53 protein-coding genes, 25 tRNA genes and 3 rRNA genes (2 of these 81 running past the window's edge) are annotated in these 57,671 nt (G+C 34.0%); 15 read left to right on the top strand and 66 right to left on the bottom strand.

The window, feature by feature from the left end; all coding sequences use genetic code 11:
* Window positions 1–331 carry the 5' portion of an N-acetylglucosamine-6-phosphate deacetylase gene (nagA, locus tag MHH94_RS05215; protein WP_058591070.1) on the bottom strand. It extends 821 nt beyond the left edge of the window, so only the first 331 of its 1,152 coding nucleotides appear in the window; it begins with the start codon at window positions 329–331; the stop codon falls past the left edge of the window.
* 86 nt (window positions 332–417) lie between these two features.
* Between nagA and MHH94_RS05210 the strand changes: the two genes are divergently transcribed.
* A complete protein-coding gene (locus MHH94_RS05210) occupies window positions 418–558 on the top strand; it encodes a hypothetical protein (protein WP_162841915.1) in 141 nt (46 codons plus the stop codon).
* 34 nt (window positions 559–592) lie between these two features.
* Here MHH94_RS05210 and trmL read toward each other — a convergent pair whose 3' ends face one another.
* The 9 genes from trmL to MHH94_RS05165 form a co-directional block, all read right to left on the bottom strand.
* Window positions 593–1,066, bottom strand: coding sequence for a tRNA (uridine(34)/cytosine(34)/5-carboxymethylaminomethyluridine(34)-2'-O)-methyltransferase TrmL (gene trmL, locus MHH94_RS05205; RefSeq protein ID WP_025904798.1), 474 nt, complete (start codon window positions 1,064–1,066; stop codon window positions 593–595).
* Window positions 1,067–1,069: 3 nt separating this feature from the next.
* Complete coding sequence (queG, locus tag MHH94_RS05200) at window positions 1,070–2,197, bottom strand: tRNA epoxyqueuosine(34) reductase QueG (protein WP_048539836.1); 1,128 nt, start codon at window positions 2,195–2,197, stop codon at window positions 1,070–1,072.
* Between the two features lie 529 nt (window positions 2,198–2,726).
* Window positions 2,727–3,488, bottom strand: a complete 762-nt coding sequence (gene argB / locus MHH94_RS05195) for an acetylglutamate kinase (protein WP_058591071.1) — start codon at window positions 3,486–3,488, stop codon at window positions 2,727–2,729.
* Window positions 3,489–3,502: 14 nt separating this feature from the next.
* Window positions 3,503–4,741: a bifunctional glutamate N-acetyltransferase/amino-acid acetyltransferase ArgJ gene (gene argJ, locus MHH94_RS05190; protein ID WP_058591072.1), complete on the bottom strand. Its 1,239-nt coding sequence runs from the start codon at window positions 4,739–4,741 to the stop codon at window positions 3,503–3,505.
* A 15-nt stretch (window positions 4,742–4,756) separates the two neighbouring features.
* On the bottom strand, window positions 4,757–5,791 hold the full coding sequence (argC, locus tag MHH94_RS05185) for an N-acetyl-gamma-glutamyl-phosphate reductase (protein ID WP_107609188.1): 1,035 nt from the start codon (window positions 5,789–5,791) through the stop codon (window positions 4,757–4,759).
* A gap of 25 nt (window positions 5,792–5,816) precedes the next feature.
* A complete protein-coding gene (locus tag MHH94_RS05180) occupies window positions 5,817–6,542 on the bottom strand; it encodes an amino acid ABC transporter ATP-binding protein (RefSeq protein WP_048539832.1) in 726 nt (241 codons plus the stop codon).
* Window positions 6,535–7,998: an ABC transporter substrate-binding protein/permease gene (locus tag MHH94_RS05175; RefSeq protein ID WP_037589738.1), complete on the bottom strand. Its 1,464-nt coding sequence runs from the start codon at window positions 7,996–7,998 to the stop codon at window positions 6,535–6,537. Before MHH94_RS05175 ends, MHH94_RS05180 begins: the two co-directional genes overlap by 8 nt.
* Window positions 7,999–8,095: 97 nt before the next feature.
* Window positions 8,096–9,094: a D-2-hydroxyacid dehydrogenase gene (locus MHH94_RS05170; protein ID WP_058591074.1), complete on the bottom strand. Its 999-nt coding sequence runs from the start codon at window positions 9,092–9,094 to the stop codon at window positions 8,096–8,098.
* A gap of 416 nt (window positions 9,095–9,510) precedes the next feature.
* Window positions 9,511–10,563: a PTS transporter subunit IIC gene (locus tag MHH94_RS05165; RefSeq protein WP_058591075.1), complete on the bottom strand. Its 1,053-nt coding sequence runs from the start codon at window positions 10,561–10,563 to the stop codon at window positions 9,511–9,513.
* 140 nt (window positions 10,564–10,703) lie between these two features.
* Here MHH94_RS05165 and MHH94_RS05160 point away from each other — a divergent pair, with 140 nt between their 5' ends.
* The gene (locus tag MHH94_RS05160) at window positions 10,704–12,797 is read left to right on the top strand and encodes a glycoside hydrolase family 31 protein (protein WP_232182622.1); all 2,094 of its coding nucleotides are present in this window, start codon (window positions 10,704–10,706) and stop codon (window positions 12,795–12,797) included.
* A gap of 43 nt (window positions 12,798–12,840) precedes the next feature.
* Here MHH94_RS05160 and uxaC read toward each other — a convergent pair whose 3' ends face one another.
* Genes uxaC through MHH94_RS05140 form a run of 4 tightly spaced genes read right to left on the bottom strand, consistent with a single transcriptional unit; the run spans window position 12,841 to window position 17,040 of the window.
* Entirely contained in the window at window positions 12,841–14,247 is a 1,407-nt protein-coding gene (gene uxaC / locus MHH94_RS05155; RefSeq protein ID WP_107603307.1) for a glucuronate isomerase, read from the bottom strand.
* Between the two features lie 15 nt (window positions 14,248–14,262).
* Window positions 14,263–15,558, bottom strand: a complete 1,296-nt coding sequence (locus MHH94_RS05150; protein WP_106417709.1) for a TRAP transporter large permease — start codon at window positions 15,556–15,558, stop codon at window positions 14,263–14,265.
* Window positions 15,558–16,046, bottom strand: coding sequence for a TRAP transporter small permease (locus MHH94_RS05145; RefSeq protein WP_048539827.1), 489 nt, complete (start codon window positions 16,044–16,046; stop codon window positions 15,558–15,560). The genes MHH94_RS05150 and MHH94_RS05145 overlap by 1 nt, the downstream gene beginning before the upstream one ends.
* Window positions 16,039–17,040: a TRAP transporter substrate-binding protein gene (locus MHH94_RS05140; protein ID WP_325988215.1), complete on the bottom strand. Its 1,002-nt coding sequence runs from the start codon at window positions 17,038–17,040 to the stop codon at window positions 16,039–16,041. The genes MHH94_RS05145 and MHH94_RS05140 overlap by 8 nt, the downstream gene beginning before the upstream one ends.
* 160 nt (window positions 17,041–17,200) lie before the next feature.
* On the opposite strand from MHH94_RS05140, the gene MHH94_RS05135 reads away from it, so the two are divergent.
* The gene (locus MHH94_RS05135) at window positions 17,201–18,151 is read left to right on the top strand and encodes a LacI family DNA-binding transcriptional regulator (RefSeq protein ID WP_325887599.1); all 951 of its coding nucleotides are present in this window, start codon (window positions 17,201–17,203) and stop codon (window positions 18,149–18,151) included.
* Window positions 18,152–18,179: 28 nt separating this feature from the next.
* Here MHH94_RS05135 and MHH94_RS05130 read toward each other — a convergent pair whose 3' ends face one another.
* Window positions 18,180–18,518 carry a nuclear transport factor 2 family protein gene (locus MHH94_RS05130; RefSeq protein ID WP_325887602.1) on the bottom strand — a complete coding sequence of 113 codons (339 nt, stop codon included), beginning with the start codon at window positions 18,516–18,518 and terminating at the stop codon, window positions 18,180–18,182.
* Between the two features lie 90 nt (window positions 18,519–18,608).
* On the opposite strand from MHH94_RS05130, the gene MHH94_RS05125 reads away from it, so the two are divergent.
* Both MHH94_RS05125 and MHH94_RS05120 read left to right on the top strand, forming a co-directional pair.
* The gene (locus tag MHH94_RS05125) at window positions 18,609–19,574 is read left to right on the top strand and encodes a LacI family DNA-binding transcriptional regulator (RefSeq protein ID WP_171992077.1); all 966 of its coding nucleotides are present in this window, start codon (window positions 18,609–18,611) and stop codon (window positions 19,572–19,574) included.
* A 60-nt stretch (window positions 19,575–19,634) separates the two neighbouring features.
* Window positions 19,635–19,850, top strand: coding sequence for a hypothetical protein (locus MHH94_RS05120; protein ID WP_065381363.1), 216 nt, complete (start codon window positions 19,635–19,637; stop codon window positions 19,848–19,850).
* Window positions 19,851–20,155: 305 nt separating this feature from the next.
* Here MHH94_RS05120 and MHH94_RS05115 read toward each other — a convergent pair.
* The 28 genes from MHH94_RS05115 to MHH94_RS04980 form a co-directional block, all read right to left on the bottom strand.
* Window positions 20,156–20,240, bottom strand: a tRNA-Leu gene (locus tag MHH94_RS05115).
* A 149-nt stretch (window positions 20,241–20,389) separates the two neighbouring features.
* Window positions 20,390–20,464: transfer RNA gene (locus MHH94_RS05110), tRNA-Gly, on the bottom strand.
* An 11-nt stretch (window positions 20,465–20,475) separates the two neighbouring features.
* Window positions 20,476–20,550: transfer RNA gene (locus MHH94_RS05105), tRNA-Cys, on the bottom strand.
* A 6-nt stretch (window positions 20,551–20,556) separates the two neighbouring features.
* Window positions 20,557–20,628: transfer RNA gene (locus tag MHH94_RS05100), tRNA-Gln, on the bottom strand.
* 15 nt (window positions 20,629–20,643) lie between these two features.
* Window positions 20,644–20,716 (bottom strand) — tRNA-His (locus tag MHH94_RS05095).
* A gap of 2 nt (window positions 20,717–20,718) precedes the next feature.
* A tRNA-Trp gene (locus MHH94_RS05090) sits at window positions 20,719–20,792 on the bottom strand.
* A gap of 18 nt (window positions 20,793–20,810) precedes the next feature.
* A tRNA-Tyr gene (locus MHH94_RS05085) sits at window positions 20,811–20,894 on the bottom strand.
* Window positions 20,895–20,900: 6 nt separating this feature from the next.
* Window positions 20,901–20,976, bottom strand: a tRNA-Thr gene (locus tag MHH94_RS05080).
* A 14-nt stretch (window positions 20,977–20,990) separates the two neighbouring features.
* Window positions 20,991–21,063: transfer RNA gene (locus MHH94_RS05075), tRNA-Phe, on the bottom strand.
* Window positions 21,064–21,083: 20 nt separating this feature from the next.
* Window positions 21,084–21,159, bottom strand: a tRNA-Asp gene (locus MHH94_RS05070).
* Window positions 21,160–21,172: 13 nt separating this feature from the next.
* Window positions 21,173–21,246: transfer RNA gene (locus tag MHH94_RS05065), tRNA-Met, on the bottom strand.
* A 26-nt stretch (window positions 21,247–21,272) separates the two neighbouring features.
* Window positions 21,273–21,365 (bottom strand) — tRNA-Ser (locus MHH94_RS05060).
* A gap of 12 nt (window positions 21,366–21,377) precedes the next feature.
* Window positions 21,378–21,451 (bottom strand) — tRNA-Ile (locus MHH94_RS05055).
* A 36-nt stretch (window positions 21,452–21,487) separates the two neighbouring features.
* Window positions 21,488–21,561: transfer RNA gene (locus MHH94_RS05050), tRNA-Met, on the bottom strand.
* 21 nt (window positions 21,562–21,582) lie between these two features.
* Window positions 21,583–21,658 (bottom strand) — tRNA-Ala (locus MHH94_RS05045).
* Window positions 21,659–21,683: 25 nt separating this feature from the next.
* A tRNA-Pro gene (locus tag MHH94_RS05040) sits at window positions 21,684–21,757 on the bottom strand.
* An 18-nt stretch (window positions 21,758–21,775) separates the two neighbouring features.
* Window positions 21,776–21,849: transfer RNA gene (locus tag MHH94_RS05035), tRNA-Arg, on the bottom strand.
* 9 nt (window positions 21,850–21,858) lie between these two features.
* Window positions 21,859–21,947: transfer RNA gene (locus MHH94_RS05030), tRNA-Leu, on the bottom strand.
* A 6-nt stretch (window positions 21,948–21,953) separates the two neighbouring features.
* Window positions 21,954–22,028 (bottom strand) — tRNA-Gly (locus MHH94_RS05025).
* Window positions 22,029–22,060: 32 nt separating this feature from the next.
* A tRNA-Leu gene (locus MHH94_RS05020) sits at window positions 22,061–22,142 on the bottom strand.
* Window positions 22,143–22,147: 5 nt separating this feature from the next.
* Window positions 22,148–22,223 (bottom strand) — tRNA-Lys (locus MHH94_RS05015).
* Between the two features lie 7 nt (window positions 22,224–22,230).
* Window positions 22,231–22,306 (bottom strand) — tRNA-Thr (locus MHH94_RS05010).
* Window positions 22,307–22,312: 6 nt separating this feature from the next.
* Window positions 22,313–22,388: transfer RNA gene (locus MHH94_RS05005), tRNA-Val, on the bottom strand.
* Window positions 22,389–22,415: 27 nt separating this feature from the next.
* Window positions 22,416–22,530 (bottom strand): 5S ribosomal RNA (gene rrf, locus MHH94_RS05000).
* A gap of 84 nt (window positions 22,531–22,614) precedes the next feature.
* Window positions 22,615–25,541 (bottom strand): 23S ribosomal RNA (locus MHH94_RS04995).
* Between the two features lie 172 nt (window positions 25,542–25,713).
* Window positions 25,714–25,789, bottom strand: a tRNA-Ala gene (locus MHH94_RS04990).
* Window positions 25,790–25,810: 21 nt separating this feature from the next.
* A tRNA-Ile gene (locus MHH94_RS04985) sits at window positions 25,811–25,887 on the bottom strand.
* Between the two features lie 91 nt (window positions 25,888–25,978).
* Window positions 25,979–27,531: ribosomal RNA gene (locus tag MHH94_RS04980) — 16S ribosomal RNA — on the bottom strand.
* Together the 16S, 23S and 5S rRNA genes with 25 tRNA genes alongside form the textbook arrangement of a ribosomal RNA operon.
* 485 nt (window positions 27,532–28,016) lie before the next feature.
* Between MHH94_RS04980 and MHH94_RS04975 the strand changes: the two genes are divergently transcribed.
* The gene (locus MHH94_RS04975; RefSeq protein WP_037590543.1) at window positions 28,017–28,457 is read left to right on the top strand and encodes a YgzB family protein; all 441 of its coding nucleotides are present in this window, start codon (window positions 28,017–28,019) and stop codon (window positions 28,455–28,457) included.
* A 25-nt stretch (window positions 28,458–28,482) separates the two neighbouring features.
* Here MHH94_RS04975 and perR read toward each other — a convergent pair whose 3' ends face one another.
* From perR to bcp, 3 genes are all read right to left on the bottom strand, one after another.
* Window positions 28,483–28,935, bottom strand: coding sequence for a peroxide-responsive transcriptional repressor PerR (perR, locus tag MHH94_RS04970; RefSeq protein WP_025907200.1), 453 nt, complete (start codon window positions 28,933–28,935; stop codon window positions 28,483–28,485).
* 78 nt (window positions 28,936–29,013) lie between these two features.
* Window positions 29,014–29,967 carry a phosphoglycerate dehydrogenase gene (locus MHH94_RS04965; RefSeq protein WP_048540696.1) on the bottom strand — a complete coding sequence of 318 codons (954 nt, stop codon included), beginning with the start codon at window positions 29,965–29,967 and terminating at the stop codon, window positions 29,014–29,016.
* A 5-nt stretch (window positions 29,968–29,972) separates the two neighbouring features.
* The gene (gene bcp, locus MHH94_RS04960) at window positions 29,973–30,431 is read right to left on the bottom strand and encodes a thioredoxin-dependent thiol peroxidase (protein ID WP_049320370.1); all 459 of its coding nucleotides are present in this window, start codon (window positions 30,429–30,431) and stop codon (window positions 29,973–29,975) included.
* Window positions 30,432–30,515: 84 nt separating this feature from the next.
* Here bcp and MHH94_RS04955 point away from each other — a divergent pair, with 84 nt between their 5' ends.
* Both MHH94_RS04955 and MHH94_RS04950 read left to right on the top strand, forming a co-directional pair.
* Window positions 30,516–31,802 carry a glutamate-1-semialdehyde 2,1-aminomutase gene (locus MHH94_RS04955; RefSeq protein WP_048540694.1) on the top strand — a complete coding sequence of 429 codons (1,287 nt, stop codon included), beginning with the start codon at window positions 30,516–30,518 and terminating at the stop codon, window positions 31,800–31,802.
* Window positions 31,803–31,897: 95 nt separating this feature from the next.
* Window positions 31,898–32,992 carry an FUSC family protein gene (locus MHH94_RS04950; RefSeq protein WP_048540693.1) on the top strand — a complete coding sequence of 365 codons (1,095 nt, stop codon included), beginning with the start codon at window positions 31,898–31,900 and terminating at the stop codon, window positions 32,990–32,992.
* Window positions 32,993–33,028: 36 nt separating this feature from the next.
* On the opposite strand, the gene MHH94_RS04945 is transcribed toward MHH94_RS04950, so the two are convergent.
* The 4 genes from MHH94_RS04945 to mutY all read right to left on the bottom strand — a co-directional run bounded on the left by MHH94_RS04945 (window position 33,029) and on the right by mutY (window position 38,149).
* Window positions 33,029–34,615 (bottom strand): FMN-binding glutamate synthase family protein, encoded by a 1,587-nt coding sequence (locus MHH94_RS04945; protein ID WP_340839972.1) that lies wholly within the window; start codon window positions 34,613–34,615, stop codon window positions 33,029–33,031.
* 66 nt (window positions 34,616–34,681) lie between these two features.
* Window positions 34,682–36,421, bottom strand: coding sequence for an ABC transporter ATP-binding protein (locus tag MHH94_RS04940; RefSeq protein WP_078354783.1), 1,740 nt, complete (start codon window positions 36,419–36,421; stop codon window positions 34,682–34,684).
* A 67-nt stretch (window positions 36,422–36,488) separates the two neighbouring features.
* Window positions 36,489–37,037, bottom strand: coding sequence for a nucleoside tri-diphosphate phosphatase (ntdP, locus tag MHH94_RS04935; protein WP_025907189.1), 549 nt, complete (start codon window positions 37,035–37,037; stop codon window positions 36,489–36,491).
* 80 nt (window positions 37,038–37,117) lie between these two features.
* Window positions 37,118–38,149, bottom strand: a complete 1,032-nt coding sequence (gene mutY, locus MHH94_RS04930; RefSeq protein ID WP_119650380.1) for an A/G-specific adenine glycosylase — start codon at window positions 38,147–38,149, stop codon at window positions 37,118–37,120.
* A gap of 93 nt (window positions 38,150–38,242) precedes the next feature.
* Between mutY and MHH94_RS04925 the strand changes: the two genes are divergently transcribed.
* The gene (locus tag MHH94_RS04925) at window positions 38,243–39,217 is read left to right on the top strand and encodes a metal-dependent hydrolase (protein WP_048540690.1); all 975 of its coding nucleotides are present in this window, start codon (window positions 38,243–38,245) and stop codon (window positions 39,215–39,217) included.
* A gap of 49 nt (window positions 39,218–39,266) precedes the next feature.
* Here the strand turns inward: MHH94_RS04925 and MHH94_RS04920 are convergent, their stop codons facing one another.
* The 5 genes from MHH94_RS04920 to sgtB all read right to left on the bottom strand — a co-directional run bounded on the left by MHH94_RS04920 (window position 39,267) and on the right by sgtB (window position 43,618).
* Window positions 39,267–40,037: an ABC transporter permease gene (locus MHH94_RS04920; protein WP_048540689.1), complete on the bottom strand. Its 771-nt coding sequence runs from the start codon at window positions 40,035–40,037 to the stop codon at window positions 39,267–39,269.
* Between the two features lie 9 nt (window positions 40,038–40,046).
* Window positions 40,047–41,594: an ABC transporter ATP-binding protein gene (locus tag MHH94_RS04915; RefSeq protein ID WP_340839969.1), complete on the bottom strand. Its 1,548-nt coding sequence runs from the start codon at window positions 41,592–41,594 to the stop codon at window positions 40,047–40,049.
* A gap of 12 nt (window positions 41,595–41,606) precedes the next feature.
* A complete protein-coding gene (locus tag MHH94_RS04910; protein ID WP_048540687.1) occupies window positions 41,607–41,924 on the bottom strand; it encodes a YfhH family protein in 318 nt (105 codons plus the stop codon).
* Complete coding sequence (gene recX / locus MHH94_RS04905) at window positions 41,917–42,720, bottom strand: recombination regulator RecX (protein ID WP_058591889.1); 804 nt, start codon at window positions 42,718–42,720, stop codon at window positions 41,917–41,919. The genes MHH94_RS04910 and recX overlap by 8 nt, the downstream gene beginning before the upstream one ends.
* 82 nt (window positions 42,721–42,802) lie before the next feature.
* Window positions 42,803–43,618, bottom strand: coding sequence for a monofunctional peptidoglycan glycosyltransferase SgtB (sgtB, locus tag MHH94_RS04900; RefSeq protein ID WP_048540685.1), 816 nt, complete (start codon window positions 43,616–43,618; stop codon window positions 42,803–42,805).
* A gap of 161 nt (window positions 43,619–43,779) precedes the next feature.
* On the opposite strand from sgtB, the gene MHH94_RS04895 reads away from it, so the two are divergent.
* On the top strand, window positions 43,780–45,513 hold the full coding sequence (locus tag MHH94_RS04895; RefSeq protein ID WP_078354785.1) for a pyruvate oxidase: 1,734 nt from the start codon (window positions 43,780–43,782) through the stop codon (window positions 45,511–45,513).
* A gap of 639 nt (window positions 45,514–46,152) precedes the next feature.
* Here MHH94_RS04895 and MHH94_RS04890 read toward each other — a convergent pair.
* From MHH94_RS04890 to MHH94_RS04875, 4 genes are all read right to left on the bottom strand, one after another.
* Window positions 46,153–47,037 (bottom strand): nuclease-related domain-containing protein, encoded by an 885-nt coding sequence (locus MHH94_RS04890; RefSeq protein ID WP_088592261.1) that lies wholly within the window; start codon window positions 47,035–47,037, stop codon window positions 46,153–46,155.
* 91 nt (window positions 47,038–47,128) lie between these two features.
* Window positions 47,129–47,644: a type 1 glutamine amidotransferase domain-containing protein gene (locus tag MHH94_RS04885; RefSeq protein WP_058591886.1), complete on the bottom strand. Its 516-nt coding sequence runs from the start codon at window positions 47,642–47,644 to the stop codon at window positions 47,129–47,131.
* 65 nt (window positions 47,645–47,709) lie between these two features.
* Complete coding sequence (rlmD, locus tag MHH94_RS04880) at window positions 47,710–49,071, bottom strand: 23S rRNA (uracil(1939)-C(5))-methyltransferase RlmD (protein WP_078354787.1); 1,362 nt, start codon at window positions 49,069–49,071, stop codon at window positions 47,710–47,712.
* A 12-nt stretch (window positions 49,072–49,083) separates the two neighbouring features.
* Window positions 49,084–49,245, bottom strand: coding sequence for an SE1561 family protein (locus MHH94_RS04875; protein ID WP_049320382.1), 162 nt, complete (start codon window positions 49,243–49,245; stop codon window positions 49,084–49,086).
* Between the two features lie 136 nt (window positions 49,246–49,381).
* Here MHH94_RS04875 and yfkAB point away from each other — a divergent pair, with 136 nt between their 5' ends.
* Complete coding sequence (gene yfkAB, locus MHH94_RS04870) at window positions 49,382–50,509, top strand: radical SAM/CxCxxxxC motif protein YfkAB (protein ID WP_078354788.1); 1,128 nt, start codon at window positions 49,382–49,384, stop codon at window positions 50,507–50,509.
* 49 nt (window positions 50,510–50,558) lie between these two features.
* Here yfkAB and MHH94_RS04865 read toward each other — a convergent pair whose 3' ends face one another.
* From MHH94_RS04865 to MHH94_RS04850, 4 genes are all read right to left on the bottom strand, one after another.
* The gene (locus MHH94_RS04865) at window positions 50,559–51,071 is read right to left on the bottom strand and encodes an acyl-CoA thioesterase (RefSeq protein ID WP_025905162.1); all 513 of its coding nucleotides are present in this window, start codon (window positions 51,069–51,071) and stop codon (window positions 50,559–50,561) included.
* Window positions 51,072–51,288: 217 nt separating this feature from the next.
* On the bottom strand, window positions 51,289–51,468 hold the full coding sequence (locus MHH94_RS04860) for a hypothetical protein (RefSeq protein ID WP_048540679.1): 180 nt from the start codon (window positions 51,466–51,468) through the stop codon (window positions 51,289–51,291).
* Between the two features lie 77 nt (window positions 51,469–51,545).
* Complete coding sequence (locus MHH94_RS04855) at window positions 51,546–52,775, bottom strand: aminopeptidase (RefSeq protein ID WP_078354789.1); 1,230 nt, start codon at window positions 52,773–52,775, stop codon at window positions 51,546–51,548.
* An 18-nt stretch (window positions 52,776–52,793) separates the two neighbouring features.
* Window positions 52,794–52,997, bottom strand: coding sequence for a DUF1128 family protein (locus MHH94_RS04850; protein WP_048540677.1), 204 nt, complete (start codon window positions 52,995–52,997; stop codon window positions 52,794–52,796).
* Window positions 52,998–53,134: 137 nt separating this feature from the next.
* On the opposite strand from MHH94_RS04850, the gene MHH94_RS04845 reads away from it, so the two are divergent.
* The 4 genes from MHH94_RS04845 (at window position 53,135) to MHH94_RS04830 (ending at window position 55,655) form a co-directional block, all read left to right on the top strand.
* On the top strand, window positions 53,135–53,500 hold the full coding sequence (locus MHH94_RS04845) for a PH domain-containing protein (protein ID WP_025905158.1): 366 nt from the start codon (window positions 53,135–53,137) through the stop codon (window positions 53,498–53,500).
* A 162-nt stretch (window positions 53,501–53,662) separates the two neighbouring features.
* Complete coding sequence (locus MHH94_RS04840; RefSeq protein WP_025905157.1) at window positions 53,663–53,962, top strand: YtxH domain-containing protein; 300 nt, start codon at window positions 53,663–53,665, stop codon at window positions 53,960–53,962.
* A 72-nt stretch (window positions 53,963–54,034) separates the two neighbouring features.
* Window positions 54,035–55,102, top strand: coding sequence for a YihY/virulence factor BrkB family protein (locus tag MHH94_RS04835; RefSeq protein WP_107617033.1), 1,068 nt, complete (start codon window positions 54,035–54,037; stop codon window positions 55,100–55,102).
* Window positions 55,086–55,655 (top strand): beta-class carbonic anhydrase, encoded by a 570-nt coding sequence (locus MHH94_RS04830; RefSeq protein ID WP_025905155.1) that lies wholly within the window; start codon window positions 55,086–55,088, stop codon window positions 55,653–55,655. The genes MHH94_RS04835 and MHH94_RS04830 overlap by 17 nt, the downstream gene beginning before the upstream one ends.
* Window positions 55,656–55,693: 38 nt before the next feature.
* Here MHH94_RS04830 and MHH94_RS04825 read toward each other — a convergent pair whose 3' ends face one another.
* The 3 genes in view from MHH94_RS04825 to liaF are tightly spaced (each overlapping or abutting the next) and all read right to left on the bottom strand, a layout consistent with a single transcriptional unit that may run on beyond the window.
* Window positions 55,694–56,323 (bottom strand): response regulator transcription factor, encoded by a 630-nt coding sequence (locus tag MHH94_RS04825; RefSeq protein ID WP_025905154.1) that lies wholly within the window; start codon window positions 56,321–56,323, stop codon window positions 55,694–55,696.
* Window positions 56,313–57,356, bottom strand: coding sequence for a sensor histidine kinase (locus MHH94_RS04820; protein WP_340839953.1), 1,044 nt, complete (start codon window positions 57,354–57,356; stop codon window positions 56,313–56,315). The genes MHH94_RS04825 and MHH94_RS04820 overlap by 11 nt, the downstream gene beginning before the upstream one ends.
* A protein-coding gene (gene liaF, locus MHH94_RS04815; RefSeq protein WP_058591883.1) for a cell wall-active antibiotics response protein LiaF crosses the window boundary here: on the bottom strand, window positions 57,353–57,671 show its 3' portion. Its footprint extends 392 nt past the window's final position; 319 of the gene's 711 nt are visible here — the last part of the coding sequence; the start codon falls outside the window, past its right edge — the gene reads right to left on this strand; it ends in the stop codon at window positions 57,353–57,355. The genes MHH94_RS04820 and liaF overlap by 4 nt, the downstream gene beginning before the upstream one ends.

Genomic DNA, 57,671 nt, shown 5'->3' with positions numbered 1-57,671 from the left:
CATTTTCTAATGCAGCATTGATGGCTTCAGTTGATTGCGTCATCGTAGTGGCTAAAAAGCTAGTCGTACCTTCAGATAATAATTTCTCAGACAATAAATTCAATGTTTCTGGTGTTGCATCCATTGCATCTTGGCCATAACCGCCATGAATATGTATATCAATAAATCCTGGAAGTACGTGTTGACCATTCGCATCAATCGTATGTAATGTACCTGTATATTCCCCTTCTTGAATATCGTGAATACACCCATTACGCACTTCGATATAGCCATGATCAATTTTATATGTTTCAGTATAAATTTGTGCATTTTTCAAAATATAATTATCCATATCAATGTCTCCTTAAAAATGTATTTAATTATTGCCTTAATTCGTATATAATAAAGATAACATAACATTACGAGGGGGCTAATTAAATGAATACGCTATTAATCTGTATGGTTGGTGTAGCATTTATTACTGCGATGTTAACTGCTGGTCGCGATTCTAAAGACTACGGTCTTAAGGAAGAAGATTTAAACAAAGAACTTGAATCTTTAAAATCAAATAATAATTAATAACTGAGACCATATGGCCTCAGTTTTTTTATTTCTATGATAAATTAGGATAGTTTTGTTGTCTTAACGCTTCATAAATTAATATTGCAGCAGTATTAGATAAATTTAAAGATCTTACATTATCATTCATTGGAATTCTTAATGCTGTATCTTTATATTTTTCTTTAACCCAATCAGGAAGTCCTGTTGTTTCTCTACCGAATATAAAGTAATGATTTTCTTCAACATTACTGTAATCAAACTGAGTATGTGGTTGAGTACCAAACTTCGTTAGTAAGTAATAGTTGCCACCTTCAGTCTTTTCGAAAAATTCTTCAATACTATCATAATAAACAATATTTACAAATTTCCAGTAATCTAGACCAGCTCTTCTTAACATTTTATCATCAGTACTAAAACCTAATGGTCTAATTAAATGTAAAGTTGTATCTGTTGCTGCACAACTACGTGCAATATTCCCAGTATTCGCTGGAATTTCTGGTTGATATAAAACTACATGATTTGTCATAATTTATTTTCTCCTAATCTCTAATCCTTTTATCATTTCTTCTTGGACTTCTTCTATTTCACGTTCATAGTGTGACATAATGAATGGTCTTGCCTCTTCACCTTGTATTTGACCGATAGCCCAAAACGCAGTACCTCTTATCATTGGTCGCGGATCTGTTAACGCAACATCTTTTAAATCAGGTATTGCACTTTCTTCATTAAAGTGAGCAAGTGCGACAATCGCATTTCGTTGAATCGGCTTTTTACCTCTCCATGCACCAGCTAAATGTCCATAAGTATTTTTAAATTCTTTATTAGACATTTTGAGTAGTGGTACAAGTCTAGGTTTTAGTACCTCAGGTTCTAATATAATGTCGTCATGTTCAGTATTAATCCCTCTATTTCGTGGACATACTTGTTGGCATGTGTCACATCCATAAAGACGATTTCCTATTTTATAGCGGTATTCATCTTTTAAATAACCTTTTGTTTGTGTTAAAAAGCTGATACATTTTTGACTATTTAATTGACCATTACCTACTAAGGCACCTGTCGGACATCTATCAACACAAATGTTACAATCACCACAACTATCTATAACTGGATCATCAGGTTTAAATGGTATACTGACTAACATTTCACCAAGATAACTCCAAGTACCTAGTTCTTCATTAATAATAAATCCATTTTTACCTGCAAATCCTAACCCAGCTCTTTCAGCTACTGAACGGTCAGACAAGACACCTGTATCGACCATTGATTTAATTTCTACATCAGGCACTTTTTCTTTTAGGAATAAACTGAGTTTATCAAGGCGATTTCTCATAATAGTATGATAATCTTGGCCCCATGAAGCACGCGCAAACATACCTCTTCTATCTCCTCTAACACTTTTAGGAGCACCCTTTAATTTATTCGGATACCCTACAGCAATTGCTATAATTGAGCGAGCAGATGGTAATGATAATTTAGGGACTGTTCTTAATTCAATATCACTTTCTTCAAACCCAGAAGCATATCCTTTAGAATGATAATCTTCTAACTTTTTCTTTAATTCATCAAAAGGATCAGCAGTTGTAAATCCAATACTATCAATACCAATAGAATGTGCATAATCTATCACTTCTTGCTTCAATTGATCTAAATTCAAATTTATTCACCTCACTATCAAACATGCTAATACATTTTAACACATTTAATAAATAAATTTACGGTATTCGTATTAATTCCATTAAATAAGTATATAAAAATTGCTTTCATAAACTATATGGTAAATGGTTTGGCAAGACATTATTTAGCTTGTTTGTGGTGGGGGGCTGTTGTGAACACTTCTGCCTAAACTTGTTCATAACGAGGGTGTTGTGAACACTTCTGCCTAAACTTGTTCATAACGGGGTTCTTGTGAACACTTTCGCCCAAACTTGTTCATAACGGGGTTCTTGTGAACACTTTCGCCCAAACTTGTTCATAACGGGGCGTTAGTTACAAAACTCGGCCGAACTGTTACTATGGATAGCCATAATTACAAAAGTCCTGAGAAATGTAAACAAGACACTCGTTATTTGCACTTCTAACCCAATCTGCTAATAACGACACCAGTATTTGCACTTCCATCCAAATCTGCTAATAAGCGAACAAAAAATCCGACAGTGCACAAAAACGCTGTCGGATTTTTTAATTTATAATGTAATTGTTGTACCTATTTTATTTGAATGAGAACTTTTTAATAATGCATGGTCTGATGATCCTGAAATAATCTTGACGCTTTTACAGCCTTCTTTTATTGCAGAAATTGCGCCAGTAACTTTAGGGATCATACCTCCATATATTTCAGTTGTTTCTATATAATTATGAATATCATTTATACTTAAATGACTTTGTACTTCATCTTTAATCAGTACACCTGGAATATCACTTATTAAGAATAAGTCGCCTTCCATTTCACTCGCTATTTTATATGCAAGGCTATCTGCATTAATATTATATCTTTGACCAGTATTTCTATCGATACCGATTGGTGCGATAACTGGAATACTGTTCGAACATATATTAGCCAGTGTTTCTTTATTAACGGATGTACATTCTGCTACAAATCCATATTTAGAATCTAAAGGTTTAATGTCAAATAAATTCATATCAATGCCATTTATTCCTAATGCTAATGAGTCGTGTTGATTAATTTGATACACAACTTGTGGATTGACTTCACCTATCAATGTACTTGAAGTTTGTAGTAACACTTCTTCATCAGTAACACGTAATCCATCTACAAATTTACTTTCAATACCAATTTTAGTTAGTTGTTTATTAATAAACGGGCCGCCGCCGTGGACAATGATTGGCATATAATTTTGACTTTTTAAAGTAATTATATCTTCTATTATCGTTTGACTTAAGTTGCTTAATACACTTCCACCAATTTTAATGATTGCATACTTCACTTAATGACCTCCTATTAAGTTCTATATAATGCATTAATTTTTACGTAATCATAGCTCAAATCGCATCCGAAAGCGGTAGATGAATGATGAGAATTTCCAACTTTTGCTTCTATTTCAATTATATCTTGCTCCATCTTAGCTTTTAAATCTAACTCATCAAACGTTACATTCATACCTTTACTGACTAATAAATGTCCACAAAGCCAAACGTCTACTTCGTTAGTATCTACAGTATGATCTGCATAACCGATTGAAGTTACGATTCTTCCAAAGTTTGGATCAGCACCGTGTATTGCTGTTTTCACTAAGCTTGAACCAACAATTGTTTTAGCAATTGCACTATTTTGAGCTTTAGTCTTAGCACCTTTGACATTAACTTTGATTAGCTTCGTCGCACCTTCACCATCTCTTGCAATACTCTGAGCTAAATATTGACTCACATATTGGACAGCTTGAGCGAACTTCTCCCATTCTGGATGTGATTTAGTTAATGTATGTTGGCCACTTTCACCGTTAGCTAAAAGTATAACCATATCATTTGTACTTGTATCACCATCAACTGTAATCATATTAAACGTTTCATCAACAGATTCTTTTAATAAGTCATTCAAATCTTCAGAGTCAACATTTGCATCTGTAGTCATAAAGCCAAGCATTGTAGCCATATTTGGATGAATCATGCCTGATCCTTTACATGAACCGCCAATCGTAATAACTTCATCATCAATTTTAATATGTACTGCTATATGTTTAGTCTCTTTATCAGTTGTTAAAATAGCTTCATTAAAATCAGAAGAATGCGCATTATTGAGAATATCAATATTATTCACACCATATTCAATTTTTTGCATAGGTAAAAATTCACCAATCAAGCCTGTAGATGCAATTGCGATTTGATGTTCAGGTAGTTGTAGTTTAGATGAAATCCATTTCTGAGTTTGCTTTGCATCATCCAAACCTCTTTGACCTGTACAAGCATTTGCGATGGCAGAATTAATAACAATTGCCGAAAGTTTGTGTTCAACATTAATACTTTCTTCAGTGACTTTTAATGGGGCTGCTTTAAAAGCATTTTGTGTATATACCGCTGCACAATTAGCTGGAACTGATGAATATAACCAACCAAAGTCTTTCTTTTCTCTACGTAAACCAACATGCATGCCGCCAGCAATGTATCCTTTAGGTGATGCGACATCACCTTCTTCTATAATGATCATTTCAGAGTCAATTAATTCTTCAGTCTTATCTAACATCAAATTCCTCCTATTCTATGGGTATATTGGTAATAAATTTAATCCTTCTTCTTCATTAAATCCAAATAATCTATTCATGTTCTGAATTGCTTGACCACTTGCACCTTTAACGAGATTATCTATAACTGCAACGATAATAGCTTTTTGTCTGTCTTCATCAACATAAATACCTATATCGCAGTAATTACTGCCTAGAACTTCTTTTGTTGTAGGGAATTCGCCAAGGTCTCTTACACGAACAAATGGTTTGTCATCATATTTCTGTTTATATATTTGATGTAATGCTTCTTCACTTGTTTGATCTTTTAAATCTACATAAATAGTTGCCAATATACCTCTTGTCATAGGAACGAGATGAGGTGTGAATGTCACTTTTATGTCTGATTTCGAGACTTGTGATAAATACTGTTCAATTTCTGGTGTATGCTTATGGGATCCTAATTTATAAGCTGAAAAGTTTTCATTTGCTTCGCCAAAATGAAAATTTTGACTTAATGTTCTACCAGCACCTGAAACACCAGTTTTAGCGTCTATTATAATCGTGTCTTTATTAATTAAGTCACTTTCTAAAAGAGGGTGTAAAGATAAGAGTATTGCCGTTGGGAAACAACCCGGGTTTGCAATAATTTGTGTCGATGATCCATCCACATTTGACCACTCAGGCAAGCTATACATCGCTTCATCCAATACACTCTGAGGAGCTGGCTTTTCTCCGTAATATTTTTCATAAATTGTGGGGTCTTTTAACCTAAAGTCTCCAGATAAATCGATTACTTTAATACCACGTTCTATTAATTTAGGAATAAAATTCTTGCTCACATTTGAGGGGGTCGCAAAAAATATTAAATCACATTGCACTGTTTCTACATCTAAACTTGTGAATTGTTCAATAATATTATTTTGTAAATGTGGATATGTTTCCTTAATATCTTGACCAGATTTCGAATGTGAGAATACATATTTGATGTTCACTTCTTTATGCTGATTTAATAATCTCATCAATTCGATTGCACCGTATCCACTTCCACCGACTATACCTATATCTAACACGAAAACACCTCTTCTATTTTTAGTATTATAATACTTTAGATAAAAATTGTTTCGTTCTTTCGTTTTGAGGATTATCAAATATTTGTTCAGGTGTACCTTCTTCTTGAACAATACCTTCATCCATAAAAATCACATGGTCGCTGACATTTTTAGCAAATCCCATTTCATGTGTTACAACGACCATTGTCATACCTTCTTTGGCTAAATCTTTCATAACACTTAATACCTCACCAACAACTTCGGGGTCTAATGCTGATGTTGGTTCATCAAATAAAATAACTGCTGGGTTCATCGCTAACGCACGAGCAATCGCTACACGTTGCTTTTGTCCACCTGATAATTTAGAAGGATAAACATCTGCTTTATCTTCTAGACCAACTTTTTGAAGTAATTGTTTAGCTTGATCTTCTAATTCGGATTTTTGTCCTTTTTTCAAAGTTAAAGGTGTTAGTGTAATATTTTCGATTACTTTTTTATGTGGAAAAAGATTAAAACCTTGGAAAACCATGCCCATTTTTTGTCTTAATTGATCCAACTTTGCACCTTTAGTATTTGTTAAATCATTATTTTCAAATACAATCTGTCCAGAGGAAGGTTCTTCTAATAAATTCAAACATCTAAGAAGCGTGCTTTTACCACTACCAGATGGGCCGATAATCGCAACAACTTCCCCTTTTTCAATATTTAAATTAATACCTTTTAATACTTCATTTTTACCAAATGATTTGTGTAAATCGTTAACTTTAATCACTTACACTAAACCTCCTTTCAGCAAAGTACATCACTCTAGATAACGTAAACGTTAAGATAAAGTACAATACTGCTGCTACTAATAATGGTGTAAATGGATCAAATGATGCCCCTTGAACAACTTGAGCATTAAACATCAATTCACTTACGCCGATAACAGAAACTATAGAAGATTCTTTAATAACTGTTACAAATTCATTACCTAATGCAGGTAAAATATTTTTAATGGCTTGTGGCAAGATAACTTTAGTCATTGCTTGCGATTTATTTAATCCTAGTGATCTAGCTGCTTCCATTTGGCCATTATCTACTGCGTTAATACCAGCTCTAATAATTTCTGCAATATAAGCACTACAGTTAATGATGAGTGCGATAATACCACAAATTAATGCTGATAAATCTAATCCAAGTACTGCTGTTGTACCGAAGTAAACTAAAAATACTTGAACAAGTAATGGTGTGCCTCTTATAAATTCAATGTAAACTGAAGCAATCGATTTAAATATTTTACTATTACTTAATTTCATAAGTGCTAAGAAGCAACCAATTAATGCCCCAGCTACTACACCTAAGAATGATAATAAAATCGTATAACCTACACCATGTAAGAAATATGAACCATATTTACTGAAGAAAGAACCATCATCGAACATCGCTTCAGTTGCTTTATCTTGATAGTCTTTAATCAAATTATTGTCACGAACTTCTTTAACACTCTTATTAACTCTCTTCATTAATTCAGGTGAATTTTTCGGTAATGCAATAGCTGTTGTCTTGTCTGCATCTGAAAATGTTACATCTGAATATGTTAAATTAGGATTCTTCTCTAGGTACGCATCAGCAACAGGCCCTTCAATAATCATGCCATCTACTTTTCCAGAATTAAGTGACATAATAACTTCCGGTACTCTCGTTAATGAGCTAACTTGAGATTCTGGCATTTCTGTTTTTGCCAATTCTTCTTGAGTCGTTTGCTTTTGTACACCGACCATTTTACCTTTAAAATCATCAATCGTTTTTAATTTGTCTTTATCTTTTTTCTGTATAATCATTCTCTGATTAACTTCCATATAATCATCAGAAAAATCAACTTGTTTCTTTCTCTCAGGAGTTGGAGCCATACCAGAAATAATCATATCGATTTTTCCAGTTTTTAAAGCACCTAGTAAACTATCAAATTGCATATTCACAATCTTAAGTTTAATATCATTGTCTTTTGCAATTTTTTTAGCAAGTTCTATATCTATCCCAGCATATTCACGTTCACCATCTTTAGTGTGCTCAAACTCATAAGGTGCATAATCTGCTGATAAGCCTACTCTTAACTCGCCTCGTTCTTTAGCTTTATCCCATTGATCAGTTTCTGCAGCTTGTGACTTTATGGGGGCTAAATAAGGAATTGTAAGTAGTAAACAAATTGTTGCTATAACTACTTTAGTAAATACATTTCTTTTCAAATTCGTTACCTCCTGAATTAATAATATTCATTATTATACGCATTTATGAAATTTTATGCAATAGCTTTTTATAAAAAAAGTATGAACGAACGTTCATTCATACTTTACTTAATTGAACTTCATTTTCACTGTATCCAGTTGTGATAACTTCAAGTGCACTATCTAATGAAATTTCAACCATATTTTGTACTGCTGTATACGTATAAAATGCAATATGAGGTGAAATTAAAACATCATCACGTGACATCAATTCTTTTAAAGTAGGATCTTCAATTTCTTTGTCTTTATAATCATATGAGAAATATGCAAACTCATTTTCATATACATCTAAAGCGACACTATGTAATTTACCGCTATTTAATGCTTGAATGACATCATTAGTATTCACTGTCGCACCTCTAGCTGTATTCACTAAATATGCACCATTTTTCATATATTTAATCGTCTCTTCATTAATAATATGTGTCGTTTCTTCATTTGCAGGAACATGTAATGTAATTAAATCAGCTTTAGATAATCCTTCTTGTAAACTTTGTACATATTCAATATCGCGTAACGATTGATCATATGGGTCATAACCGATAACTTCCGCACCAAATCCTTTAAATAATTGTGCTGACACTTTACCAATTCTACCAACACCAATAACCAGTACCGTCATATTTCTTAGTTCTGTAGCGATTACTGTTTCATCCCAAGTAAAATCTTGACGTTCTACTTTTTTATTTATTTTATTAATGTTTCTTACTAATTCTAATGCTCTACAAACTGCAAATTCCGCTATCGCATTTGGACTGTATGAAGGAATATTTGTTATTTTTAAATCATGTTTAGCAGCTTCAGTTAAATTAAACATATCAAACCCAGCAGCACGACCAGCAATTTGTTTAATACCTACATCTTTAAGTGCTTCATATATTCTGTCATCAAACTTAAATAGCTGTTGAGTACTCACACCATCAAAAGATGATAAAGTATGGACATTATTTAAAGTTAAATCCTCTTCAGTACATTCAATTTCATGACCATTAGATTGCCCCCATTGATATGCATAAGGCTTTTCATCTTCTCTTATATTAAATAATTTAAATTTCATAATATGTTCTTCCTTTCAGTAAAAAAATAATAATGATTAATTCTACAACACTTTATGAAAACAAACAATCTCTTTTTCATAATATTCTTACAATTAAAAATGTATGTATGCAGTATGGTTAATAACACAACTAACAAGAAGTGTTACTAATTAGTGTCCTTGTGAACAGTTTTGTCTAAACTTGTTCATAACGATAGCCTTGTGAACACTTCTTGCCAAACTTGTTTATAACGGGGTTGTTAATTACAAAAGTCAGCTGAAGTGTTACTATGGACAGCCTTAATTACAAAACTACTGAGAATTGTAATTACTGATCTCCTTATTTGCACTTCTCGCCAAACTTGCTAATAAAGGCACCAGTATTAAGACAAATTTAAAGGCTGAGACATTTTTCTTGTCTCAGCCTTCTCTTCATTTTAATTATTTTCTTTAAATAAAAACATTTCTTGATTGTATTTTGGAAGTATTTTTAAACAAACTTTATGTACGATATATGCAAATACAAACGGTATGACGAAATATGCTACGCCAAGTATTAATATATTTAAAAATACTGATCCTTCCATAAATTTTAATGCGTTTGCTGGTCCAACAAATCCGGTATAACCAAATCCTGTAGACATTGGTGTACCTTTTATGCCTATGAAATAAGTTAGTAATCCACTCATTAATCCATTTATGATTAATGGTACTGCGATGATTGGATTTTTGAAATATACTGGAATCATCATTTTAGCTGCACCGATTATAAGTACGATATTGATACCTTTTTCGTTTACTTTCCATGAACCCATTAAGAAAGTCACACATGCTGCAACAATACCCATATTGCCAGCTCCTGAACTTAAACCGTTTAAACCGACTGCAGTAGCTATTGCAACAACTGAAATTGGCGTAACCATTAATAATGCATATGTAATCGCGATCAATATACACATCATTAACGGATTCAATGTAGAAAATTGTTCTATTAATTTGCCGATGCCTTTAGTTACATTACTAACATATGGAAGTGTCAGCATACCTATAAATCCACTAACTACTGAAATAATAATTGGCATAATCAACATATCTAAAGAACCAAATTTACCTTTCAATTTAATCATCAAATAACAACTGATAATTAACACAACGATTAAATTGACGACATCCCCTATACTCACAAATATAAATTGACCATTTTGTATTTTTACAGCGCCTGAACCTATTAATCCTGCAGCGCCAATCATAACCGCATCAGTAGCTTGGAATTTAAATTGATGTGCAACAACGATCCCTATAATAAAACTCATCGCAAACTGCATGAGTAATAATGCTTGATTAAACATTTCTAATAGCGGATGAAACTGTGATAAATAACTAAATAACACACCAAGTATGGCGTTTGGTATTAATGCTATAACAATACCTACACCTATACCATTTAAAATATTAAAGAAAAATTCCTTTACTGTGAAATGTTTATCCATAAAAAGCCTCCTGAAATAATATGTATTAATGATATATGACTTTATTTTCATAGACAATGCTATTTTTACTATTTTACTTTACTTTGGTATAGATTAATGTAATAGTCTAAATAACAACGTTGTTATAGGAGGCTATTAACATGTTTAATATGATTTCACAAGATAAAAATACAATTGTAATCAGTGACAAGCAAAATGAGCATTTCTTTACAATTCGCATATTAGAAGATTACTTAATCAATATTAAATCTTCTACACAGAAAGATATATCTTTACCAACTTGGACCATTACACCTGGAGATACTGACTTACCGTTTGAAGGTCTCTCAAGATACGATCAATCTAACTTTTCATGTCCTCAATATGAAATTTCAGAAGAACAACACAATATTATAATTGAGACAAAATTATTAAAACTCATTATTGATAAAGAAGATTTCTATTGTAGTTGGTATGATTTAAGTTCATCTGACAAAGAAATTAAAATCATGCAAGACCGTCAGACAGGCAGCTATCATCATCAAATATCAAAAAATCACCCGACTTGTCATTATTTAAATCGAGATAAAAATGAAATGTATTTTGGACTCGGAGAAAAGAGTGGAAAAGTGAATAAGCATGGCAGACGATTTAGAATGAAGAATATAGATGCTATGGGTTATAATGCTGAAACGACTGATCCGCTTTATAAACATATTCCTTATTATCTCACATACAATACTGACGAAAATATAGCATTTGGTATCTTCTATGATGATTATCAAGACTCTATTGTAGATCTTGGACAAGAGTTAGATAATTATCACGGTCATTATAGATATTATGAAACTAAATCAGATTTTCTTGATTATTACGTTATTGCTGGTCCGTCTATTCAACAAGTAACGACGCGTTTTAGTCATTTAACAGGAAGACCAACACTGATGCCTGAATGGATTTTGTCTTATTCTGGCTCAACAATGCAATATACAGATTTACCAAATTCAGATGAAAGATTGTTGTCTTTTCTAGATCAGTGTAACACACATAATATAACGATTAGATCTTTCCACCTTTCATCAGGTTATACATCCATTCATGATAAGAGATACGTTTTTAATTGGAATTACGATAAATTTAAAGACCCAAAATCTTTTGGTAAATCTTATACAGACCAGAATGTAGAATTAGTTGCTAATATTAAACCTATCCTACTTACAGATCATCCTCTACTAGATGAGGTATTAGCCATAGATGGATTTATTAAAGATGTGAATGGCAAACCGCTTCTTGTACAATTTTGGGATGAAAAAGGATACTACTTAGACTTTACAAATAAAGACACTATTAAATGGTGGCAATCAAAAATAGAACAACAATTATTATCTAATCATGTGAATTGCACATGGAATGATAATAACGAGTTCGAAATTTGGGATGATAAAGCTATCGTAAATGGATTCGGAAATGAAGCGAATTTCCAAGATTATAAAGCAATCATGCCTATATTAATGATGAAAGCATCAAGAGAAATTCAACAACAATATCATAAAGAACAATATCCTTATATCATTAGTAGATCTGGTGCAGCTGGCATGAGTAAATATGTTCAAACTTGGACAGGTGATAACTATACGAGTTGGCATACATTAAAATATAATAATGCTATGGCAATTGGTTTAAGTCTATCTGGTGTTTATAATTTCGGACATGATATTGGCGGTTTTTCTGGAGATAAACCAGAAGCAGAATTATTTTTAAGATGGGTACAATGTGGTGCTTATTATCCGAGATTTTCAATCCACTCATGGAATGATGATGGTACTGTAAATGAACCTTGGATGCATCAAAAAGTATTATCTGAAGTTAAGCAAGCCATGCACTTCCATGAAAAGCTTAAACCATATCTTCAGTCATTAGTTATACAGGCACATGAATCGTATGAACCAATTATAAGACCTACTTTTTACCAATATGAAAATGATATCACTACTTTTGTAGAAAATGATGAATTTATGTTAGGTGAGCATATGTTAATTGCCCCTATCGTAGAAAAATCTCAAAAAGAAAGAACAATCTATTTACCTAACAACAACAAAGGTTGGATTGATTTTCATAGCGGCAAACAATTTGAAGATGGTCAAACAATAACCGTAAAAACGACTTTACAACATATCCCAACATTTGTAGTAAAAGGCGCAGAGATACCAGTTTATAAAGATGATTTAAAAACAATTGAAAATTTAAAGTTCTAAATGTAAAAGAACCTAAGACGATGCTGTCTTAGGTTCTTAATTATTATATAGCATCTACACCTTCGATATTATATAGAGTCACGGCGTTATTAAAGCATATATCCTTAATAATTTCAGAAAAAATTTCATCATCATCAATGATTTCTCCTCTTTCCACACGTTTACCAATCATTTCACATAATATTCTTCTAAAATATTCATGTCTTGTATACGATAATAAGCTTCTTGAATCAGTTAACATACCAACGAAAGTAGATAACAATCCAACATTTGCGTATTCTACTAAATGTTGTTCCATTCCTTCTTTAGTATCATTGAACCACCATGCAGCACCTAGTTGCACTTTGACTTTATCTGAAGTAAAGTTTCCAGCTGTAGCTTGCACCATTAAGTGATCATTTGCATTATTAGGATAAATAATTGTATCTGATAATGCATCATTTTGATTTAAATGATCTAAAAATCTATTTAAATCAGACGAACTGAGCATATCACCTACACTATCAAATCCAGCATCTGGACCAACTTCTTCAAACAATAATGTATTATTATTTCTTACTGGTCCAAGATGAAACTGTACAACCCAATTATATTTTTTATACGTTTTACTTACTTCAGTTAAAATATACCCAGATAATTTACTTAAATCTTCCTCATCTAAGTCTTCACCTTGTTTAATCTGTTCAAAATACTGATCAGCTTGTTCTTTTATTACATCCACTTTAAGTACTTTCGCAAAGCTTTGATCAGAACTTCTTGCGCCATTTTGATGAAAGTATTCAATACGTTCATTGAGCGCATTAATATATTCTTCCAAATGATTTATTCTTGTTCCTGTAGCATTTTCTAATTGATTAATTGATGCTTCTACATTATCTTTCGTTAAGGCGATATAACGATCAGGTCTAAATGTTGGTAACACTTTAACATCAAATGACTTATCCTCACGAAGTAATTGATGATATTTCAAATCATCACATGGATCATCAGTTGTACAAATGATTTGGACATTGCTTCTTTCTATTAATTTTCTTGGCAGAAATTCTGGTTGCTGTAAACTTTCATTTAACTGATTATATAATTGATCTTTTTCAATTTTATTTAAATTTTCATTGATGTTGAAATACCTTGCTAACTCTAAATGACACCAGTGATACATCGGATTCATAATACTTTTTGGCAATAAACTTATAAAAGCATCGAATTTTTCTTTGTCGGATTTATCTCCTGTAATATACGACTCATCAATTCCATATGCGCGCATTAAGCGCCATTTATAATGGTCATGTTTAAGCCAAACTTCAGTAATCGTAGTAAATGGTTTATTTTCATAGATTTCTTTCGGATCTAAATGACAATGAAAATCAAAAATCGGGATATCTTTAGCAACTTTATATAATGCTTGTCCTTTTTTAGATTGAACAATAAAATTTTCTTGAATCATACTCATAAATACTCACCTTTCCTATAGCCCAAGTAATTTTGGTAAAAATAACGATAATTGTGGTACGAATGTAATTAATAACAACAGAATAATTAAAATAATAAAATATGGTATTAATGTCTTAATGACACTTTCAATTCGTACATTTGCAACACTACTACCAACAAATAACGCACTACCTACTGGAGGAGTTATATTACCAATACATAAGTTAAATGCGATCACAATACCGAAATGAATCGGGTCTAAACCGATACTATCTGCAATTGGTAAGAAAATTGGTGTGAATATAAGTACTGCTGGCGTTATGTCCATAAATGTACCAACAATTAGTAAAATTAAATTCATTAACAATAATAATAAAATAGGATTTTCAGTTAATGATAATATACCGCCAGAAATTGCTTCTGGTAATCCTGTGAAACTCATAACGAGTGAGAATAATGCAGATGCAGTAATTAAGAATAAAATCATACCTGTAATTTCAACCGTTTCTATAATAATCGCAGGTATATCTTTTATTTTTAAATTTCTATAGATAAGAGACAGTATAAATGCATATAGAACTGCGACAGCTGCACCCTCTGTAGCTGTGAATATTCCAGCTACAATACCACCGATTACAATAATAATTAATAGTAAACTTGGAATGGCATCTAAAGTTAAAAATAATTTATCTTTCCAACTCACTTTTTCAGAAACTGGATAGCCATGTTTTTTAGCTAAAAAGTAAGCAACAACCATACAACCTAGACCCCATAGAATTCCAGGAACGTAACCTGCAATGAATAATGCAGCAATTGATGTCCCACCACTTACAAGTGAATAAACAATCAATAATGAACTTGGTGGAATTAATAATCCTGAAGGTGCTGAAGCAATATTAGCAGCTGCAGAATATGATTTTTTATAACCTTGTGTTGTTTCCATGGGGGTCATGATTCTCCCCATTGCTGCAGCAGCTGCAACACTTGATCCTGAAATAGAACCAAACAACATATTACCTACAATGTTCGTATGTGCTAAAGAACCAGGTAATCTACCTACTAACACTTTAGCAAAGTTAATTAATCTAAATGCAATACCACCGTTATTCATCAATATTCCGGCAAGTACAAATAGCGGAATGGCAAGCATTGTAAAGTTATCAATACCTGTTATCATTCTTTGAGCTGCCGTAAGTATTGTGACATCAAATGGGAAAATAAGTATTAAAGTTAATAATGAACTTAAAATTATTGAAATTGCGATTGGAATACCAAAAGCTAAAAATACGGCTAAAGATACAAATAATACGATTCCAGCAATTGTCGTCATTACACTTCACCGCCTTCATCATTTTCTGGTAACTCATTTGTTATAATGCCTCGAATTGAATAGAAAGCAATGAAAAGTCCTGATATAGGTAACGCACCATACATTAACGCCATTGATACACCAGTAGATGGTGCTATTTGAGTCCAAGTAAGTGCAACAATTTTAATACCACCATAAATCATCAAAATTAAAGCAACTAATAAAATAATGATATTCGTCAGCCTTTCTATAAATAACTGCGCTTTAACTGGAAACTTTTCTCTAATAAATAAAATGGCAATATGCTTTTTCTTACCAAATACATATGCTGCACTTAATAATGCAAACCAGATTAACAAGAAACGAATGATTTCTTCACTTGTCGTACTTGGCGTGTTTAATATATATCTAGTTATCACTTGCCAAACTGATAAAATAACCATTACAGTTACCAATACACCTGAAACAGAAAGCAAAGTTCTATCGATATAATGTGTTAATTTATTCATTTTGTTCTGCCTCCTTAATCAATTTGTATTGTTTTTCAGTTCCTTTATTATTTTTAAATTCTTCTTGTAAAGGTTTTACAGCTTTTTTGAAAGATGATTTATCTACATCATGAAACTTAACATTCATATCTTCTTTAGCTGTCTTAATCCCTTCTTTAATAGCTTTATCCCAGATAACTTCGTGCTTTTCAGTTGAAGATCTTGCTGCACTTTTTATCCATCCTTTTTCTTCTTTAGATAAATCATTATATGCATCCTTATTCATGATTAAAATATCAGGAACAATAGCGTGTTCTGTATTATAATAATTTTTTGCGACTTCACCATGTTTATTGTCAGTCAATGCTGTTTCATTATTCTCAGCTGCATCAATAACACCAGATTGTAGTGCTGTATAAACTTCACCAAACGCCATTGGTGTTGGTGTACCACCTAATGATTTAATAAGTTCAACACTTGTTTTACTAGGTTGAACACGTGTTTTTAAACCATGTAAATCTTTATTCGTTTTTATCTCTCTATCTTTTGTATAAATATTTCTTAATCCTGCGTCATAGTAAGTAATACCTACAAACCCGTTGTCTTTTGTCGTATTAAAGAATGAATTTTGTACTTCAGGTTTTTTCATAATGGATCGGAAACTATCTTGAGATTTAAATAGATAAGGCATACTGAATAAAGAATACGATTCAGAGAAACTTTCAAGTGCACTTGCTGAAACTTTTGTAAATTGAATGGCATTTGTTTGCGTCATTTCAATCGCTTCTCGCTCACTTCCAAGTTGTCCGTTCGCATATATTTTGATTTTTAATTTTCCATGAGATTTCATTTCTACTTCTTTTTTAAATTCTTCTAAAGATTTATGTACTGGATGTGTTGTTGATTGGTTATGTGCTAATGTTAAAGTCTTAACATCTTTATCTTGTGCGTCACTTTGTTGGCATCCGTACAAAACTATGAATACGCTTACAATTAACAGTAAAATTTTTTTCATCTCTCATCCCCCATTAATTCTAAAAAAGTAATCAATTTGATTACATCTTTAATTCTTATTGATAAGTATAAATGAAATGAATCAAAATAACAACGTTGTTATTTATAGAAATTGTGTGCTTATGGTATAATATAGAAAATAATATTTAAAGGAGACTCACATGGCTGTAACATTAAAAGACATTGCAAATGCCTGTGGTGTTAGTTATTCAACAGTAAGTAAAGCATTAAAAAATTCTCCTTTAGTTACTGCTGAAACAACAGAGCGCATACAACAAAAGGCAAAAGAAATGAATTATATACCTAATAATTCCGCTCGCTCTTTAGTCTCAAATAAGAGCCAAACAATTGGACTCATTTGGCCATCAGTAGACAGAGTTGCAGTTTCAACTCTTGTTTCAGAAATTAATAACTTTTTAAAGAATACTGGATATTTTATGTCTGTATCAATCGATGATGTGGAAACTGCTGCACATAAATTTTTAGAATTACGTTTTGATGGCATCATCGTATTTGATGAAGGTGAAGCTTCTACCTTACCAAGTATCATAAGTTCTAATATTCCAGTAGTTGCCTATGGTACAGACCGAAAGCTCGAATACCCTATTGTAAATGTCAATCATAAACATGCAATGATTCTTTCATTAGGTGATTTAATGCAAAATAATATAACAAATATTTGTTATATTGGAGATCTTAACACCGATGATATTCGACAAATTATAAAGAAAGAAACCTTTGAACATTATTGTAAAGAACACCATCTTAATTATAATATGATTGATTCAAAAGGATTATCTGCTGAAGATACATTTTTTGCATTAAAATCATATTTAACCAATCATACTTTACCAGAAGGTATCATTTGTGGAAGTTATGATATTACTTTAGGACTCATACACACTTTAAAAGATTCACTTGATCAACATATTGTATACTCATACGACAATGTACCTCAATTTGACCATATGGATACAGTGATTCATTCAGTTGGTGTCCCTACTAAAAAAATTGCTGAAACATTAGTTAATATTCTTATCAATGCAATTGAATATAAGGAAAATCAACCAGATGTCTATCATCTTGAGCCTGAATTAGTAAAGCGGAAATAAAGACAAAAAAATGACTACAATTTTGTAGTCATTTTTTTACTATTGTTCCTTGATGGAATCTCATCTTCCACTCAGATTGTTTTCTAATCCATAATGTACTTCGCTTAGTTGTAATATGATCAGTTTTATTGATTAATTCATAAGTCGTTAGTACAATACCTTTTTGGATTTTTTCAACTATAAAATCCGAAATCTCATAATCAAATGTATGTAAAGTGGCCTCTTCAATATCACGTTTATATATCATTCTACCAGACTTACCTATTTCTTTAAATTCATCATCAAGTAAATTTATGATAAACGACTTATCATTTCTATTACTAGCATCCAAATGTGCACATTCTAATTCATAAAATTGCTGTTTAATAAATTACACCTACTTTATCTTTGTAAATATAGTTCAATTTATATGCTAAAATAATAACATAGTAATAAGTATAATCGAGGGGGTATGCAAATGACAAATTTAAAAGAAGTAGCTAAACGAGCTGGCGTTTCACCAAGTACTGTATCACGAGTAATTAATAACCACCCTTATGTTAATGAAGAAAAAAGACAAAAAGTACTTGATACTATAGAAGAATTAAATTATATACCAAATATCAATGCAATTCATTTAAAAAAAGGTAAAACAAATTTGATAGGTGTCGTTTTACCATTCTCTAATCATCCCTATTTTTCACAGTTAATTCAAGGTATTTCTGAAGAAGCGATTAAATCAAACAAAAAAATTGTTTTGTTCCAAACTGCCTATGATACTGATCAAGAAATTGACGCTTTGGAAATGTTAAAATTAAAACAAATAGACGCACTCATTATATGTTCAAGGAATATTTCATTAAATATAGTTGAACAGTATATAGAGTTTGGTCCAATTTCTATATTCGAAAATATTTCAAACTCTAAATTTAGAACTACATATATTGATCACTATAATGCCTTCAAACAAGCATTAAATCATCTATACAATAATGGACATAGACATATTGCATGTGCCATAAATAGAAGAAATAGCACTAGTTCAATTTTAAGAATACAAGCATATAAAGACTTTTGCAGTGAGAATTCTATAACTTACAATGATCAAGATATATATGAGAATTTTGTATTATTAGAAGATGGTCAAAGACTCGCACAAGAAATTGAAAATAAAGAAAATCCAACAACAGCAATTGTTGTATCAGGAGATAACACAGCAGCAGGATTATTTATAAGTTTAGATGAAGAAAAGAAGAAAAACATATCTATCATTGGGTTTGAAAATCATAAAATATCTAAGTTGCTGAACCTTACTACAATAGAGATTCCCCTCTTTCAAATTGGTAAAAGTTTGTTTAATCAACTATATGAAGATAAACTGAATAACTATTTATTTGAAACAAAACTTATTAAAAGAAACTCAGTATTTAAATTAAACCATTGACATGAAATGCATTTCATAGATTACCCTTTAATCAATCACAAATATTAGGGGGTAATTAAAATGAACAAACAAAAAGTTGGTATTGATGGTTGTAATATTACTTCAGAAATTTATGTCGAAATACTTCAACACACTACTAATATTGATATTGTCGCTTGTACTGATGAGAGCCTATCAAAAGCAATTAGTATGAAAAACAAATATGATATCCCTCAAGTAATGACAAGAAGTAAAATGTATAAAGATAAGAAAATTGATTACATTATTAAACTTTAATAGAAATTCAAAATAAATAACATCTCATTCTACTGATCTACAGTAAAAATGAGATGTTATTTTTTAAAATCTACGATTTTGTTCGTGCATGCTTGCCTAGGGTATGGTTCGAGCCTGTAGTCTCTCACTCATACTATTCCCTCAGGCGTCAGCACTTCACAAAATCGTTAATATGGTCTGATCTTATAGCCCTAACTGTGACCAAAAATTTGAACTTATATGTTTCTAAATGGTTTATTAACAAACAAAAAAGCCGTAAAATCAACGTTTACGACTTAAATAGTTCTAAATGGTTTATTAATATATACCGGTGGTCGGGTTCGAACCGACACGTCCTCAACGGACACGGGATTTTGAGTCCCGCGTGTCTGCCAATTCCACCACACCGGCTTAATAAAAATCCTACAAAAAAATCTTCCCAATGGAAGAAATAAATGGAGCGGAAGATAGGACTTACACCTATATCTCATTCCGGGAAGGAATGTATTCTAAGAGTTGAAATACTCCCGCATTTTAATAAATAGCAGTATTAATAATAATGGAGCGGAAGATAGGACTTGCACCTATATCTCATTCCGGGAAGGAATGTATTCTAAAAGTTGAAATACTCCCGCAAAGTTATTAATGGAGGCGGCAACCGGATTTGAACCGGTGAATAGAGGTTTTGCAGACCTCGGCCTTACCACTTGGCTATGCCGCCAGACTACTGGGCTAGCTGGATTCGAACCAGCGAGTGACGGAGTCAAAGTCCGTTGCCTTACCGCTTGGCTATAGCCCATTAATATAAAATAAGGGCGGCTGATGGGAATCGAACCCACGAGTGTCGGAACCACAATCCGATGCGTTAACCACTTCGCCACAGCCGCCATGGCAGGGGCAGTAGGAATCGAACCCACACCAAAGGTTTTGGAGACCTCTATTCTACCGTTGAACTATGCCCCTATTAAATTAAAATAATAATGGTGGAGGGGGGCAGATTCGAACTGCCGAACCCGAAGGAGCGGATTTACAGTCCGCCGCGTTTAGCCACTTCGCTACCCCTCCGTTAGATGGTGCCGGCCAGAGGACTTGAACCCCCAACCTACTGATTACAAGTCAGTTGCTCTACCAGTTGAGCTAGGCCGGCAAAAAGTTAAAAGATGGCTCAGGACGGAATCGAACCGCCGACACAAGGATTTTCAGTCCTTTGCTCTACCGACTGAGCTACTGAGCCATACATTAATTTTTAAAAAATGGCGGTCCCGACGGGAATCGAACCCGCGATCTCCTGCGTGACAGGCAGGCATGTTAACCGCTACACCACGGGACCATCATTAAAGCTATTGCGGGAGGCGGATTTGAACCACCGACCTTCGGGTTATGAGCCCGACGAGCTACCGAACTGCTCCATCCCGCGATAATAATATTAAGTTACAAATATAATGGCGGAGGAAGAGGGATTCGAACCCCCGCGAGCCGTTAAGCCCCTGTCGGTTTTCAAGACCGATCCCTTCAGCCGGACTTGGGTATTCCTCCAATATATAAGTATGGACCTTGCAGGACTCGAACCTGCGACCCAACGGTTATGAGCCGTTTGCTCTGACCAACTGAGCTAAAGGTCCAAAATTTAAAATATGTAATCATATTGAAAATTTTAATGGCGGCGGAGGGGATCGAACCCCCGACCTCACGGGTATGAACCGTACGCTCTAGCCAGCTGAGCTACGCCGCCATGATGATATTATTTTTTAAATGGTGGAGACTAGCGGGATCGAACCGCTGACCTCCTGCGTGCAAAGCAGGCGCTCTCCCATCTGAGCTAAGCCCCCATTTAATATGTATATTTTTAAAGAGTCGGGAAGACAGGATTCGAACCTGCGACCCCTTGGTCCCAAACCAAGTGCTCTACCAAGCTGAGCTACTTCCCGTAACCAAAATGGTCATTACGCGCCCGAGAGGAGTCGAACCCCTAGCCTCTTGATCCGTAGTCAAACGCTCTATCCAATTGAGCTACGGGCGCATATTAATATGGTGCCGAGGACCGGAATCGAACCGGTACGGTAATCACTTACCGCAGGATTTTAAGTCCTGTGCGTCTGCCAGTTCCGCCACCCCGGCAAATAATGGAGCAGAAGACGGGATTCGAACCCGCGACCCCAACCTTGGCAAGGTTGTATTCTACCGCTGAACTACTTCTGCAAAATTAAATGCTTAAATCATATTAATAATAATGCGGGTGAAGGGAGTCGAACCCCCACGCCTTGCGGCGCTAGATCCTAAGTCTAGTGCGTCTGCCAATTCCGCCACACCCGCTTAAATGGTGAGCCATAGAGGATTCGAACCTCTGACCCTCTGATTAAAAGTCAGATGCTCTACCAACTGAGCTAATGGCTCTAAAACATGGTGCCGGCCAGAGGACTTGAACCCCCAACCTACTGATTACAAGTCAGTTGCTCTACCAGTTGAGCTAGGCCGGCATTAAATGGTGGAGAATGACGGGTTCGAACCGCCGACCCTCTGCTTGTAAGGCAGATGCTCTCCCAGCTGAGCTAATTCTCCATTTAAAATTATGTAATATTATTACTTGCCCGGCAACGTCCTACTCTCGCGGAACGTAAGCCCAACTACCATCGGCGCTAAAGAGCTTAACTTCTGTGTTCGGCATGGGAACAGGTGTGACCTCTTTGCTATCGTCACCAGACAAATAGTAATAACTTATGATGAATGTATTGTACATTCAAAACTAGATAGTAAGCAGATTTTACGGCTAAAACCGATTTAAAATTTGATTAAGTCTTCGATCGATTAGTATTCGTCAGCTACACACATTACTGCGCTTACACCCCGAACCTATTAACCTCATCATCTTTGAGGGATCTTATAACCGAAGTTGGGAAATCTCATCTTGAGGGGGGCTTCATGCTTAGATGCTTTCAGCACTTATCCCGTCCATACATAGCTACCCAGCTATGCCGCTGGCGCGACAACTGGTACACCAGAGGTATGTCCATCCCGGTCCTCTCGTACTAAGGACAGCTCCTCTCAAATTTCCTACGCCCACGACGGATAGGGACCGAACTGTCTCACGACGTTCTGAACCCAGCTCGCGTACCGCTTTAATGGGCGAACAGCCCAACCCTTGGGACCGACTACAGCCCCAGGATGCGATGAGCCGACATCGAGGTGCCAAACCTCCCCGTCGATGTGAACTCTTGGGGGAGATAAGCCTGTTATCCCCGGGGTAGCTTTTATCCGTTGAGCGATGGCCCTTCCATGCGGAACCACCGGATCACTAAGTCCGTCTTTCGACCCTGCTCGACTTGTAGGTCTCGCAGTCAAGCTCCCTTGTGCCTTTACACTCTGCGAATGATTTCCAACCATTCTGAGGGAACCTTTGAGCGCCTCCGTTACTCTTTAGGAGGCGACCGCCCCAGTCAAACTGCCCGCCTGACACTGTCTCCCACCATGATCAAATGGTGCGGGTTAGAAAGTCAACACAGCCAGGGTAGTATCCCACCAGCGCCTCCACGTAAGCTAGCGCTCACGTTTCAAAGGCTCCTACCTATCCTGTACAAGCTGTGCCAAATTTCAATATCAGGCTACAGTAAAGCTCCACGGGGTCTTTCCGTCCTGTCGCGGGTAACCTGCATCTTCACAGGTACTATGATTTCACCGAGTCTCTCGTTGAGACAGTGCCCAAATCGTTACGCCTTTCGTGCGGGTCGGAACTTACCCGACAAGGAATTTCGCTACCTTAGGACCGTTATAGTTACGGCCGCCGTTTACTGGGGCTTCGATTCGTAGCTTCGCAGAAGCTAACCACTCCTCTTAACCTTCCAGCACCGGGCAGGCGTCAGCCCCTATACATCACCTTACGGTTTAGCAGAGACCTGTGTTTTTGATAAACAGTCGCTTGGGCCTATTCACTGCGGCTCTTCAAGGCTTGCACCCTAAAAAGCACCCCTTCTCCCGAAGTTACGGGGTCATTTTGCCGAGTTCCTTAACGAGAGTTCGCTCGCTCACCTTAGAATTCTCATCTTGACTACCTGTGTCGGTTTGCGGTACGGGCACCTATTTTCTAACTAGAGGCTTTTCTTGGCAGTGTGAAATCAACGACTCGTCGGATACATGATCCAACTCCCCATCACAACTCAACCTTACGAGTGCCGGATTTGCCTAACACTCAGTCTTATTGCTTGGACGTGCACTCCAACAGCACGCTTCGCCTATCCTACTGCGTCCCCCCATCGTTCAAACAATCATAGGTGGTACAGGAATATCTACCTGTTATCCATCGCCTACGCCTATCGGCCTCGGCTTAGGTCCCGACTAACCCAGAGCGGACGAGCCTTCCTCTGGAAACCTTAGTCAATCGGTGGATGGGATTCTCACCCATCTTTCGCTACTCACACCGGCATTCTCACTTCTAAACATTCCACATGTCCTTACGATCATGCTTCGACACGTTTAGAACGCTCTCCTACCATTATCCTTACGGATAATCCACAGCTTCGGTAATATGTTTAGCCCCGGTACATTTTCGGCGCAGTGTCACTCGACTAGTGAGCTATTACGCACTCTTTAAATGATGGCTGCTTCTAAGCCAACATCCTAGTTGTCTGGGCAACGCCACATCCTTTTCCACTTAACATATATTTTGGGACCTTAGCTGGTGGTCTGGGCTGTTTCCCTTTCGACTACGGACCTTATCACCCATAGTCTGACTCCCAAGTTAAATTATTTGGCATTCGGAGTTTGTCTGAATTCGGTAACCCGAGAGGGGCCCCTCGTCCAAACAGTGCTCTACCTCCAATAATCATCACTTGAGGCTAGCCCTAAAGCTATTTCGGAGAGAACCAGCTATCTCCAAGTTCGATTGGAATTTCTCCGCTACCCACACCTCATCCGCTCACTTTTCAACGTAAGTCGGTTCGGTCCTCCATTCAGTGTTACCTGAACTTCAACCTGGACATGGGTAGATCACTTGGTTTCGGGTCTACGACCAGATACTCATTCGCCCTATTCAGACTCGCTTTCGCTACGGCTCCACATTTACTGCTTAACCTTGCATCAAATCGTAACTCGCCGGTTCATTCTACAAAAGGCACGCCATCACCCATTAACGGGCTCTGACTATTTGTAAGCACACGGTTTCAGGTTCTATTTCACTCCCCTTCCGGGGTGCTTTTCACCTTTCCCTCACGGTACTGGTTCACTATCGGTCACTAGAGAGTATTTAGCCTTGGGAGATGGTCCTCCCAGATTCCGACGGAATTTCACGTGTTCCGCCGTACTCAGGATCCACTCAGGAGAGAAATGACTTTCGACTACAGGACCTTTACCTTCTATGGTTGGCTTTTCCAAAACCATTCGTCTAATCATTTCCTTTGTAACTCCGTATTGAGTGTCCTACAACCCCAATAGGCAAGCCTATTGGTTTGGGCTCTTCCCGTTTCGCTCGCCGCTACTCAGGGAATCGAGTTTTCTTTCTCTTCCTCCGGGTACTAAGATGTTTCAGTTCTCCGGGTGTGCCTTCTCACATACTATGTATTCATATGCGGATAACATGACATAACTCATGCTGGGTTTCCCCATTCGGAAATCTCTGGATCAAAGCGTACTTACAGCTCCCCAAAGCATATCGTCGTTAGTAACGTCCTTCTTCGGCTTCTAGTGCCAAGGCATCCACCGTGCGCCCTTAATAACTTAATCTATATTTCCTTATACATAACGTTTAAGAAAATAACTGTTATTAATCTGTGATGTCGTCTATAAAGACGACGCGCGATTATTAAGCTTGTTGAATTTCGTTAGAAATTCACTCGGTTTTTTGCTTGGTAAAATCTATTGCTTACTTATCTAGTTTTCAATGTACAATATAATATGGTGGAGACTAGCGGGATCGAACCGCTGACCTCCTGCGTGCAAAGCAGGCGCTCTCCCATCTGAGCTAAGCCCCCTAATTGGGAATTAAAATTTAATGGTGGGCCTAAATGGACTCGAACCATCGACCTCACGCTTATCAGGCGTGCGCTCTAACCAGCTGAGCTATAGGCCCATTCTTAAGTTGAATGTTATAAACATTCAAAACTGAATACAATATGTCTCCGTTATTCCATGACCTAATGGTCATTCCGTAATATCCTTAGAAAGGAGGTGATCCAGCCGCACCTTCCGATACGGCTACCTTGTTACGACTTCACCCCAATCATTTGTCCCACCTTCGACGGCTAGCTCCTAAAAGGTTACTCCACCGGCTTCGGGTGTTACAAACTCTCGTGGTGTGACGGGCGGTGTGTACAAGACCCGGGAACGTATTCACCGTAGCATGCTGATCTACGATTACTAGCGATTCCAGCTTCATGTAGTCGAGTTGCAGACTACAATCCGAACTGAGAATAATTTTATGGGATTTGCTTGGCCTCGCGGATTCGCTGCCCTTTGTATTATCCATTGTAGCACGTGTGTAGCCCAAATCATAAGGGGCATGATGATTTGACGTCATCCCCACCTTCCTCCGGTTTGTCACCGGCAGTCAACCTAGAGTGCCCAACTTAATGATGGCAACTAAGCTTAAGGGTTGCGCTCGTTGCGGGACTTAACCCAACATCTCACGACACGAGCTGACGACAACCATGCACCACCTGTCACTTTGTCCCCCGAAGGGGAAGACTCTATCTCTAGAGCGGTCAAAGGATGTCAAGATTTGGTAAGGTTCTTCGCGTTGCTTCGAATTAAACCACATGCTCCACCGCTTGTGCGGGTCCCCGTCAATTCCTTTGAGTTTCAACCTTGCGGTCGTACTCCCCAGGCGGAGTGCTTAATGCGTTAGCTGCAGCACTAAGGGGCGGAAACCCCCTAACACTTAGCACTCATCGTTTACGGCGTGGACTACCAGGGTATCTAATCCTGTTTGATCCCCACGCTTTCGCACATCAGCGTCAGTTACAGACCAGAGAGCCGCCTTCGCCACTGGTGTTCCTCCATATCTCTGCGCATTTCACCGCTACACATGGAATTCCACTCTCCTCTTCTGCACTCAAGTTTCCCAGTTTCCAATGACCCTCCACGGTTGAGCCGTGGGCTTTCACATCAGACTTAAGAAACCGCCTACGCGCGCTTTACGCCCAATAATTCCGGATAACGCTTGCCACCTACGTATTACCGCGGCTGCTGGCACGTAGTTAGCCGTGGCTTTCTGGTTAGGTACCGTCAAGACTTGTTCAGTTACTAACAAATTTGTTCTTCCCTAACAACAGAGTTTTACGATCCGAAGACCTTCATCACTCACGCGGCGTTGCTCCGTCAGGCTTTCGCCCATTGCGGAAGATTCCCTACTGCTGCCTCCCGTAGGAGTCTGGACCGTGTCTCAGTTCCAGTGTGGCCGATCACCCTCTCAGGTCGGCTACGTATCGTCGCCTTGGTAAGCCGTTACCTTACCAACTAGCTAATACGGCGCGGGTCCATCTATAAGTGACAGCCGAAACCGTCTTTCACTATTGAACCATGCGGTTCAAAATATTATCCGGTATTAGCCCCGGTTTCCCGGAGTTATCCCAGTCTTATAGGTAGGTTACCCACGTGTTACTCACCCGTCCGCCGCTAACATCAGAGAAGCAAGCTTCTCATCTGTTCGCTCGACTTGCATGTATTAGGCACGCCGCCAGCGTTCATCCTGAGCCAGGATCAAACTCTCCATAAAAGAAGTAAGCTTGATAAGCTCATTTTTGATTGGTTAAGCCAATCACTCTGAAGTACTTTCAGTACTCAATTATCGGAATTAACGTTGACATATTGTCATTCAGTTTTCAATGTTCATTTTAATCGCTACAAGAAACAATTATACTAGTTATTAAATATCAAGTCAAGGATTATTTTTAAAAAATAATAATTTGTTTTGTTCGGTTTGACTCAGCTTTTCAAGTGATCGTTTCCGTTTCAATTAACTTGCATAATTTATATTACATTGTTATTTAGTTAATTTCAAGCGTTAAATTTACACTTTATTAACCTTTTTAACAATCGTTTTATTTTGCGATGTCTGTCTGTTTTGACGACTTTTATATAGTATCAAGATATATAGTTTACGTCAACGATTTATACAAACAAAATTGTGTATTATTTCGCTTTATTAGGGACTATATATTTTAATAGAAATTATGCTATACTTTATCAGTATTAATAAGTATGGAGGGAATAGATTTGAAGCTATTTCGCAAAAAACCTACTAGTAAAATTAATAGAATTAGATCTTTTGCATTAGGATTAATCTTCTTAGGTATGATTGTTATGTACATAGGTGTATTCTTCTTTTACTATTTTAAGAGCCAAATTGTATTTAGTATTTTCTTAGTTTTAGGAATGTTAGCTCTTGGTCTTTCATTTATAGTTTACTTTTGGATTGGCATGTTAAGTTCTCGAACTATACAAGTGCAATGTCCAAACTGTGATCATTATACAAAGATGTTAGGACGAGCAGATATTTGTGCTAATTGTAACCAACCTCTTACATTAGATAAGAACTTAGAGGGTAAAGCCTTTAATCAAGATTATAATAATAAGCGCAAATCTAAGAAATTAGAAGAGCAGCAAACTGAAGAACATACTGAAGAAAAGAAAAAAAGCTAAAGGCAACAGCCTTTAGCTTTTTGTATTATTTATTCTTGTTTTGACATTCTGGACAAACACCATATATTTCCATTCTGTGGTGCGTTACTGAAAAACTAGTGACATGTTGTGCCAATTGTTCTACTTCATCTAATCGTGGATAATGAAAATCAGATATCTTACCACATTGATCACAGATAATATGATAGTGATTATGTGTTTCAAAATCAAAACGACTTGAAGCGTCACCGTAAGTTAATTCTTTAACAAGCCCAGTTTCTTTAAAAACTTTTAAGTTATTATAAACTGTAGCAACACTCATATTTGGAAATTGTGGTGAAAGTGACTGATAAATTTCATCAGCAGTAGGATGACTATCTGTTTCGATTAAATATTGAAGTATCGATTGACGTTGTGGTGTAATACGAACACCAGTACTTCTTAAAGTACCTATTGCATCGTCTAACATATGTTCAACGTTCTCAATATTTTGTTGCATCCTTACACCCACCTTCTAATTTATAATGATTATTATTTATAATATATCCCTTTTAGTAGCATTTTGTCAAACAATTAATTAGTATCCCGCTTCTGCGTTAACAATGTTTATTAACTTATCTGACGCATCATTTTTAATATGTTTGAGATTTTCAATTAGAATATCTGTACTTCTCTTTAAATTATTAAGATCATTACCTGTAATATGAGCTGTGATAAACACATTATCTAAATCATATAGTAGAGAGTTTTCAGGTAATGGTTCTTCTTCAAATACATCTATAGAAGCATATCTAATATCTTTACTACTCAAAGCTTCATATAAGACACTTTCTGATACGACTGTACCTCTACCTACATTTATAAAATGTGTATCTTCATTCATTTGCTTAAAGTCCTCTTTTTGAAGTAAATGTATCGTTTCTTCTGTTTCAGGTAATACATTCACAATAAAGTCAGCTTTATGATATACATGACGTCTTTCTTCTATAGAATAAACTTCATCAAATCCAGGTACTACATGTCCAGTTGTATTAATGCCAATAACCTTCATATTAAATGCTTTAGCTACTTCAGCAGTTCTTTGAGGAATCTTACCTGTACCTAAAAATAAAATCGTCTTCTCATTTATTGAATCAGGTTTAAGCTTATGATTAAATTCACGTTTCTTTTGAGACTCGTATGAAGTTCTGAATAGTTTAATATCATTTAAAATATATGCAAAAATAAATTCAGCGATTTGAATAGCGTGTACCCCTCTTGCATTAGTTAATTTAATTCCTCTATCTTGTATATAATCTAAAGGTAATTGATTCACGCCTGTTGCAAACCATGCGATAAGTTTTATATTTTTACATTTATCTAAAAATGAAGGATTTACTTCTCCATGATAACTAACCAATATATCTACATCTTCTAAATCTTCATCGCGAGCTTCATTCGGATGCTTATAAAATATAAAATCTACATTAGGAAATGTTTCTTTTAATCTCTCTTCCTGTTCTTTTAGCCTCATTAAAGTAACGACTTTCATTTATATCATTCCTTTATAAAGTTTTTTAAGTCTTCAATTTGAGTTTTAACTTTCACTTTGTCTATTTTATGTATGACAGTACCTTCTTCATCTAAAACAAAAGTCGTTCTAACGATACCCATTGATTCTTTACCAAATGATTTCTTCAATTGATATACGCCTACTTCTTCAGAAAGCTTATAATCTTCATCTACTAGTAAATCAAAATTCAAATTATGTTTATTAGAGAAATTAGCATGTTTCTTTTCACTATCTCCACTAATACCATAAACTTTCGTATTTAACTCATTAAAATCTTCTAAGTTGTCTCTAAAATCACATGCTTCTGTCGTACATGTCGGTGTATTATCTCTAGGGTAAAAATAAACAACGACTTTAGATCCTTTTAAGTCCTCATTACTAATTAATTCACCATTTTGATTCTTTAAGTTGAAATCCGGAAATTTTTCACCAATTTGTATCATATTTTACACTCCTTATAAACGATAGATGTTTAATTTTATGATACGATATAAATGAAAATAATTAAATTAAAAGAGGTTGATAATATGGAATTTACAAAAAGTGAGTACTTACAAACACTTTCAAATGAATATATTCTTGGTGGTGTCAATTCACCATCTCGTTCATATAAAGCTGTAGGTGGTGGCGCACCTGTAGTTATGCAAAAAGGTAAAGGTGCGTATTTTTACGATGTTGATGGCAATAAATATATTGACTATCTTCAAGCATATGGACCAATCATAGCTGGACATGCACATCCACATATTACGGAAGCCATTAAAGCTGCAGCTGAAGATGGTGTATTATTCGGTACACCTACTGAATATGAAATTACATTTGCTAAAAAACTACGTAACGCTATTCCATCGTTAGAAAAAATTAGATTTGTAAACTCTGGTACTGAAGCTGTTATGACAACAATTAGAGTTGCACGTGCATATACTAAGCGAGATAAAATCATTAAATTCGCAGGATGTTATCACGGACATTCTGACTTAGTGCTTGTTGCTGCAGGAAGTGGCCCATCTCAACTTGGCACACCTGATTCTGCTGGTGTACCAAAAAGTGTGGCGCAAGAAGTTATTACAGTTCCATTTAATGATATAGATTCATTTAAAGAAGCTATGGAACATTGGGGAGATCAAGTTGCTGGTGTATTAGTAGAACCAATCGTCGGAAACTTTGGTATGGTGGAACCTAAAGAAGGCTTTTTAGAAGCAGTAAATGAAGTAACGCATCAATACGGTGGTTTAGTCATTTATGATGAAGTCATTACAGCATTTAGATTCCATTATGGTGCTGCACAAGATTTATTAGGTGTTTATCCTGACTTAACAGCGTTTGGTAAAGTTATTGGAGGCGGCTTACCAATCGGTGCATACGGCGGACGCCAAGAAATCATGGAACATGTTGCACCACTTGGTCCAGCATACCAAGCAGGTACAATGGCTGGTAACCCACTTTCTATGAGGGCTGGTATTGCATTATTAGAAATATTAGAACAACCTGGTGTTTACGATAAATTAGATCAATTAGGTCAACAATTAGAAGAAGGTTTATTAGAATTAATTAAAAAACATAACGTTAAAGCAACTGTTAATAGAATCAAGGGTGCTTTAACACTTTACTTTACAGACGAAAAAGTTGAAAATTATGTTCAAGCGGAAAATACTGACGGTGAACAGTTCGCAAAATTCTTTAAGTTAATGTTAAATCAAGGTATTAATTTAGCACCTTCTAAATATGAAGCATGGTTCTTAACGACTGAACATACTGAAGAAGACATAAATCAAACATTAAATGCAGTTGATTACGCTTTCTCTCAATTATAAACTTGAAAAGTTAGCCAAAACGTTGTATAACCAATATATACTAGGCTTGTGATATTTGTTACAACCCTGTTTTAAAAACAAAAAGGAATGGTTTTATGAAATTTGGGGCAAGAATATTTAAAACTGGTATCGCGATTGTCCTAGCAATATTTATAGCTAATTTACTGCCAGGACCAGCAATGATAACATCAATAGCTGGTGTTGCTGCAATGGTCGCCATGCAACCAAGTGTCTATCGTTCGTTCAAAACGATTGTAGAACAATTTCAAGGTAATGTTATTGGTGCGATTACAGCTGTTGCCATATTCTCTATATTTGGGAACAATGTTGTATTTATCGGTTTAACAGCGATTATCATTATTTCAATACTTTACAAATTTAATCTACAACATGTTTCTAACTTAGCAGTTGTTACAGCTTTAATCATACTTGGACATCACGAAGGAGATTTCTATATCTCTGCATTCTATCGTTTCGTCTTAGTTATGATTGGTGTATTAAGTGCTTTCCTTGTTAACTTTACGTTTCTACCACCGAAATTCGAAACTAAAATGTATTATAACTCACTCAATATTTCTACTGACATCTTTAAATGGTTTAGATTAGTGTTAAATGGTACAACTGAATTTCACTATGTAAAGCAAGATTTAGAAACAATTAGAACACGTATCGTAAAGCTTGAGCAATTTTATTTATATTATAAAGAAGAAAGAGCCTACACAAAGAAACAAGCTTTTAGCCAAATGCGTAAGAAGATTCTTTTCAAAGAGATTATTGCATCAACACGAAGAGCATACGAAGTTTTAAGAAAAATGAATCGTTACGAAAACGATATTCATAACTTAAATGATGATCTCAAAGTACAAATGAAGTTTGAACTGGATGAACTGATGGCGCAGCATGAACAAATATTAGTAAGAATATCACAAAAAGCTAAACACGAAATTGATCAAGTTCCAGATTATTTAGTAGAACCATATAAAGAAGATTTAATGGAAATATTCATTAAAGATATTATGGACAATCCTGATCAAGAAGATTACTATATTGAGAATGTCATGCAAGTTATTTCAGCTATGTTAGATTATAAAGCGACTATTTTACATTTAGACAAATTATCTTCTAGTTATTTCAAATTTCATCCAGAAGATAGCGACATTCAAATTGAAGATGAAGATTTTGATTTATAAAAATAGACCTGAACAGTTATCTGTTCAGGTCTATTTTTACTGCTCTTTATATATAGAATTTTTATATTGTTTAACATTCATGACATTTCCATTAGCACTTCTATATAATAAATGGTTTTCATTAATTTGATTTGGACTTTTCACACCTACTGCTGCAGCTAAATTAAATAATCCTTCATGTAAGCTCACAATATAATTTGAAACCCTGTATTCTTTTTCAGATACAACTAAGGCTGATTCTTTTTTTGGATCTGTAGTAGCTACACCTACCGGACAATTGTTTGTATGACATTGTTGAGCCATAATACAACCAACATTAATCATTAAACTTCTTGCTACATTAACGAGATCCGCGCCTAATGCTAAAGCAATCGCTATTTGATCTGGTGTGATGAGTTTTCCAGATGCAAAAACTTTCACTTTATCTCTTATTTTAAATTTTTTAAGTTCTACATCTAATATTGGCAATGCTGAAAATAATGGCAAACCAACAGTATCGACAAGCTCTTGATAAGTCGCTCCTGTTCCACCTTCTCCACCATCAACTGTAATAAAATCAGGAATAATGTTTGATGAAACCATTTCATGAATTAATTTCTTTAAATCATTTATATTTCCGACAACTAATTTAATACCAACTGGTTTATCAGATAGTTCTCTCAACCTCTGGACAAATTGTAACAACTCTTTATTATTATGAAGAAATTCAAATCTATTGGGTGAGTTAACTGTTTCAAAAGGCGTTACATTTCTAATTTCAGCAATTTCTTCTGTTACTTTTGCCCCTTCAATATGTCCACCTCTCGTTTTTGCCCCTTGTGCTAACTTTAATTCAAATGCTTTAACTTGATTCATGTTGGCTTTTTCAATAAATTCTGTTTCATCGAAGTTCCCTTCTTTATCGCGAACACCAAATAAACTTGGTCCTATTTGAAAGATGATATCACAACCTCCACTTAAATGATGATCGCTTAATCCTCCTTCTCCTGTATTCATCCATGAACCGCTTCTGCCCAATCCTTTTGACAATGCAGTAATCGCATTTTTACCGAGTGCCCCATAACTCATACCTGATTGTCCAATCAATCTATTAACGATAAACGGATGTTTTAAGTCATCACCAATAATAATTTGATTGTCTGATGTTAATTTATATGGATCAACATCTTTTTGTTTTTGTTCTTCTTTACGATCAAAAAGCCCTTCATTAGAAATTTCATAAATAAAAGTAGACATTTGTTCATCTTGGTTAATTTCTAATTCATCATGGTCTACTGGAAACATAGTATTTTGTAAATAGAATCCTGGCTCTTCAAATTTTCTCAACGATCCAAAACTTTCGATTCTATTTTTATATTTACCTGGCATGACGATATTTAAATACTGTTTTCTTGAAAATGGTTTTCCAGCATTATCATTTAGTATTAAATACTGCCTAAGTTCTGGTCCTATACTCTCTAAAAAATACCTTACTCTACCAAGAACCGGGTAATTTCTTAAAACACTATGATGCTTTTGTCTTTTATCTATCACATACAAAGAAATACAAGCAATAATACCACCAATAATGATGGCAAAGAAGAAAATATTCACAATCAATTGTAGTATGCTTAAAAAAGTCATAAAAATTCCCCCTCAGTCTATCTCTATTAAATTAATAATAGCATAGAATGAGGGGGTGATGTAATTTTACCCGAATGATTGAATATTATATAAGTTGTAATAACTGCCTTGTGCTGCCATTAATTCTTTATGAGAACCAACTTCTTCAATTTGTCCATTTTGAATGACAACTATTTTATCTGCATGTGTAATCGTTGATAATCGATGCGCAACTATTAAAGTCGTTCTTTCAGTACTTAATATTTCAAGTGCATCTTGAATGATTTTTTCACTTTCTAAATCAAGTGCACTCGTCGCTTCATCAAGTACTAATACAGGAGGGTTATTCAAGAATATTCTTGCAATAGAAACTCTTTGTTTTTGTCCACCTGATAATTTCACACCACGTTCGCCGACCTCTGTATCATAACCATTTGGTAGCGACATTATAAAGTCATGTGCATTCGCTTTTTTACTTGCCTCTATAACTTCTTCGTCAGATGCATCTGGTTTACCTAATAAGATATTTTCTTTTATTGAATCAGAGAATAAAATATTATCTTGTTCTACCATACCTACTTGATTTCTAAGACTTTCAGTTGTGAAATCTTTAACGTTATGATTATCAATACTAATGCTACCTTTCGTCACATCATAGAATCTAGGCAGTAAACTAATAAGTGTTGATTTACCGCCACCACTCATACCTACAAATGCGACCGTTTCACCTTTATTAATATCTAAGTTAATATGTTTAAGTACTTCATCTTCATAATTATTATATTTAAATGATACGTCATCAAATGTAATGTGCCCTTCTTTAATGACAATGTCTTGTGCGTCATCTTCATTTTTGACATCATATTTTTCATCAAACAAATGAAATACTCTGTCCATTGACGCGATACTTTGCGTTAAAGTTGTAGATGATGAAACCAATCTTCTTAAAGGTCCATATAACTGTTCAAGATATGCTACAAATGCTGCTAATGTCCCAACAGTTAAATTCCCTTGAATAACAAGAAAACCACCGATACCTACTACTAATAATGGACCTATATCTGTAACTGTATTAATAACTGCAAATGATTTAGCATTCCATTTCGTATGATCAGTTGCTTTAGTTAAGAAGTTTTGGTTTCTTTTATCAAATCGTTTTTCTTCATTTTTTTCAATAGCAAAACTTTTGATAACAGACATCCCTGAAACGCGTTCATGAAGAAATCCTTGAAGTTCTGCTAAACTTTGCGATCTTCTTCTCGTCAAACTTCGTAATTTTCCGAAGAAGTAATAAATGCTAAATATAAATACTGGGAAAATCGCAATTGCCGTAAATGTTAATTTAATATCTAAAACAAACATAATACTTAATGCGATGACGATAGTTACTAAATCTAACCAAACATTCATAAGTCCTGTAAGGATAAAGTCTTTAGTTTGTTCAACGTCATTAATTACGCGTGATATAACTTCTCCTGCTTTATTATTAGCATAAAATCTTGAGCTTAATGCTTGTAAATGTGTGTATAATTTTTTACGTATATCATACAGAATTTTATTAGATGTCCATTGTGCTAAATATTGTCTGAAGTATTCTATAGGTGGTCTTAGTACAACAAATATGAATCCCATAATTAACATTGCATATGTTAATTTTTCTGTTTTTTGTCCAATTGATAGTGCGCCATTATTAATTACATCATCAATTACATATTTAATCAGTAATGGAAGTAATAACGGGATACCAAATTTTAAAATTCCAATGATAATCGTACCTACAATATGCCATTTGTATGGTTTTACGAATTGTAAATACCTTTTAATCATTACCGTTCCCCCAATCTTAGTCCAAACGAAACAGCCTAGCTTTAGCTAGGCTGTGATATTTTCATTCTCAAGAATTACGTCTATCAATTGAATGAAATCTTTCTTGCCAAACTTTAATAAAGTCTGGCGCAAATGGTCCTTTCTTGCGTTCAATCCATTGTTGTAGAATATCAACATTTCTTCTAAGTATTACATCAATGTCTTTAGGATAATTCATTTGCTTCATATGTTGTTTATATTCGTCTTCATCCAACAAATGATATTTGCCGCTTGGATAAACTTTAATGTCTAAATCATAATCGATATATTTAATCGCTTCCTCATCACAAACAAATGGTGATGATAAATTACAATAATAATAAACACCGTCTTCGCGGAACATACAAATGACGTTAAACCAATATTCTGAATGGAAATAAACAATCGCTGGTTCCCTTGTCACCCAAGTTCTACCATCACTTTCTGTTACGAGTGTACGATTATTTCCACCGATAATAACATGACTCGTACCTTTAAGAATTGTTGTTTCAGACCACACACGATGTATATTACCATCATGTTTATAACTTTGTATTTTAATTACTTGGCCTTCTTTTGGTATGGATTCTTTGACCATGTTCCACACCACCTTTTAAATATTTACCAAGTTATTATATCATATTTAAATAAATAAGCTAAAATTATGTTTCTTATCCTCTATCCGTTGAGTTGATTAAAAATTTTACTCATAGATGTTGAAAATGATAACTGGTCTTTTTCTTCTTTTTTAATCCATTTATATGGGTAATCAAATTCACTTTTTTGAGTATGGGCACGGTATACATTCATATTCCATGTCATATGTGTAAAAACATGCTTAGTTGTAAATTCAGACGTTTGATCAATATCAATGACTGCATCTAATGTTTCTTCAATGCTGTGTATACTTTCATCAGCCTCAAACATTGGAAATTCCCACATGCCATTCAATAATTTCGTATCTCTTTGGCGTACTAATATCTCTCCAGAACGATTCGTGATATATAATACGTTAAAGTCAATTGTCTTTTTCTTTATTTTTTTCTTTTTAACTGGTAATTCCTCTACTACACCATTAGCAAATGCATAACAATGTTTTTGAACAGGACACATAATACATAAAGTCTTTTTAGGTGTACAAATGGTTGCGCCCAATTCCATCATTGCTTGATTAAAATCTCCAGAATGTTCTTCTACAAATGGCTGTAATTCATCTTCGTATAATTTTTTAGTCTTCGGCGCAGCTATATCACTGTCATTACCAGTCAATCTACTCCACACTCTTAACACATTACCATCAACTGCTGGAATCGGATGATTATGGACGATACTCATAACTGCTGCATTTGTATATGGGCCAACGCCTTTTAATTTTTTAAAATCATCTGGGTTATCTGGAACTACTCCGTGATAACTATGGTGAACTTCTTTAACCGCTTCTTGAAAATTTCTAACCCTAGAATAATAACCTAAACCTTCCCAATATTTAAGTACATCTTCTTCGTTTGCTTCACTTAAACTTTCTATAGTTGGAAAACGCTCAATAAAAGCTTTGTAATATGGTCGAACAGTATTAACCTGTGTTTGTTGTAACATTACTTCACTTAACCAAATATAATATGGATTTGATGTTTCTCTCCATGGCATTTGTCGTTTATTTTTATGAAACCAATTAAGCAAATCGTCTTTAAATTGTTTCGTTTCTATCATTTATGACACTACTTTCTTGTGAATTGCTTTCAGATTACTATGCATATGCTATATAATATATATCATATAGATTAAAGTAAAGTGGTGATTTTTATGGATACTGGTACACACGTTGTTATGGGTGTTGCGTTAACTGGTCTTGCGACATTAGATCCACATGTTACACCTACATTTGCTGCAGTGGCAACTGGTATAATGGTTGGATCACAAATACCTGATATCGATACAGTATTAAAATTAAAAAATAATGCGATATATGTTAAAAATCATAGAGGTATCACACATTCTATACCTTTTACACTATTATGGCCATTAATATTAACGTTTCTAATATTTGTTATCTTTCCAGGAGTAGATGTCTTGCATATTTGGTTATGGACGCAATTCGCCGTATTCTTTCATGTTTTTGTAGATATTTTTAATTCATATGGTACTCAGGCGCTTAGACCGATATCTAATAAATGGATTCAGTTAAGTATTATTAATACGTTCGACCCCATTATCTTTGTAGCACACTTAATTGCAATACTGTTCTGGACACTTGGTGTAAATGCTGGCATTGCCTTTGGTACATTGTACTTCTTGTTAATATTCTATTATATTGTTCGATTTATATTACAAAAAGCGATAAAAGACCAAGCTTTAAAACAAATACAACAAGAAGATAATCCTGTTAAAATATTTGTTGCACCTACAATACGATTTATGGAATGGCGTATTGCCATTCAAACTGAAACGCATGATTATGTTGGCCGAAGTTATGGTCGAAACGTAGCATTTAATGATGTATTCAAAAGACAAGCATTCCCGAATGACCATATAATGGCTTATGCTAAATATGATGAGAATTTAAGATCTTTCTTAAGTTTCAGTTCTATTTATCGATGGGAAGTTACAAGAATAGATAAACAAACAACAGAACTAAGATTTATTGATTTAAGATATTTGAAGAATGGTCATTACCCATTTGTAGCTATTTTGCATTTAGACGATGATATGAAAGTGACAAACTCATATATTGGTTGGGTATTTACAGAAGAGAAATTAATGAAAAAGCTTGAAGCTTAGAAATACAATTAAGGCTGAGACGAATTAAATCATCTCAGCCTTAATTTTTTTATTTAAAGTATTCAGTTTTATAAGCTTTATTAATATTGATCCAAGCTAAATAAATAAATGCTACTTCAAAATAGAATAGAATATGATATGGTAAATTCGTAACGGAAGCGTTACCTAACACCATTGATTGTTGGAACCCATTAATAATATAGAATAATGGATTGAGTTTTAAGACATTGACCCAAACTGCATACATATTATTAGGTACGTACAATATCGGTACGACAAATAATAATACAATCAATAATCCGAAAACAATAAATCGTGCAGAATATACATATTTACCAAACACGCCAATAATAGATGCTACTGGTACAAGTAATATGTATGCCATAACTAAATAATAGAAAAAGCCTAAATGGTTAATTTCGATTAAATTTGATGTCGAAAAAGTTGAAACTATCCCTGTAAGTGTTACAACAATTAAGAACATAATCATCGTTAAAAATACTTGTGAAGAAGCACCTACATAGTATGGTACCGACAATCTATTATAAAGTGCCCCTTGCTTTCTGACTGTCTTTTCAGAATTGAAAAGCGATAAAAAGACCCACATGTAAGCGAAAAAGCCAATCAACTTATAATAAGATGTTGATTGTTGTACATCTATCGCATCAGTAATCCGTAACTTCAAATATGTGAAGATCAATAATACTAACATGATAGCAAAAGCAGATACATAATATTTATAATGGGTTTTAACTTCATAGAAGCAATATTTAAGCATATGTGGAAAATGTTTAATATGTTGTTCAAATAATTCTTTCATATTGACCTCCTATAATTGTATAAAAATCCATTTGTTTTCTGCTAAGTCTGCTATCATAAAGCCATCTCTTGATTTAACTACCCAAGTGTCACTTGAAATATTATATTTCTTAACTAATTTTGCTTTGTTTTTCATATCAAATGTAAAACCAGTTAATTGATTGTCACTGTCGAAAATCATATGTACTTTTTGGCCTTCCATTTGTTCATTAAATCGGTTTGCCTTATCAGCTGTGATCGTCTCAGAAACTTTCTTATGTGATTTATGCATAAAACTGTTATAAAAATCAATATAATTTAAATAACTATCATCAACATAATCTTCTAAATCTGACCAATCAACGTCTTCATATAGTCCAGCCGGATTGAAAAAGTACAAGTTATTCTTCTTAGAGATATAAGTCTTATCATCTACTTCAAGCCTATAATTAGATTGATTTTCACCTGTTACATCTACAAAACTATACTGAGGTAATTTCAACTTTGAACTTTTGGATGAAGGTGTAAGTTCTGTTTCATGTTTCAACGATAGGACATAAGCTGACTTATCTATGTATTTTGGTTCACTGTTTGTTGTGATGACCTGTTTGGATGTAACTTCTTTTTCTGTCGAAGAGCTTCCTACACCTATAAACATAAATAGTGCTGCTAATGTAGCACCAAAGATAAATGTTAAGCCATAAAATATCATTTTTTCAATAGATTTCGGCACTCTACCGTATTGATATTTACGCATTCTTTTATAACCTTCGCCTTGCGCTATAGGTAGTTCTTGTTGAGCCATCTTCCATTTTAGATCGTAAAGTTCTTTTTGGTCTTTATCTTGAATTTGATTATATTTCTTATGATATTCTCGGTAGTGACCCAACACTTCTTTAACGGTACCTTCTTTTCTAACTTGACCATAAGTTAACCAGATAAGATAATTACTCATCTTCTCTATTGAATGAATATGGTCATCAATTACGACAGCTGCACGATCATATTCTTTTTGTTCATTTAAAAATTCATGGAACTTCTTCTGAAATGATTCGTCTAAGTATTGAATGATGTTAGTAAAAATTGCAACAGTAGGTCTCATATATTTGGCTATACTAACTAATAATTGAGCATATTCCGCTTCATTTATATCTTGGCACGTCTTTGAAGCTTTATCCGATAATTTTGCAAAGCTTAATATTTGTCTTTGAATCGTCGTAATATCTCTAATTTCTACACCTGATAAACTCAAAGTACGAATGATCATTTCATTTAAAGTTTGATGATCATCAGCTTTATGCCTAACATCTGCTAAAAATGTTTGGGCATGATTTGTTACTTTACCTAAATTAGGTGCAACTTCTTTAATCATTAATTTACTAATCATTTCTTTACCAGATTGATCATCACCGATAATACCTAGCACTTCACCTCTATAAAGATGCACGGTAACATTTTTAAGTACAATGTCTTTATTAAGGTGCTTTAACTTAAATAATGATTTAAATTTATTCTGTTCTTTGCTTATATAATAATATTTAGTTGCGTTAACAACTCTTAGTAATATTTGCTGTGTCATTCTGCACCACCATTATAGTTGTAGAAGACTTACAGGAATGCCTTCTTCAATTTTTGATCCTTTTAATCTAAATCCCCAAGCAAATACACCATTAATGCGTTCTACTTTAAAGTAACTAGGTGTGTCACCTACTAAGCCATATACTTTTCCTACTTCTATTTTTGAAGTGTCGACAAGGTAACTTTCTGCTATGAGCGCTTTTCTCTTATATACTTCATATTCATTTAGTATACCCATCATTTCTGATTTTCTCATCTTTTCGCGATATTCAGCAATTGCGTTTTTAAGTTCATATTCTGTCATTTCAACAAATTTTTTGTCATTATTCATCTACAATACCACTTTCTACTAATTTGTCATTAATCATTTCAAATGTATACCCTTTTCTTACGAGTGCTTGAATAACATGTGACTTAAGTTCATATCCATTATATTTCTTTTGATATTTATTATATACCTTTTCCAAATCTTTCATCAAAATATTTTCAACATCATCAGATGTCGGTTCAATATTCAAATCTGTTAGATGTTCATTGATGAGTGAAAAAGCATAGCCTCTTTGTTGAAGTGTTTGGACAATCGTTTGCTTTAAACGGTTAGGAGGTTGTTTCTTTTTTTGCATAATCTTCTTGGCGATGTTCGGAATTCGATCTTCTGCCATTTCCATTTCAAACTTTTCTTTGAATTCGTAGACTAAATCTTGTTCGATACCTTTTTCTTTAGCAACTCTTTCAAAATGGTCAGGACCTTTATCAGTTGTTTTTAAAATGGTGTTTTTTAAACTTTCAATATAGTCTTTATGGTCTATGTATTTATTAGATTGACAATACTCTATCACGCTATCAATTAAGTCACTGCCATATTCTTTGTCTGTTAAATATTTTTCTACTTCATATTTCGTACGTTTTTTATGTGATAAATAGACAATCGCCTGATTAAGTGCCTGTCTATATTGATCGTAGTCCTTAATTTCTTGTAACTTACTTTTTGTAATTTCTAAATCTTTTCTTAAATTAAAGTAGATGTATGTTGCTTGATCAATACCCATTTCAAATTCATTATTAATAAATAAATTTAAACGTTCTTTGTTTTTCTTTTGTACTTCAAGTTTAGTTATTTTAAGCATTTTACATCCCTCCACACATATATATAGGATACAATAAAACACACTGAGTTTAAAAGTTTAATCTCTTAACTCAGTGTGTTTATTATTGATTTAATTCATTTATAGCTTGTGTATACTCTGATTCAGAAATATAATTCTGTTGTTTCATTTTTTCGAGTGTTGTTTTGATACGTGTCATGTAACTATCACTAATATTATTAATATCGAAATTGGATGGTGCATTAACGACACTTGCTAATATTGCACTTTGTAATACCGATACTTGAGGAAGGTTTGGATTATTTTTATCGACTGTCGCACCGAAGTAATAATTTGCCGCTTCTTCAATCGTATAATTATTTTGACCGAAATAGATATTATTAACGTAATAACTCAAAATATCATTCTTACTATACTTATCTTCAACACGTTTCGCGACAAACATCTCTTTCACTTTTCTTGTCAGTTGCGTTTCATTCGTATAGAAATAGTTTTTAACGACTTGTTGCGTAATCGTACTACCACCTTGCGTAAGTTCACCATTTTTCAAACTTACAGCAAGTGCACGTGATACACCTCTTAAGTCAATTCCATCATGATCATAAAATCGTTTATCTTCGACCGCTACAAAAGCATTTTTAGTATAATCTGGCATATCTTCAACTTGAACATAAGATTGTTTATCTTCAATTTTAACTAAATCATCTACATCAGATGTTCTTGACCACATATACATTACTGCTAAATAAAAAACAATCGCTAGTATAATAAGTATTGTTACAAGACCAAATAGCTTTGAAATTCTTTTTCTCTTTCTCGGCTGTACAGGTTCTTGATAATAATGTTGATATCTTCTATATTGAACTTCTTCTGAATTAGGTTGTGGTATTTCATTCTTCTTATTCTTAAATATCCCCATCTGTATTCTCCCTTATTCATATTTCTTACATCATTATAGCTTGTAATAATGATTTTAAACACTTCTTTTTACTGAAAAACGACAAAATCAGTCCTGAGTCTTATTTATAAGTATAACTTTTAGCGTATTTGGGTATAGATAATGATAAGGAGGAATTTTATATGGCAAAAATTAAAGCAAACAAAGCACTCGTACAAGTCTTAAAGAATTGGCAAATTGACCACGTATATGGCATACCTGGTGATTCAATAGATAAAGTCGTAGATGCACTTAAAACAGAAGAAGATAACATTAAATTCTATGATGTAAGACACGAAGAAGTTGCAACTTTAGCTGCTAGTAGTTATGCCAAATTAACAGGCAAAATAGCAGTAGCATTAAGTATTGGTGGTCCAGGCGCAATACATATGTTAAATGGTATGTATGACGCTAAAATGGATAATGTCCCTATGCTCGTTTTAGCAGGACAAACAGATTCGAAATTATTGGGCACAAAATTCTTCCAAGAAGTTAATTTAACAGCCCTTTTCGAAGATGTAGCCGTTTATAATAAACAATTAGAATCTGCTGAAAATGTACATGAAATTGTAGATGAAGCAATCAAAACTGCATATGCTAAAAAAGGCGTTGCAGTATTGACGATTCCAAGTGATGTTCTAGGTGAAAAAATTGAAGATAATGTTCCTAGAGAAACTTATAAATTTGAAAATGCAGTAACTTACGCTAAAGATGAAGACGTTAAAAAAGCTGCAGAACTTATAAATAAAAGTGAAAAACCGGTCGTCTTAACTGGTGTTGGTGCTAAAGATGCCAAAGACGAATTACTTAATTTCTTAGATCATATCGATGCGCCTGGTTTAATTACATTACCAGCAAAAGGTATCATACCGGATAAACATCCTAATTTCATGGGTAACTTAGGTAAAATCGGTACTAAACCAGCATTTGAAGCATCTAAAGATGCTGATTTATTAATTTTAGTCGGTACGAATTATCCATATGTAGATTATTTACCTGATAAAGATATACCATGTATTCAAATTGATATTAATCAAACAAATATCAGCAAACGTTTTAATGTCGATGTCGGATTAATTGGCGACACAAAAAATGTACTATCTGCTTTAACAGAAGCGTCTGAAAAAGTAACTGGCCGTAAATTCTTAAAAGCATGCCAAGAAAATATGAAAGCATGGAACAGATGGTTAGAAGAAGATAGAAATAATGACAGCAAACCGATCAGACCAGAATTATTAATGTCTGAAATAGAAAAAATTTCAACAGATGACACTGTATTTTCAGTTGATGTCGGAACTTCAACAGTATGGAGTACAAGATATTTACAACTCGGTCACAACCACAAATTTATCACGTCATCTTGGTTAGGCACGATGGGCTGTGCATTACCAGGTGCAATAGCAAGTAAAGTCGCAAATCCAGATAAGCAAGCCATTGCTATCACTGGTGACGGTGGATTTGCGATGGTTATGCAAGACTTCGTTACAGCGGTACAATATAAACTACCAATTATCGTCGTTGTTCTGAATAACCAAGAATTAGCATTCATAAAATATGAACAACAAGCAGCCGGTGAATTAGAATACGCTATTGATTTAGGCGATATCGACTTCGCTAAATTTGCAGATAGTTGTGGCGGTATAGGCTATAATGTCGTAGATGTAGAAGATATTGCCCCTACACTTGAAAAAGCTAAAAATGCAAATAAACCTGTTGTTGTAAACGTAAAAGTAGATCCAGATGCCGCCCCATTACCAGGTAAAATAATATGGGACGAAGCAAAAGGATATGCAAAATTCGAAATTAGAACAGCATTAGAAGAAAACAGACTCGAAAAAATGCCACCACTTAAAACACTTATAAGAAGATTCTTCTAATAAAAATAAAGAAGCAGTGAAGTTTATGACGAACTTCACTGCTTTTTGTGTTAGATTAAATTTAAGTATTTTCAATAAAAATTTTAAAATAGCGCGCTGAGATGTGGAATTTTGTAGATTGTGATGGAGATTGATAACGGATGTAAGGGACATTTTTGGGAATTCTGTCCCTAACGATACCTCTTACGGACATTTCTCAGAATTCTGTCCCTAGCGATACCTCTTACGGACATTTCTCAGAATTCTGTCCCTAACAGCACCTCTTAGAGACATTTCTCAGAATTCTGTCCCTAACAGCACCTCTTACGGACATTTCTCAGAATTCTGTCCCTAACAGCACCTCTTACGGACATTTCTCAGAATTCTGTCCCTAACAGCACCTCTTACGGACATTTCTCGGAATTCTGTCCCTAACAGCACCTCTTAGAGACATTTCTCAGAATTCTGTCCCTAACGACGCCTCTTACGGACATTTCTCAGAATTCTGTCCCTAACGATACCTCTTACGGACATTTCTCAGAATTCTGTCCCTAACAGCACCTCTTACGGACATTTCTCAGAATTCTGTCCCTAACAGCACCCCTTAGAGACATTTCTCGGAATTCTGTCCCTTAATACCGTACATCAAAATTCATATTATTACTTTAAAAAGTATTTTTTATTTCTTGCACCTTTACTTAAGAAACATTTATCACAAATTCGTCTAATAGTTTTACTATTCCCTCCTAACCACCATACTGCTTCGGTGATTGTGAATGGCTCTTGCTTTAAATAATACAGTTCTTGCAAATTATATTCATAAACATACTTTTTATCCATTTCGGACTCACAATATTGGCACGTACATTTCTGTTTGTCTTGTTCAATTTTTACTGTGAACATGCGATTACATCTAGGACATTTGATACCTGGTTTGAATTGTTCAAACGGTATTGTCACACCTTTACTGTATTGCGCATCAAATGAATTTCTTACTGTTAATAGTTTCTGTTTAATTCTGATATTTTCTGATTGATTTTGATTTTTAAAAAGTTGGGTAAATGAGCCTAATTCTGAGGGTAAGATAACTTGATCTTTTAAGAGGTTTTTATTTTTGAAGTTAAAGTAAGGATTTGTAAAGACTAATTTTGAAACAACGGGTTTATCAATTTCTAAATAGCGACATAGTTTATTAAATTCATTTCTAGCTCTTTCCATTTGTATGAACGGTGAGGTAAATGAACTTCCAAAATTATTTTTTAATAGCGTGTCTTCCAAATAATAAATGCCTTTATAATTTTTTATCTCGAACAAATATATTGCATGATCATCGATGACGATTGCATCTATTTGAACTTGACTGTTGAATGTAAATTGAAAGTCATTCAAATATACAATATCCGTATCACAATTTAAAATAGCACTAAAATAATTTTCGCCATCGTTTCCACTTGATTTATTTTGAATTGATTTCAAAATATTTTCGGTTAATTCAGCGCGCCCTATTAATGACTGAAAATACTTAGTATCATGCTTACTTTCCATAAACCACGCTCCTTATATATTATAAAAAAATTATATAATAGCCTGCACAAAAAAACCACTCACTATAAAAGTGAGTGGCTAATCAAAGCATCTATTGAAGCAATGCAAGTGATTCACGGTTAAAGTCTTCTAAGTCGTCTGGAGTTCGACTTGTGACGATGCCATTGTCAACGACTACAGATTCGTCAACGACTTTTGCACCTGCATTTTGTAAGTCTTTTCTAACTGACAAGAAACTAGTAACAGTTCTGCCATTTAATAAATCTGTATCAATTAATAATTGAGGTCCGTGGCAAATTGCAAATGAAGGTTTTTCATTTTGTACGAAATGTTTAACAAATTCGCCAAAACGTCCTTGTTCATCCCCACGTAATAAATCTGGTGAAAATCCGCCAGGAATTAAGACTGCATCATAATCTGCAGCATTTCCTTCATCAATACCAACATCTACTATAACTTTTTCGCCTTTTTTACCAGTGATTTCTTTTCCTTTTTCTTCACCAATAATAACAACTTCATGTCCAGCATCAGTTAATGCTTTTTGTGGACTTGTTAATTCAACGTCCTCGAATAAATCTGTTACAACTGCTGCTACTTTTTTACTCATAATATCAATCTCTTCCTTTCATAGTATGTCTAATATTTATATACCACTTTTGAAAGGTTTTAAACTTATTTTGCAACTAATTTTGCTACGACTTCTACTTGTGCTGTTTGTGGAAACATATCAATAGGTTGCATGCTTACGACTTTATATTTTTTAGATAAGTGTGCTAAATCTTTAGCTAAAGTTGATGGATTACAACTTGTATACACAAATGTTTTTGGATGAACGGATTTGATAAGTTCAACAGCTTTAATACCTAATCCAGTTCTTGGCGGATCAACTGTTATCACGTCTGGTTTAAAGCCTTCTTTAGTCCATTTATCCATAACTTTATATGCATCACCAACTTCATAGTGTACATTATGACGATTATTAAGTTCAGCATTTTTCTTAGCGTCATCAATACCTTCTTTAATAATATCCATACCTCTCACTTCTTTCGCATTTTGAGAAATCCAAATACCAATTGTACCTGTTCCACAAAATGCATCTACAACTGATTCATTACCTGTTAAATTCGCCTGAGTTTCAATTTCACCGTACATTTTTGTAGCTTGTTCTGGATTTAATTGAAAAAATGAATCTGGTGATAAATCATAATAGTATTGACCAAGCGTTTCTGTAATTTGTTGTTTACCACTTACATGAATCGTTTGATTTCCAAGTACTCGTGATGTCTTCTCTTTATTAATATTGATGGATAAACTTTCCACGAAAGACAAATTCATGATTTGATCAATAAGAGACTGATTATATTTCAATTGATCGTCCGTACAAACTAACGTAACTTGTATTTGTTGACTATGCTTTGCCACTCTCGTAACAATATATCTTAGCCCTTGTTCTTTATTTGGATTTCTACATACTTTAACTTGTAAATTCATCAAAATATTTCTCAATTCATTCGTAACTTGAATGGTACGTTTATCTTGAACTGGACATTTTTTAATATCAATTAATTGATGACTGTCTTTTTCATAAAGGCCTGCAATGAGTTGATTTCCTTTCTTCTGAACAGGAAATTGATTTTTATTACGGTATCCCCAAGGATTATCCATACCGATTGTAGGTTTTACAATTTTTGTTGGAATATTTTTTGCATATTTAGTTAACGCATCTTTTACAATTTGTGATTTGAATAAAAGTTGCGCATCATAATTTAAATGTTGCAGTTGGCATCCACCACAAATATCATAAACTTTACATTTAGGTTTAACCCTTTCTTTACTACGTTCACGGATTTTGACTACTTTCGCTTCGATAAAATTTGGTTTCGCCTTTACTACTTGGACAAGTCCAACTTCTCCCGGCAATAAACCTTCTACAAATGTTATCTTCTTCTTATAATAGCCAATACCTTCACCATTAATACCTAATCGTTTGATCGTTAAAGGAAACTTCTGTCCTACTTTTACTGAAACATTCATGTATGGTCACCATTAATCATGCATAGCTTGAACTTTTTTCTCAAGTTCATCAAGCAAAGCAATCCATTCATCTACATCAGATACTTCCATATCTTCAGGATTCATTGCTTCCATTTCATCTAAAAAGTCTGATAACCTTTGTTTGATTTCATTAAGTGATGTTTTTTTACTCATTTTAATACTCCTTTATTTTTAATAATATTATTATGAATGATAACAAGTATAAAAACAATCATAAATCAGTATTGGAAAATTTGATAACAAGTGTTACGCTCATAGATAGGAAAAAAATCAGAAAGAAGGATATATCATGATATACGACTTGAAAAGTCCTATTTCAATAAAAAACGACCCGTGGGAAGCCTATAACGATATAGATGAACATGGTTCATTACAACTGAGTAATATAGAATTTACAACTACTACACTCTGTAACATGCGTTGTGCACATTGTGCAGTAGGTTATACGTTGCAATTACGAGACCCTGACACGTTACCGATGGATTTAATTTTAAAGAGACTTGATGAAGTACCTCACTTAAAAACAATCTCGATTACTGGTGGAGAACCAATGTTCAGTAAAAAATCAATTCGAGAAACAGTCGTTCCTTTATTAAAATATGCACACAAAAGAGGCATTTACACGCAAATGAATTCTAATTTAACGCTACCACTTGATCGTTATTTAGAAATTGCTGAGTATATTGATGTTATGCATATTTCACACAACTGGGGAACAATCGATGAATTCAGTGAAGTAGGTTTCCATGTGATGGACAAGAAACCACCTTTAAAAGCAAGATATCGACTATACGAACAAATGATTCAAAACTCTGCCACTCTATCAGAACAAGGTATGTTTGTGTCTGCTGAAACGATGTTAAATAAAAGTACTAAACCTTATTTACAAAAAATCCATAATGAAATTGTTCATGATATGAAATGTAGTCGCCATGAAATACATCCTATGTACCCTTCTGACTTTGCGAGTCAGTTAAATATTATGAGTTTAAATGAAATGAAAGATACTATTCATGAGATTTTAGACTTTAGAGATGAAGATACATGGATGTTATTTGGTACGTTACCTTTTTACCCTTGTTTCATGAATGAATCTGACCAGAACTTATTATCTAGATTAAAATCATCTAAAAATGTAAGTTTAAGAAATGACCCAGATGGAAGAAGCAGATTAAATGTTAATGTATTTTCTGGAGATGTGATTGTTACAGACTTCGGTGATGAAACGGGATCTATCGCAAATATTAAACAAGATAAACTTGAAGATGTTTATCAAACATGGATGAATTCATCTTTAGCAAAATCACTTAACTGTCACTGTCCTAAAGTGAGATGTTTAGGTCCAAATCTACTCGTAAAAGATATGTACTATAAAGATGTTGACTTTAAAGCAAACGAATTTAGAATGAATCAATAATACAAAAAATGGCTAGGATAACGATTGTTGTCCTAGCCATTTATTTAAATTAGATATATAGTTTTGTAGACATGAAGTCTAATGTTTTCTTGCTTTCTTTTCTTCTTTCTTGGCGTAGTTTCACTCTATCTTGCGCACTTTCATAGAACCATTTTTCATCATCTGTTTCAGGATAGATTGCTGGAACTTCTGCTTTGTTCCCATCTTTATCTAAAGCTACAAATGTTAAAAAGCTATACGCTGCTAAATGTTTCTTTTGATTAATATTGTCTTCACTAATAACTTTTACGCAAATCTCCATAGATGATTTACCTGCATAAGTAACAAATGAAACTAACGATATCACTTCACCCGTTCCGATTGGTTGTAAGAAATCTACTGAATCAGTAGATGCTGTTACAACTGAATTCCCACTATGTCTCATCGCTGCGATTGCTGCGATTTCATCAATTTCCGCCATTAATTTACCACCGAACATCGTGTTGTGATGATTAGTGTCCTCTGGAAATATTTGAATGGATTTTACACTTCTTGATTCTTTCATTGGTTTCTTCGTTTTCATATTATAACCCCGTTCAATTTTGCTTATTTTTATTAAAAAAATAGGGAGCGGGACAGAAATCTAATTTATATAAAAAGATTTCGTAGTCCCGCCCCGGCAAAGATGACTAGAGTTGGAAAAAGCTTTATAAAAGCGCATTTCGGGTTCAGTCATCTACTGCCAAGATACTAAAAAAAGACTGAGGCATTCCGTTATGTCCCAGTCTCTTCCATTCTTATTAATGATAATGTTCCTCATCATCAAAGACTTTCTTCTCTAGTGCTTCTTCAGCAGTATCAATTCGTACAGACTCTCTACTATCGAATGTTTGAACAAGATACATCATTAAAGCGCCGCCAAATGTAAAAATTGCGAACACAAATGCGATCATTACGCTCCATTCCATTGGTGTACTCATGATATCCCCTCCTTTGAATGACTATAAAGACTTTATTTATCTTTATTATACATGATGTATTCTTAAATGGCTATCTTTTAAAATGCCCAATTACCATCTCTAAATACTGGTTCTTTCTCACCATTTTCCAAAATGCCATCAATTGATAAATCTTTGCTGCCAATCATAAAGTCAACATGTGTAGTTGAATCATTTAAACCATTTTCTGCTAACTGTTCTGCTGACATATCTTTGCCACCTTCAATACAAAACGCATAAGCTGAACCTAATGCAATGTGACATGATGCATTTTCATCAAATAATGTATTATAGAATAACGTGTTCATGTTAGAAATTGGTGAATCAACAGGTACTAAAGCTACTTCACCTAGTCGTTTTGAACCTTCATCTGTTTCAAGAATCGATTTCAAAATTTCTTCTCCAACACCGGCTTTGTAGTCTACTACTACACCGTCTTTAAATGTCAAAGTAAAGTCATCAATAATATTACCTGAATAACTTAAAGGTAATGTATTACTTACTGTTCCGTTAACACCATTTTTATGTGGTGCAGTAAATACTTCTTCAGTAGGCATATTTGCTACAAAGCTGTTGCCTTTTGAGTTTACAGAACTAGCACCAGACCAATATTGACCGTCTGGTAATTCAATTGTTAAGTCAGTACCTGCTGATTTGTAATGCAATGCTTTATACTTTTTGTTATTTAAATAATCAGCTTTTTCATGTAATAAGTGATCATGTTCTTCCCAAGCTTTAACTGGGTCTTCTTGATCAACTCGTACTGTTTTTAAAATTGTTTCAAGTAATTTATTGACCGCTTCATCATCACTTAATTCAGGGAACATCATTTTAGCCCAACCTACTGATGGATATGAAGCTACACACCAACTCATGCGATCACTTTGTACAGCAACCATATAGTCTTTAAATGCTTTCCCGTTTGCTGCCATTGATTTGCGAATTTTGTTAGGATCAGCATCTTTCAAACTATCTGGACTAGATGAAACTATTGATAAGAACGCTGCTTTTCTATCTAAATAATCCATTTTTTCATCAATATCATATTGTTTAACATTCTCAAAAAATGCTTCAGGTTCATATTGGTATTTAAGTTGTGCAATTCTATCATCGTTGTACCTAACTTTTACATCTACTGCCCCTATTTTGTACGCTTCCTCAACAACTAAATGTACAAACTCACTTGCATCAATTGAAGCTTGAATATATACAGGTTCTTTTTCCTGAACATTCAAACCAACTTTTACTAATAACTCTGCATATTTTTGAAGCTGTTTTTCATAACCCATTTGTATAACCACCTTTGTTTATTTTCTAAGGTCACCTAAAGCTTGTGTAATGGCTGACATTTCACTTGCTGATATATTTTTTCTAGACATGACCATAGTATGTATTTCTTTTAATTCTTCTCTCTTTTCTTCAGGTATTGCATCTTTATTCAATACACTTGTATTTACTAATCGTAACTTGCCTTTTAAATCATCTACCATTTGTTCTATTGATTCAGTCATCTTTTTTATCATCCTTTCAAAATTTAGTTTAGCAAAAAGTAATTATAATTAAAACTATCAAACTTATATATTCACTTTACAATTTATATGAATATTTTATACAATAAACATGAATTATAAGGTGAGGAGTGATTCTAGTGGCTGTTCAAGATATACTTTCATGGACCCTTTTTGAACAAGTTGCAGTACCAGATAATATTTCACAATATCTTGTTGATGGCGAAGAAGCTTATAGTGCTTTTAAGACATTCAGAGATACTGCCGTATTTACAAACAAACGAATTATCATTCGTGATATGCAAGGTATCACCGGTAAGAAAATAGAAACTTACTCTATACCTTATAATATTATACTGATGTGGTCTACTGAGAATGCTGGTAAACTACTTGATTTAAACGGTGAAATCACATTATGGACGAGAGCTGGGCATTTTAAAATTAAAATAGGTAGAAATTTAGATATTATGCCTTTTGAAAAGCTATTGTCTAATGCACTATTATAAACTACAATTGTGTTTATATCTCTAAATTAATGGGAATAAACAACATTAGTGATATTTATAACATATATTAACGCCTATATTCTCTAATTTAAGATTCATATGTGATATGATATGTAGGTCAATGTTAATTTAAAGTTATATTCTGGAAAGGGGAAAAACATTATGCAAAACAAATTAGTTCCTGCTATTTTAATAGGTGGTACAATTGGCGCAATTATTGCATTAGCTGATAAAAACACTCGCCAATCATTATCAAACCAAGTACAAAACATTAAAGAAGGCAACACTTCAAGAGAACCTTCTAAATTAGATCAAATTAAAGATGAAGTTCTATACTGGAAAGATGTAATCGAAGAAATTCGTCGTAAAAATCCAGAATTAGAACAATCAATTATGGATGCTAAAGATACATTCATTGAGAAAAAGAATCAAAGACAAATCTCAGGTTCAAACCATTCATAATTTATATTAAAGACTAGGCTTATTCAACTAACCTAGTCTTTTTTAACATCATATTAAATTAGGAGAATTTATATGGGAAATGATAAATCGAGCTCAAAATTTTTAGAACAAGCTAAACATTTTAAAGACGAACAAAAAAAGTCTATTAAGAGAGAACATTATATTCCACCACAAAAATTTGAATCTAAAACAGCAAAGAAGGATAATCAAATATTTTACGTTTCAAAGATCAATAAACCAGCCAAATTTACTAAAGACGGTAATATTTTATCAACTTTAATATACAGAATTGGTAAGGATAATGCTACAGGACTTGCAGCACAGCTTTCATATTATTTCTTACTTGCATTATTCCCTACTCTAATATTTGTGTTAACGTTGATACCATTATTCCAAGTCAATCCTGATACAATTACAAATATGATATCAGAAAATGCACCTGGCGATACGGCAAAATTAATTACTGGCATAATTGACGACGTTATGAATAATGCCAGTGGTGGCTTATTCTCATTCGGTTTAATTGCAGCATTATGGTCTGCTTCAAATGGTATGACTGCTTTAATGAACGCATTTAATGTCGCTTATGATGTTGAAGATGGAAGAAATGCCATCATACTTAAAATCATGAGTGTCTTCTTCACAGTTATTATGGTTGTTGTATTCGGTATTGCAATAGCACTACCTATATTTGGACAACAAATCGGCAATTTATTATTCGGTCCTTTAGGATTAGAATCTGAATTACGTTGGATATTTAGTTTAATTAAAGTCGTATTACCATTAATTGTGACGTTTATCGTGTTCATCACACTTTATACACTCGCACCAAACATCAAAATTAAATTATTATCAGTTGTTCCTGGTGCAGCTTTTACAACAATTGCATGGTTAGGCTCAAGTGCACTATTTGGTTTATATGTTAATAATTTCGCTAACTACTCTAAGACATATGGTAGTATCGGAGGTATTATCGTATTGATGATTTGGTTATTCTTAACAGGATTAATTATTATCATAGGTGCAGAAATAAACGCAGTATTACATCAGAAGAAAATGCTTAAAAATGGATCACCAGAAGAGCAAGCATTTAATAACTTAACAGAAAACGGTGATATGACTAATGCCTCTATTGAATGATATTTTAGAATATAATGCAGCTTTTATAGAAAATAAGGAATATGAAAATCTTATAACAACGAAGACACCTAATGCTAAAGCAGTATTGCTTACTTGTATGGATACGCGATTAACAGAACTTTCTACGCGTGCATTAGGCTTTAAAAATGGTGATATTAAAGTTGTTAAAAATGCTGGCGCAACAATTTCTCATCCATATGGGTCTACTATGCGAAGCTTATTAGTAGCGATTTATGCACTTGGTGCTGAAGAAATCATTATCATGGGTCATAAAGACTGTGGAATGGGGAATTTGGATGTGGACTCAGTAATAGATACAATGAAAAGTCGTGGTATCACAGATGATACACTAAATACAATCGAACATTCAGGTATTAATATTCATCAATTCTTAAGAGGATTCGATGATGTAACTGAAAATGTTCAAACAAATATACAAAAAGTGTACAACCATCCATTATTTGATCAATCTGTTCCGATACATGGACTCGTTATCGATCCACACAATGGTGATTTAGAAGTGATTCAAAATGGATATGAATTTACTAAATAAAAGAAGTTGAGCTCCTTTCTGGAAGCTCAACTTCTTTTTTATGATATTAAATTATGTTGAAAGGCATATATAACAGCCTGTGTTCTATCTTGTACTTCTAATTTACTTAATATATTACTAACGTGCGTTTTAACTGTCTTAATTGTAATATGGGAAGCACTTGCTATTTCTTGGTTAGAATAACCTTTAGCGATTAATAATAATATTTCCATTTCTCGTTCAGTCAACATTTCGAATAATTCAGCTTTCTGGTTCATTCTATTTCTCATTTTTACAAGTACTTCTGGTTCGAAAATAGACTCTTTATTGTACGTCTTACGTATCGCATTTGCGATATCATCCGCAGAAGTCGTCTTTAATATATAACTATCAACACCCGCATCTAAGGCTTGGTAGACTTCATTATCTTCAATGAAACTTGTTAACATGACGATTTTAACACTTGGTTGATGCTTTTTTATATGTTGTGTTGCTTCTATACCATTCATATCATCCATCACTAAATCCATTAAAATGACATCGGGTTCTAATTCTTCAGCTTTTTCAATACCTTCTCTACCTGATGCTGCTTCCCCTATGACGGAAATATCTTCTTGTGTAGATAAATAACTAGAGATTCCGATTCGAACCATTTCATGATCATCTACAAATAATACTCTAATTGTCATATTGTTCCTCCTTATTATTTGGTACCTTAACTTCAATACGCGTTCCCGATTCAGGCATTGAAATAATATTGAGAGTGGCTCCAATTTCTAATGCGCGTTCGTTCATAGTATTTAGCCCATAACTCTGTGGATCTCTTTTAGATGTGTCAAAACCTACACCGTCATCTTGTATACGTAATATAACATAATCATTCGTATCTATTAACTCTATTGAAACTTTTGTACCTTTAGAATGACGTAACGTATTAGATATTGCCTCTTGAGTTATGCGGAATAGATGGTCTTCTGTACCTTTGGCTATTTCTATATCTTCTATATCATAAACAACTTTCATTGGTATTTTTTTTTTCAGGTCGACTACTAAATCTTTAATCCCTTCACCAAGCGATTTATTTTTTAATCCTAGAGGTCTTAAATGTAATAATAAAGCACGCATTTCTAATTGCGAATCTTGTATCATTTTTTCTAATAAGTCTACTTGTTTTGCTAATGGCTCTTTTAATTCTGATGATTTAATTGCAGATAACATCATACTTGCCGCAAATAATTGCTGACTTACTGAGTCATGTAATTCTCTTGCTAACCTTTGTCGCTCATCTTCTATGATTTTTTTAACGACGGAATCTTGCATTTGATACGATTCATTAATAATTTGTTGAGACTTTAATCTCAATGTGTATAGTTCTTCGTGCAACGGAATTAATGTCTGATAAATTTCTAAAGTTTCTTTGTGCAAATCAATTTCATGGTGATTTACACCTAACATTTCTCCTTGAAAAGATCTTTCGATTTGTTCTTTAATCCAATGATGCTGTTGATTAATTTTGTAGGCGACTGCAGTCCCTATTATAATACATAGCAAAATAACTACAATGTTGATAAATAGGAATGCTGGTACACCTAATATTTGAGTATAAAATATACCTTGAAAATATATAATATTAATAAAAATTCGATCTAAGAAAAATAATATACCAACAATTGTATAAACAAGTATAAGCATTGAACCTATAATTCTTGTGTAGTTATTCATCGATAAATCACCTCAACATCTCCCATAAATGTTGAGAAGAATATATTAACTTTAAATGAGTTTTTGTGACTATTTTCCTCATAATGTACCGTTTCATTTTTCACTCTATACACTTGATCATTCATATATAATCTGCCATATAAAGCAGTTATATGTACATGTACATGGTAATTATAAGGAACAATAATTTGTGTCTTTCCAATATATTGTCTCACGACAATAACATTATGCTCAGATAAATTAGCAGCTAAAGATAAATCTAATTCAATATCTCCAATTGCTTGTTGAATTTGTATATCTTCCCATTTATAAATA

The sequence above is a fragment of the Mammaliicoccus sp. FSL K6-3158 genome, assembly GCF_038005105.1.
GTDB lineage: Bacteria > Bacillota > Bacilli > Staphylococcales > Staphylococcaceae > Mammaliicoccus > Mammaliicoccus sciuri.
This window is presented reverse-complemented; position numbering and strand designations above follow the sequence as displayed.

Coding starts and splice junctions, on each gene's coding strand:
- yfkAB (WP_078354788.1), top strand. CDS start 49,382: ATGATATACGACTTGAAAAGTCCTATTTCAATAAAAAACGACCCGTGG.
- sgtB (WP_048540685.1), bottom strand. CDS start 43,618: ATGGGGATATTTAAGAATAAGAAGAATGAAATACCACAACCTAATTCA.
- mutY (WP_119650380.1), bottom strand. CDS start 38,149: ATGATAGAAACGAAACAATTTAAAGACGATTTGCTTAATTGGTTTCAT.
- MHH94_RS05160 (WP_232182622.1), top strand. CDS start 10,704: ATGTTTAATATGATTTCACAAGATAAAAATACAATTGTAATCAGTGAC.
- argJ (WP_058591072.1), bottom strand. CDS start 4,741: ATGTTAGATAAGACTGAAGAATTAATTGACTCTGAAATGATCATTATA.
- MHH94_RS05210 (WP_162841915.1), top strand. CDS start 418: ATGAATACGCTATTAATCTGTATGGTTGGTGTAGCATTTATTACTGCG.
- MHH94_RS04895 (WP_078354785.1), top strand. CDS start 43,780: ATGGCAAAAATTAAAGCAAACAAAGCACTCGTACAAGTCTTAAAGAAT.
- MHH94_RS05170 (WP_058591074.1), bottom strand. CDS start 9,094: ATGAAATTTAAATTATTTAATATAAGAGAAGATGAAAAGCCTTATGCA.
- MHH94_RS04820 (WP_340839953.1), bottom strand. CDS start 57,356: ATGAATAACTACACAAGAATTATAGGTTCAATGCTTATACTTGTTTAT.
- MHH94_RS04850 (WP_048540677.1), bottom strand. CDS start 52,997: ATGACTGAATCAATAGAACAAATGGTAGATGATTTAAAAGGCAAGTTA.
- MHH94_RS04920 (WP_048540689.1), bottom strand. CDS start 40,037: ATGAAAGAATTATTTGAACAACATATTAAACATTTTCCACATATGCTT.
- MHH94_RS04860 (WP_048540679.1), bottom strand. CDS start 51,468: ATGAGTACACCAATGGAATGGAGCGTAATGATCGCATTTGTGTTCGCA.
- MHH94_RS05140 (WP_325988215.1), bottom strand. CDS start 17,040: ATGAAAAAAATTTTACTGTTAATTGTAAGCGTATTCATAGTTTTGTAC.
- rlmD (WP_078354787.1), bottom strand. CDS start 49,071: ATGAATGTTTCAGTAAAAGTAGGACAGAAGTTTCCTTTAACGATCAAA.
- MHH94_RS04825 (WP_025905154.1), bottom strand. CDS start 56,323: ATGACAATTAGAGTATTATTTGTAGATGATCATGAAATGGTTCGAATC.
- MHH94_RS05145 (WP_048539827.1), bottom strand. CDS start 16,046: ATGAATAAATTAACACATTATATCGATAGAACTTTGCTTTCTGTTTCA.
- MHH94_RS04830 (WP_025905155.1), top strand. CDS start 55,086: ATGCCTCTATTGAATGATATTTTAGAATATAATGCAGCTTTTATAGAA.
- recX (WP_058591889.1), bottom strand. CDS start 42,720: ATGCTTAAAATAACTAAACTTGAAGTACAAAAGAAAAACAAAGAACGT.
- MHH94_RS04965 (WP_048540696.1), bottom strand. CDS start 29,967: ATGAAAGTCGTTACTTTAATGAGGCTAAAAGAACAGGAAGAGAGATTA.
- ntdP (WP_025907189.1), bottom strand. CDS start 37,037: ATGGTCAAAGAATCCATACCAAAAGAAGGCCAAGTAATTAAAATACAA.
- MHH94_RS05135 (WP_325887599.1), top strand. CDS start 17,201: ATGGCTGTAACATTAAAAGACATTGCAAATGCCTGTGGTGTTAGTTAT.
- perR (WP_025907200.1), bottom strand. CDS start 28,935: ATGCAACAAAATATTGAGAACGTTGAACATATGTTAGACGATGCAATA.
- MHH94_RS04925 (WP_048540690.1), top strand. CDS start 38,243: ATGGATACTGGTACACACGTTGTTATGGGTGTTGCGTTAACTGGTCTT.
- MHH94_RS04955 (WP_048540694.1), top strand. CDS start 30,516: ATGGAATTTACAAAAAGTGAGTACTTACAAACACTTTCAAATGAATAT.
- trmL (WP_025904798.1), bottom strand. CDS start 1,066: ATGACAAATCATGTAGTTTTATATCAACCAGAAATTCCAGCGAATACT.
- MHH94_RS04885 (WP_058591886.1), bottom strand. CDS start 47,644: ATGAGTAAAAAAGTAGCAGCAGTTGTAACAGATTTATTCGAGGACGTT.
- MHH94_RS05125 (WP_171992077.1), top strand. CDS start 18,609: ATGACAAATTTAAAAGAAGTAGCTAAACGAGCTGGCGTTTCACCAAGT.
- MHH94_RS04875 (WP_049320382.1), bottom strand. CDS start 49,245: ATGAGTAAAAAAACATCACTTAATGAAATCAAACAAAGGTTATCAGAC.
- bcp (WP_049320370.1), bottom strand. CDS start 30,431: ATGATACAAATTGGTGAAAAATTTCCGGATTTCAACTTAAAGAATCAA.
- MHH94_RS04950 (WP_048540693.1), top strand. CDS start 31,898: ATGAAATTTGGGGCAAGAATATTTAAAACTGGTATCGCGATTGTCCTA.
- MHH94_RS04910 (WP_048540687.1), bottom strand. CDS start 41,924: ATGAATAATGACAAAAAATTTGTTGAAATGACAGAATATGAACTTAAA.
- MHH94_RS05165 (WP_058591075.1), bottom strand. CDS start 10,563: ATGGATAAACATTTCACAGTAAAGGAATTTTTCTTTAATATTTTAAAT.
- MHH94_RS04835 (WP_107617033.1), top strand. CDS start 54,035: ATGGGAAATGATAAATCGAGCTCAAAATTTTTAGAACAAGCTAAACAT.
- MHH94_RS04915 (WP_340839969.1), bottom strand. CDS start 41,594: ATGACACAGCAAATATTACTAAGAGTTGTTAACGCAACTAAATATTAT.
- MHH94_RS04890 (WP_088592261.1), bottom strand. CDS start 47,037: ATGGAAAGTAAGCATGATACTAAGTATTTTCAGTCATTAATAGGGCGC.
- MHH94_RS05120 (WP_065381363.1), top strand. CDS start 19,635: ATGAACAAACAAAAAGTTGGTATTGATGGTTGTAATATTACTTCAGAA.
- MHH94_RS04975 (WP_037590543.1), top strand. CDS start 28,017: ATGGAGGGAATAGATTTGAAGCTATTTCGCAAAAAACCTACTAGTAAA.
- MHH94_RS04855 (WP_078354789.1), bottom strand. CDS start 52,775: ATGGGTTATGAAAAACAGCTTCAAAAATATGCAGAGTTATTAGTAAAA.
- MHH94_RS04945 (WP_340839972.1), bottom strand. CDS start 34,615: ATGACTTTTTTAAGCATACTACAATTGATTGTGAATATTTTCTTCTTT.
- MHH94_RS04865 (WP_025905162.1), bottom strand. CDS start 51,071: ATGAAAACGAAGAAACCAATGAAAGAATCAAGAAGTGTAAAATCCATT.
- MHH94_RS05150 (WP_106417709.1), bottom strand. CDS start 15,558: ATGACGACAATTGCTGGAATCGTATTATTTGTATCTTTAGCCGTATTT.
- uxaC (WP_107603307.1), bottom strand. CDS start 14,247: ATGAGTATGATTCAAGAAAATTTTATTGTTCAATCTAAAAAAGGACAA.
- MHH94_RS04840 (WP_025905157.1), top strand. CDS start 53,663: ATGCAAAACAAATTAGTTCCTGCTATTTTAATAGGTGGTACAATTGGC.
- MHH94_RS04940 (WP_078354783.1), bottom strand. CDS start 36,421: ATGATTAAAAGGTATTTACAATTCGTAAAACCATACAAATGGCATATT.